This window comes from Spirochaetota bacterium (assembly GCA_038043445.1).
In the GTDB taxonomy this organism is placed as follows: Bacteria; Spirochaetota; Brachyspiria; order Brachyspirales; family JACRPF01; genus JBBTBY01.
Genome location: JBBTBY010000112.1, coordinates 1 through 45,796, shown reverse-complemented (window position 1 = coordinate 45,796; position 45,796 = coordinate 1). Strand labels below are relative to the sequence as shown.

31 protein-coding genes are annotated in these 45,796 nt (G+C 54.3%); 16 read left to right on the top strand and 15 right to left on the bottom strand.

Going from position 1 to position 45,796, the window contains the following annotated elements; all coding sequences use genetic code 11:
- From AABZ39_15735 to AABZ39_15685, 11 genes are all read right to left on the bottom strand, one after another.
- Positions 1 to 1,969, bottom strand: a 1,969-nt coding sequence (locus tag AABZ39_15735; GenBank protein ID MEK6796231.1) for a family 78 glycoside hydrolase catalytic domain, incomplete at its 3' end; no start/stop codon positions are given.
- Between the two features lie 80 nt (positions 1,970 to 2,049).
- Positions 2,050 to 3,177 carry a sialidase family protein gene (locus AABZ39_15730; GenBank protein ID MEK6796230.1) on the bottom strand — a complete coding sequence of 376 codons (1,128 nt, stop codon included), beginning with the start codon at positions 3,175 to 3,177 and terminating at the stop codon, positions 2,050 to 2,052.
- Between the two features lie 10 nt (positions 3,178 to 3,187).
- Positions 3,188 to 4,084, bottom strand: a complete 897-nt coding sequence (locus AABZ39_15725; GenBank protein ID MEK6796229.1) for a dihydrodipicolinate synthase family protein — start codon at positions 4,082 to 4,084, stop codon at positions 3,188 to 3,190.
- Positions 4,085 to 4,198: 114 nt separating this feature from the next.
- Positions 4,199 to 5,554: an ADP-ribosylglycohydrolase family protein gene (locus AABZ39_15720; GenBank protein MEK6796228.1), complete on the bottom strand. Its 1,356-nt coding sequence runs from the start codon at positions 5,552 to 5,554 to the stop codon at positions 4,199 to 4,201.
- Positions 5,555 to 5,700: 146 nt separating this feature from the next.
- Positions 5,701 to 6,543, bottom strand: coding sequence for an AraC family transcriptional regulator (locus tag AABZ39_15715; GenBank protein ID MEK6796227.1), 843 nt, complete (start codon positions 6,541 to 6,543; stop codon positions 5,701 to 5,703).
- Positions 6,544 to 6,561: 18 nt separating this feature from the next.
- Complete coding sequence (locus AABZ39_15710; protein MEK6796226.1) at positions 6,562 to 7,530, bottom strand: VWA domain-containing protein; 969 nt, start codon at positions 7,528 to 7,530, stop codon at positions 6,562 to 6,564.
- Positions 7,531 to 7,613: 83 nt separating this feature from the next.
- Entirely contained in the window at positions 7,614 to 9,263 is a 1,650-nt protein-coding gene (locus tag AABZ39_15705; GenBank protein MEK6796225.1) for an FAD-dependent oxidoreductase, read from the bottom strand.
- A 40-nt stretch (positions 9,264 to 9,303) separates the two neighbouring features.
- Entirely contained in the window at positions 9,304 to 10,947 is a 1,644-nt protein-coding gene (locus AABZ39_15700; GenBank protein MEK6796224.1) for a hypothetical protein, read from the bottom strand.
- A gap of 134 nt (positions 10,948 to 11,081) precedes the next feature.
- Complete coding sequence (locus AABZ39_15695; protein ID MEK6796223.1) at positions 11,082 to 12,908, bottom strand: radical SAM protein; 1,827 nt, start codon at positions 12,906 to 12,908, stop codon at positions 11,082 to 11,084.
- Positions 12,909 to 12,911: 3 nt separating this feature from the next.
- Positions 12,912 to 13,847 (bottom strand): hypothetical protein, encoded by a 936-nt coding sequence (locus tag AABZ39_15690; GenBank protein ID MEK6796222.1) that lies wholly within the window; start codon positions 13,845 to 13,847, stop codon positions 12,912 to 12,914.
- A gap of 6 nt (positions 13,848 to 13,853) precedes the next feature.
- Positions 13,854 to 16,355, bottom strand: a complete 2,502-nt coding sequence (locus AABZ39_15685) for a PBP1A family penicillin-binding protein (protein MEK6796221.1) — start codon at positions 16,353 to 16,355, stop codon at positions 13,854 to 13,856.
- 172 nt (positions 16,356 to 16,527) lie between these two features.
- Between AABZ39_15685 and AABZ39_15680 the strand changes: the two genes are divergently transcribed.
- Both AABZ39_15680 and AABZ39_15675 read left to right on the top strand, forming a co-directional pair.
- Complete coding sequence (locus AABZ39_15680) at positions 16,528 to 18,210, top strand: substrate-binding domain-containing protein (protein MEK6796220.1); 1,683 nt, start codon at positions 16,528 to 16,530, stop codon at positions 18,208 to 18,210.
- Entirely contained in the window at positions 18,210 to 19,034 is an 825-nt protein-coding gene (locus tag AABZ39_15675) for an AraC family transcriptional regulator (protein ID MEK6796219.1), read from the top strand. The genes AABZ39_15680 and AABZ39_15675 overlap by 1 nt, the downstream gene beginning before the upstream one ends.
- A gap of 9 nt (positions 19,035 to 19,043) precedes the next feature.
- Here AABZ39_15675 and AABZ39_15670 read toward each other — a convergent pair whose 3' ends face one another.
- The gene (locus AABZ39_15670; protein ID MEK6796218.1) at positions 19,044 to 19,436 is read right to left on the bottom strand and encodes a hypothetical protein; all 393 of its coding nucleotides are present in this window, start codon (positions 19,434 to 19,436) and stop codon (positions 19,044 to 19,046) included.
- Between the two features lie 243 nt (positions 19,437 to 19,679).
- On the opposite strand from AABZ39_15670, the gene AABZ39_15665 reads away from it, so the two are divergent.
- Both AABZ39_15665 and AABZ39_15660 read left to right on the top strand, forming a co-directional pair.
- Positions 19,680 to 20,396: a hypothetical protein gene (locus AABZ39_15665; protein MEK6796217.1), complete on the top strand. Its 717-nt coding sequence runs from the start codon at positions 19,680 to 19,682 to the stop codon at positions 20,394 to 20,396.
- 115 nt (positions 20,397 to 20,511) lie between these two features.
- Positions 20,512 to 22,095 carry a hypothetical protein gene (locus AABZ39_15660; protein ID MEK6796216.1) on the top strand — a complete coding sequence of 528 codons (1,584 nt, stop codon included), beginning with the start codon at positions 20,512 to 20,514 and terminating at the stop codon, positions 22,093 to 22,095.
- Positions 22,096 to 22,166: 71 nt separating this feature from the next.
- Here the strand turns inward: AABZ39_15660 and AABZ39_15655 are convergent, their stop codons facing one another.
- Complete coding sequence (locus AABZ39_15655) at positions 22,167 to 23,531, bottom strand: PQQ-binding-like beta-propeller repeat protein (GenBank protein ID MEK6796215.1); 1,365 nt, start codon at positions 23,529 to 23,531, stop codon at positions 22,167 to 22,169.
- A 19-nt stretch (positions 23,532 to 23,550) separates the two neighbouring features.
- Positions 23,551 to 24,120 (bottom strand): nitroreductase family protein, encoded by a 570-nt coding sequence (locus AABZ39_15650; protein ID MEK6796214.1) that lies wholly within the window; start codon positions 24,118 to 24,120, stop codon positions 23,551 to 23,553.
- A 294-nt stretch (positions 24,121 to 24,414) separates the two neighbouring features.
- Between AABZ39_15650 and AABZ39_15645 the strand changes: the two genes are divergently transcribed.
- From AABZ39_15645 to AABZ39_15620, 6 genes are all read left to right on the top strand, one after another.
- A complete protein-coding gene (locus tag AABZ39_15645; GenBank protein MEK6796213.1) occupies positions 24,415 to 25,152 on the top strand; it encodes a helix-turn-helix domain-containing protein in 738 nt (245 codons plus the stop codon).
- Positions 25,149 to 27,506, top strand: a complete 2,358-nt coding sequence (locus tag AABZ39_15640; GenBank protein MEK6796212.1) for a hypothetical protein — start codon at positions 25,149 to 25,151, stop codon at positions 27,504 to 27,506. Before AABZ39_15645 ends, AABZ39_15640 begins: the two co-directional genes overlap by 4 nt.
- On the top strand, positions 27,506 to 28,996 hold the full coding sequence (locus AABZ39_15635; GenBank protein ID MEK6796211.1) for a sulfatase-like hydrolase/transferase: 1,491 nt from the start codon (positions 27,506 to 27,508) through the stop codon (positions 28,994 to 28,996). The genes AABZ39_15640 and AABZ39_15635 overlap by 1 nt, the downstream gene beginning before the upstream one ends.
- Positions 28,997 to 29,016: 20 nt before the next feature.
- The gene (locus tag AABZ39_15630) at positions 29,017 to 31,830 is read left to right on the top strand and encodes a glycosyl hydrolase family 28-related protein (GenBank protein ID MEK6796210.1); all 2,814 of its coding nucleotides are present in this window, start codon (positions 29,017 to 29,019) and stop codon (positions 31,828 to 31,830) included.
- An 18-nt stretch (positions 31,831 to 31,848) separates the two neighbouring features.
- Positions 31,849 to 33,657, top strand: coding sequence for a DUF3604 domain-containing protein (locus AABZ39_15625; GenBank protein ID MEK6796209.1), 1,809 nt, complete (start codon positions 31,849 to 31,851; stop codon positions 33,655 to 33,657).
- A 108-nt stretch (positions 33,658 to 33,765) separates the two neighbouring features.
- Complete coding sequence (locus AABZ39_15620) at positions 33,766 to 34,251, top strand: hypothetical protein (GenBank protein MEK6796208.1); 486 nt, start codon at positions 33,766 to 33,768, stop codon at positions 34,249 to 34,251.
- Positions 34,252 to 34,350: 99 nt separating this feature from the next.
- Here the strand turns inward: AABZ39_15620 and AABZ39_15615 are convergent, their stop codons facing one another.
- Positions 34,351 to 36,651 carry a hypothetical protein gene (locus tag AABZ39_15615; GenBank protein MEK6796207.1) on the bottom strand — a complete coding sequence of 767 codons (2,301 nt, stop codon included), beginning with the start codon at positions 36,649 to 36,651 and terminating at the stop codon, positions 34,351 to 34,353.
- Positions 36,652 to 37,062: 411 nt separating this feature from the next.
- Here AABZ39_15615 and AABZ39_15610 point away from each other — a divergent pair, with 411 nt between their 5' ends.
- The 6 genes from AABZ39_15610 (at position 37,063) to AABZ39_15585 (ending at position 45,548) form a co-directional block, all read left to right on the top strand.
- The gene (locus AABZ39_15610) at positions 37,063 to 37,878 is read left to right on the top strand and encodes an IclR family transcriptional regulator (GenBank protein MEK6796206.1); all 816 of its coding nucleotides are present in this window, start codon (positions 37,063 to 37,065) and stop codon (positions 37,876 to 37,878) included.
- The gene (locus tag AABZ39_15605; protein MEK6796205.1) at positions 37,875 to 39,254 is read left to right on the top strand and encodes a hypothetical protein; all 1,380 of its coding nucleotides are present in this window, start codon (positions 37,875 to 37,877) and stop codon (positions 39,252 to 39,254) included. Before AABZ39_15610 ends, AABZ39_15605 begins: the two co-directional genes overlap by 4 nt.
- Before the next feature lie 234 nt (positions 39,255 to 39,488).
- Positions 39,489 to 40,349: an AraC family transcriptional regulator gene (locus tag AABZ39_15600; protein MEK6796204.1), complete on the top strand. Its 861-nt coding sequence runs from the start codon at positions 39,489 to 39,491 to the stop codon at positions 40,347 to 40,349.
- 213 nt (positions 40,350 to 40,562) lie between these two features.
- Complete coding sequence (locus tag AABZ39_15595; GenBank protein ID MEK6796203.1) at positions 40,563 to 41,645, top strand: uroporphyrinogen decarboxylase family protein; 1,083 nt, start codon at positions 40,563 to 40,565, stop codon at positions 41,643 to 41,645.
- Positions 41,646 to 41,700: 55 nt separating this feature from the next.
- Entirely contained in the window at positions 41,701 to 43,524 is a 1,824-nt protein-coding gene (locus AABZ39_15590; protein MEK6796202.1) for a LamG domain-containing protein, read from the top strand.
- Positions 43,503 to 45,548: a sugar-binding protein gene (locus tag AABZ39_15585; GenBank protein MEK6796201.1), complete on the top strand. Its 2,046-nt coding sequence runs from the start codon at positions 43,503 to 43,505 to the stop codon at positions 45,546 to 45,548. Before AABZ39_15590 ends, AABZ39_15585 begins: the two co-directional genes overlap by 22 nt.
- The last annotated feature ends 248 nt before the right edge of the window (positions 45,549 to 45,796 follow it).

The following is a 45,796-nucleotide window of genomic DNA, read 5'->3' as shown; positions in this document are numbered from 1 at the left end:
CAAACACCGGGCGTATGCCGACGATATTCTTCATGAGCCATGACATGAAATCGGAATACATGTGATGATTCTTCGAATGCCCGGGCTGCCATGTTTCCCAGAGCGTTGTCGCATCCCCGTCGAGCCAGACGCCGTAGCCGGGATATCCTTTCGCCGTGATCACCCGATATGCATACTCCGGAGCACCGCAGATAGTGAGCGCATCGTAGAGATGACGTAAGCCCACCATGCCGCAGGTGTGATGGAAATCCTGCTCCTCGACTAATCGCAGAAGCTGCTGCTTGAGCGGAGCAAGGTCATCGTAGATGCCATGGAATATGAGCATGGCTGCAGCGCATTGTTCGTTCACCGTACAGGCGCCATGATCGATGTACTGCTTTTTTACGAGCGCGGTCATGCGATCGATCTCTGCCGTGAACGTCTTCTCGTCAGCAGTGCTTTTACCGAAGCGAGCGGCCAGAAGCGCAATGCGCAGAAATTTAATATACAGTACCGCATTGATGAATTTTGCCGGTGTTCGCGCCTTGCTGTCCGGCGTCGGCGGCGCCCAGTCATCGAGACCGAAACCGACAAGCCCGTCCGCCGGGTCGGCTTGTGAAAGCAGATACGTAAAATAGCGCTTGAAATACGGGAGCGCTTTGACAAGGAGATCAGTTTTTCCGGAAAAGAGATATATCTTATGCGGCACTTCGAAGAGCACGCCGTCGGATACCGGTCCATTGCCCCAGGTAAATCCCCAGCCGTTGGTGGGAATGATGCCCGGCATGGCGCCGTCATCGCGCATAGCATCAAAAATATCCTGTATCCATTTCTCGAAGAACTTCACCATAGTGAAATTCGTGAGCATCTGCTCGGTGGAGGCCTGCGCATCATTTGCCCAGCCGAGCTTTTCGCGCGTCGGGCAGTCGGTGGGCATGTAGAACAGGTTCGACAATGTCGCCATCTGTCCGATACGGAACAGCTTGTTCAGCATATTGTCAGAACACTCGAACGTGCTGGCAGTCCCTACATCCTGATGTACGAAAACGCCGCTCACCATATCCGCGGGCGGCGGCGCGGTTATCCCCTCACATTCGATATAACGAAAGCCGTGATACACGAACATCGGCGACCACGTGAAATCCTCGCCGCTGCAGATGAACTTGTCGGTCTGGAACGGGCTTTCCTTATAAAATTTATCCATCTCATTGAGCTGCCGGGAACCATCCTCATTGATCTGCTCTGCATAACGCATAGTGATAACATCACCGGCTTTCTGCTTTGTCCGGAGACGGACATATCCCGAGATGTTCTGGCCGATATCGAAGATATACCGATGCTCGCCCGTCTTGATGATATTCTTCGTCGGATATACCGCGCACTCGTGTATCGGCTCGCACAGGCATTCGCGCAATGTCCCCGTCGGCGGTGTCGTGTCGACGACAGCTTTCTCCCAGGCAGAATCATCGTATTTCAGGGTATTCCATGCCGGATCGTACAGACGCGCGTCAAAATATTCGCCGCTCCGCAGCTGATTGAATATCACGGCTGATCCCGGCTTGCATCTCCAGCTGTCATCCGTTGCGAGGACGGTCTTGCCGTCAACATCGAGTTCCAGAATGAATTTGGGATTATCCCGCCATTTCGCCTCGTTATGCCCCCATGACGACTGGTGAGCCTCATTAAAGAAGCCGTTGCCGCATATCACCGCAGCGATATTCTCCCCTTCGGTCAGGAGCTCGCTTACATCGTACACAGTATACCAGAGCGTCTTCGAATAATCGCTTACCGGCGCTGTCAGCTTATCCTGAGAGACCGATTTCCCGTTGAGCCAGTAATAACCGTATCCGAGCCCGCATACGCGGAGCGTCGCCTTCGTGAAGCGCGGAAGCGTGAATGTGCGGCGGAACATCGGCGCGGGATTGATCTCCCTGTATTCGCGAACAAAAGGAATGTTGGGCTTGATGAATCGGGCTTTATCGAAGCTCATTGCGTGCCTCCCGGCTGTCGCTTATTGTAGCATTAAGATACTACCGGGGCCCTGCAAGGGAATTGACTTTTTGCCGTAGATTATGCACTTTTTCCATTCGAAACATACTTTTTCAACCGATGGAATGTGATCCGATTCGCATCATGGAACGTATGCGCACCATCATAACCGGTTCTCACAAGATAGATTATATCATCGCCATCGAATTGCCAATCAACATACTGAAAACCGATGAACTTCCCCGAATCCTCAGCCGACAGTTTCGAATCATCCCGGATGAGCTCCCGGATCACCTTCCAGTGAATACAATCGCTTGAAACAGCGAGCGAAAGCACATTGCGCCGCCAGTAGTTCGGATCGTCTTTTGTTGCGTTCACAAACGATAGATAGTTCCCGCTTTTCGGATCGCGGCGTATCGTAAATTTCGAATGATGGCCGGGCATATCGATGAAGCTTTTAGCCGCATCAAAGCTGATATTCTTCCCGTCCGCACTTACATCGAGCATCGCCGCTTTGCCGCTCATCCACGAATGGAGGCGCAGAATGTTCTTCAGTGATCCATCCGGCGCGGCGACGATATTCCCCTCAAGCCAGCCCCATTCGCGTACCGGCGTAACGCCGTTCGGAATGAGCTTCGAATCGAACGTGAGTTTATTGCTCATCGTCCAGCTTGATGCATTCAGGAGATCGGCATTCTCATCGGCGGAGATGACGAACGATGCAAAACCGCCGCCCCACACGCAGTCAACGCAATCCTCGAATGCACGCCAGATGCGGCCATTGTGCACAAGTACCGGCACCGGCGCAGTGTGATAATTCGGGTTCTCGTGGTAGTATCCGCCGTGGAACAGCAGCCCTGATCTTTCATCGGCAGGATGTGTCCAGGTGAAGCCGCTGTCATCGCTCCTGCGTATGACTATCGACCCGTACTGCTGCGATACGCCGAAAAGATAAAGCGCGCCGCGATGCGTGAACAGTGTACTCCAATAAGCATTCGCGATATGCGTGATCTGTTCCCATGTTGCGCCGTCATCTTCGGAGCGATAGATACTCGTGAGATGTTCCTCATTCTCATGATTGCGCGGACAGCCGGGGCCGAAATAGTCGTGCGCGGCGATAAGCGCGCCATCCGGTGCGCGCACTATCGACGGACTGCCGAGATAGGTTTTTGTACGCGGGTCATGAAAATGCACTTCGTTGAACGTCATGCGGCCTTCCTTATGCGATGTTCAATGTCTGCAAAATTGCGTGAACTTTTTCCCGTTCCGCTGACCGGAAATTATGGAACGGTTCGGCCATGAAGTCGCTGCATATGCCCATGATGGACAGCGCGCATTTTACCCCCTTGATGCCGCTCGATGCATAATGACCGACGCGATATATCTCGCGGAGAGCGAACATCTTTTTCTGTAGATCGAGCATCCGTGCGGTATCCTTTGCCATTGCCGCAGCATACATTGAGACATGGAGCGACGGCGCAATGTTCGCCCCGCCGGGGACGCCGCCTGAGCCGCCGAACAATATCGACTCGCCGAGGAGTTCCTCCGCACCGATAAGGAGCGGGAAATCCCTGCCGCGGAGCGCGGTCAGAAGCTCGTGATAGTATATCATATTACCGGAGCTGTCCTTCATCCCGATGATGTTCGGTATCGCTGAGGCCTTCACCACGGTGGCAACATCGATATGGACCTTGGTCATCGCGGGCATGTTGTAGAGAAAAAGCGGCAGCGGAAGTTTCGGCGCAAGGTGCGCCAAATATTCGAGGAGCTCTTCCTGTCCCGGCGGCAGATAATACGGCGGTGCCACGACCAGCGCATCCGCACCGCATGCTGCGGCATGTGCGGCAAGGGCAAGCGACTCTATCGACGATGTATCGGTAATGCCGACCATAACAGGAACGCGTTTTGCGACAGCACGGCATCCCGCGGAAACCGTCTCATATTTGAGTTTCGCGCTTAAGCTCGGACCCTCGCCTGTCGTGCCGAGGAGGAATATCCCGTGAACGCCGCCCGCGATGACATGCTCGACAAGGCGATCGAACCCGGCAACATCGAGCGTATCTGCCGACGCAAGCGGTGTTACGAGCGGAGGGAATATACCGTGCCATGTGTTCATATCAATGATCTCCCTGCTCACTACTATATCTACGCAGGGAATGAAATGCAATCAGGACCACATGAAAATCGCCGGAAGATTCGGACGGTCATGGTAATTTTCAGACACGTCAGTCTAGAGCGCCCCGCCCTCACGCAGAGAACGATGAATATCGAACCCCTCCTCTGCTATCTTCGATATTTTCACCGTGTGATATCCGTCGATCCCGGTGTTCAACGTATCGTTCATCGGCGCTATCCATTTCGACGGGAGCTTTTTCGCGCCGAGCATCATGCCCATGACAGAGCCGGCGGTGGCACCGTTGCAGTCGGTGTCGAAACACGCCTCCACCGCGCGGCATATCGTCTTCTCTAAATCGTTCTCTCCCCAGAGGAGCCCAAGCGCCACGATCTGCGCATTGCTGTTCGTATGGCACCAGTGATGCCCATTATTCTCATCCCATTGCTTATGTATGCGCTTTATCGCTTCATCATAGCCGATGCCCTCCGCATGCCAGCTGAGCACGAGTGCAATATCCTTCGCCAGACGCGAGCGCTTCGGTATCTCCGAAAGCCCTGTCTCGATGACGTTCTTCGCATCGCTTTCGAACGGAGCCGCGGCGAGCATTGCCGCCACCCACATCTCGCCGTATATGCCGTTCTTCACATGCGAAATGGACGCATCTCGATGGGCGAATTCGGCGGCCTTTTCCGGCGAACCAAGCGCCGCGTACCCGAAGAAATCGCCGCGTATCTGCGCGCCTATCCACTCGCGATACACATTGCGATGCGTCGCCGACAGCGGGGGCTCCATGCTGTTCGTGAAATTCCTATACGCAACACGCTCGGCGGTACACACATGGAGGAGCGGTATGTTCTGCATCCAGAACGCCGCCATGTCGGATGATGTGAAAGCGGCGCCTTTCTGCTTCATCAGCACGAAACCGGTAACGGTATAGTTCGTATCGTCATCCTCCACCATGCGGTCGACATTGTTGATGAAACATCCCTTCGGGTTTATCTCATATTTCTGCATGATCGACGAATCGATATCGCTCCGGAAATAATCCGTGAGCGGGAATCGCCCGCTGTCCTTGAGATAACCCCACATCTTCGGCGTCCGCCAGCCTTCGACAGGCTTGCCGAGCAGACAGCCCGCGCATCGCCCCTGCCAGGCACCGAGCACTTTGTCCATAAGGGCATCATCGCTCATTGACGACTTCATCTTCCGCACACCATTCGGGCGTTCTTTGCGTATGCCGTCGAGGTCGGACGGTTCCACGTACGGATAGTCCTTCTTCAGCGGCAGGGCTATGGTCTTATCGAGCAGTACCTCAGCACGCGCCTGAAGTGACATATCATTGTCAAGATCGAGCGAGGAAAGCGCATCGAATTCCTTCTCGACCGAAGCGATATCCTTGCCCTCGTCGATGCATTGTTCCCGTTCGACGCGGAGGTCGCCGTTCGTAATCGTGATCCATTTGTGTATCATGGTATTTCCTTTACGAGCGAGATGATAAGAACATAGATATGAAACCGCAGCAGGTCAATGAAGAAACGACCAATTACATACACTTTTCAATCGCCCCTCCATGACGTGCGCTCGACAAGGGACCTGCGCACCGATGCACGACCACTTTATTCCCTCTGCTTTTCCTCTGTGGTTTTCCCCTTCTTGCCCGATCGTTTCACCGCGACTGGCGGCATTTTGTATTCGCGGGTGAACAGCCGGTGAAAGAGCGCATAGCTCTGAAACCCCGACTCACGGGCCGCTTCCGCCGCTTTCATACCGCGCTCGTGTATGAGGAGGTACGCGTTCTTAAGCCGCCGTGCGGTGATGTAGTCACGCGGACTTGTTCCGGCGTAGCGCTTAAAGAGCCGCCGGAAATGTGACGGGCTCTGTCCCGCTATCGCCGCGAGCTCATCGGCATCGATGCCGTGCGAAAAATTCCTGTTGATGTGTTCATAGACGGCAAGGAGCGAATCGCCGAAATCGTCGGTACCGCGCGCGCTCTGTATGACGCGTCGGTATCGCCCGGCGATGCGGACAAGGAGCTCGGCCATCATCGAACGCACGAGCGGCCTGTGATCCGCCGTATGCGCAGTGAAAACGCCGCGTATGAGCGACGCATCGCCCTCGTCCCGATACTGATTCGCGATGCCGGCAAGGGAGAAAAGTCCGTATATCGTGCGCTCACCGGTGAATGACACGACGTTCTCCAGGAACGTATCGCTGACATAGATGAATAACGCGTCGGACGCGCCGCCGTTCGTCCGTGCACGATGGGCCTCAAGGCGTGATATGACGAATATATCGCCCGCGCGGAACTGATACGATTTTCTGTCGACATGGAACGCGCCCGCGCCGTTCTCGATGAGCCCTATCTCGAAGCAATTATGCAGATGGAGCGCTTTCAGTTCCGAGGGGATGCGGTATCGATAGATGATGAACGGATAGTCTTTCTCGAACGTGAGTTCCATGTGTCACCCGGGTATCCCTTACGGTATTTTCCTGAACCTCGTGGATGCGAGCAGTATCTCAAGCCCGAGGAATATGAGCGCAAGCACGATGAATATTCCGTAGAGCTCGCGGTAATCCGTCCGCCGCCGCTCCTTTATCTTCGTCTTCTCAAGCTCGTCGATGCGTTTATACACGCGGCTGAGCATTTCATTATTGCGCGCATTGAAGTACTCGCCGCCGGTCATGGATGCGATCTTCTTGAGCACTTCCTCATCGAGCGTTATCTGCATCTGCATGCCGCCGATGGCGACTATCTCGGTGCCGGGCTTCCCCACGCCGATGGTGTGTATGCGGATATCGAACGTGTTCGCTATCTCCGCCGCGGTGAGCGGGTCTATCTCCCCGGAATTATTATCGCCGTCGGTGAGCAGTACGATGACCGAGCTTTTCGCCTTGAGATTCTTGAGCGCGCCCACGCCGACGGCGATGCCGAGTCCGATGGACGTGCTCCCCGTACGAGCGGCATATATCTGGGTGAGGAGATTATTGAGTATCGGATGATCGAGCGTAAGCGGACATTTCACATGCGCCTCGGTGGAGAACGCCACGAGGCCGATATTGTCGTTCGGACGCTCGGAAACGAACGATGCTATCACCCTCTTCGCAGCTTCTATTCTGTTCGGTGAAAAATCCGTACCGTTCATGGTGGGCGACACATCGAGCACAAGCATGATGTTCACACCGTCAACGCTCGATTCGCCGACGCGCTTGGGCCCCTGCGGGCGGGCGAAGGCGATGATGAGCATGGCGAGCGCAAGGAGACGGAGCACGGACAGCGAATGCCGCAGGACGATGCCGGCGGTATTGCGCACGGACAGGAGCGTGTCGATGGACGGGAATCGCATCTCCCCACCGCTCCCGCGCGTAAGCCGCATCACATAGAACGCAATGAGGAGTGGATAGAGAAGGAAGAGCAGAAGCCCGAGCGGGTTTTCAAGTCGATACATGGTCAGCCATATTCCCCTCTTGAGGTACCAATTTGGCCCTCAAACTCTCAAATTCATTTTCGCTTAACTGGAACATGAAATCATCACCCTCGCCGAAGGGCATCGCAGGTCCGATAGCCGCCCTTTAGATCGTACGCATCGAACCCGTTCTGCATGAGAATCCGTGCCGCGATATACGACCGGAGCCCGACCGCACAATAGGTGACGATCTTCTTCCCTTTCGGCACGTCGCCGATGCGTGAACGCATATCGTCAACGGGTATATTGACCGCACCGTCGAGCATGCCGCGTGCGCATTCCGCAGAAGTACGCACATCGACAAGGACGTAAGCATCCTTCGGCAGCGCACGTAGCTCATCGTAGGACATATCTTTCATGACACCGTCGATGATGTTTTCAGCGACAAAACCGGCGAAATTGACCGGGTCCTTCGCCGACGAATACGGCGGCGCGTATGCCTGCTCGAATTCGGCAAGGTCACGCACGGAGCCGCCCATTTTCATATATGCGGCGATGACATCAATGCGCTTATCCACACCGTCGCCGCCGACGGCCTGTGCGCCGAGTATCTTCCCTTCGGGGGAGAACACGATCTTAAGCGACATCGGCGCGGCAGCGGGATAATACGACGCATGCGATGCCGGATGCACTATCCATGAACGGCAGGGTATCTTTTCCTTCACGAGCATCTTTTCCGAAGCACCGGTAAGCGCAGCGGTGCTGTCGAACACTTTCACGACGGCGGTGCCGATGCTCCCGGGATATTTTTTCTTATTTCCAAGCACGATATTATCAGCAGCGATACGCGCCTGCTTGTTCGCCGGTCCCGCAAGATACGTCGGCATCGCCTTCCCGAATATCGGGTGACAGAACGCGATGGCATCGCCTACCGCATAAATGGATGCATCCGATGTCTGCAGATACTCATTGACGAGAATGGCGTTCCGCTCGCCGCAATCAAGCCCTGCAGCCTTCGCGATGGCAGTATCCGGAGCTACGCCGATGGAGAGTATCACCATATCGGCAGTAAGCTCTTTCCCGTCCGAAAGCACGGCCGTAACACCGCTCGCGTCGCCTCGGAACGATGTCACGCTCACCCCAAGATGAAGTGCAACGCCTTTCGCGCGTATATGCTCATGAACAAGCACGGCCATATCACGATCGAACGGCGGCAATACCTGATCGAGCATCTCGACGATGGCGATCGAGGCGCCGCGCGCATGAAGGTTCTCCGCCATCTCAACGCCGATGAAACCGGCGCCGACGACGAGCGCACGCGATATTTTTTTCTCCGCGGCATACGCGACAATAGCATCCGTATCGGCGACATTGCGGAGCGTGAATATGCCCTTCGCATCGATGCCCGGTATCGGCGGCCGTATCGGCGCAGCACCGGGTGAAAGGATGAGTTTATCATACGTGTCAGCGATCATTTTTTCGGAGGCGATATCGCGGACGCTCATCGACTTTTTCACGCGGTCTATCTCTATCACTTCGTGACCGACGAACACATCCACATTGAAACGCTTCTTGAACGCTGACGCATTCTGCACGAAAAGCGCATTGCGCTCGCGTATCACCCCGCCGATATGGTACGGCAATCCGCAGTTCGCATAGGACATGAAGCCGCCGCGCTCGTACACGGTTATTTCTGCGCGTTCATCGAGACGGCGAAGCCGTGCCGCAGCGCTCGCACCGCCGGCGACACCGCCGACGATCAGATATCGTGACATAGGGAACTCCTTCTTCTGCCGTTGAACCAGCGCATAGTCATCACTTCCCGTCATTCCTTCTCAGGAGATAATAGACCGGGAACGGGTAATTGAGATCGGCCGGCGGACGCACATCGGTAAAGTCGACGCCGAAGAGCGTGCGCCGCACCTCGAATTTCTTCTCGATCGTATAGCGTGCGTTCGTAACGGCAGTAAGATAATTCGTCGTGACCCCGGCACCGCACATCGTCTTCGGAAAATCATCGACATGCGCGAGGAGTATGTAATCCGGACGCGCATTGTTCGTGAACGGCGGAACGGTTATCGTCATGCGCTTGCCCGCTACGTTCGTGAACGGCTCGAAGATATACCAATCCGACCAGCCGACGGGATAATACCCGAGGGACAGCCGCTCGCGCGCATCGCCTTTCAGATGGTCATAGACGGCGATACGCGGATCATGCATCATCCCCTTGAGATACGCGCCCGTATACCATAGTGAGGCAAGCGTACCGGCCGCGACCACGGCGACAGCCGCAAATGACATCTTCGGAAAGCGCGAACGGAGTTCATGTATCGCCATACCAACGGCGAACGCGAAGAGCGGGAAGAGATAGAGCGTCGGACGAATGAACATCGGGTCGGCATAGCCTTTCGCCATGGGATAGCCGTACACGATCATGAGCACGGCGAGCGGAATCGTGTAGCGGTAGAACCGCGGGACGAAAGCAAGGAATATCGCCGATGCATACCATATCGCCCAGAGGAACGGTTTCGTCCCCGACGGAAGGAGATAGGAGATATACGTCCACACGCGTCCGAGGTCGAGTATGCCGTCAACGGTCATCTTCGTTTTCGGAACGAATGATTTCTGATAATTGACCCATTTCCACGCGCTCTTGATATTGATGAAGAAGAACGGATCGGTGATGAAAAAACCGATAAGACAGGCTGCGCCGAGCAGAGCGAATGCCGGAAGCAGCGGAACCCGGATATCGTCATTCTCTGTCGTGCCGCCGCGGCGGATAATCCGAGCGCGCAAGAACAGCACTGCAGCCGGCAACACAAGCATGATGCCGGATGGATATCGAGCAGCCGTGGCAAAACCGGCCAGCAGCCCCGCGCAGATGATATACCGCCACAGATGACGCGTGGAGTACATGCGGAACGAGAGCATCATCATGACGACGACCATAGAGTTCACGATGACATGCTGCCGCATGTAGTGCGCATGTATCACCTCGAACGGCGCAAAGGCGAGCATGGCAGCGGATATGAGGGCGGCGAGCGGCGAAGCGGTCATACTGAACACGAGCAGAGCGATAAGCACTACGGCAGCGATGTCGAAGAGCGCGGTCGCTATTCGACCGGCGATAAGCATGGTCCTGTAATTCGTATCATACTTCACGAACTCATGCGGGAGCGCGGTAAGCACTCCGAACGCACGGAGCACGAGCGCTTCCGCGTAATACACGTAATGGGTGAACGTCCCCTCAAAATGGCCGCCGTCGGGTTCGAGATCGCCTTTGGCGATGTTTATCTCACCCACCGCCGTCATGAGCTGCGGCTCATCGGGATGGAACGATGCGCATTGAATTTCTTGTGTCGGTACGCCCCAATCGATGGCGACCATCCGGAGCGAAAAGGCAAATGCGGCTACTGCTGCAAGCGATGCGATGAAAATAACTTTCGTACGGATGCTCATCGGTACTCCATGAAGCGGCCATTATACAGTGTGGATGCGTCATTGCAACGGGAATGAAGGGGCGAGGATGCGTAACGATCAAGAACAAGGGCTCATGAGCCCTTGTTCTTTTCGATGGCGAGCAGCATGTTCGATCACCTGCTCGCTATCAACTTCGCCGCGTATTTCTTCCCGACACGCGGCTTCGGCACATCCTCATCGAACCATTCCCGGACATCGCGGTCAAGCGCATTGCCGTTCATATAATTGAATATCGCCGCGTTAAGGCCGTCGCCCATCCAGTCGAGCGGTTCCTTTTCATCGTACGCAACATCATTGTTCGCGAACGCCCCGCGCGTTCCGGTCACCGTAATACCGAGGTCTTTCGGGCGATGGAACACCTCGCTGTGTACCGTAAGTGCGAATCGATGCCAGTACGCGCTCTGCAATATACCGAGCGAGAACAGCTGCCGTACTATCTCAAGCGCATCGACAGTATCGGTGTCAGTCGCCGAGGGGAAACCATACATGAGATACGCATGCGTGAGTATGCCCGCTTCGCTGAAATTGCGGAGCGTACATGCCATTTCGCCGATAGAGATCCCCTTGTTCATGTTCGTAAGTACCTGGTCCGTAACGCCTTCAAGCCCGCCCGTCACCGCGACACACCCGCCCCGCTTTACCGCAGCGCACAGCGCCCTCGTCCATGAGCGGTCGAAACGCACATTGCCCCACCACGTCGCCGTCATCTTCCGTTCCAGAAGCGCTTCCGAGAATGTGCGCATGACGTTCGCCGGCATGGCCTCATCGACGAAATGGAATGCAGATATGCCGATACGCTGCTGTATCTCGGCAGCCTGATCTGCAAGTGCGCTTCCCGTCGACGGTGCGTAGCGGCAGATATAATCGAGCGTCGTATCGCAGAACGCGCAGCGATGCCAATAGCAGCCGTGTGCGGCACGCAGTTTCGCATAGCCGCGCTCCGACCAGATGCGGAACATCGGATTACACGACTCCATGAGCGTGATATACCGATCGAGCGGAAGTCCGTCGTAACGCGGCGCACCATGATCGATGGGCAGAGCATCCGCCCCCTTTATGAAACGGACGGCGCCGTTCTCACGCACGAATGTCCTCACGAGATCGCCGCCGGATGTGATGCGGTCGATGAGCGCAAGCAGCGGGCCTTCACCGTCATCGAGCGTAATGTAGTCGACGAGATCAAAAATGCGGGCATCGGAAAGCGAACGAAGCTCGGTGTTGACATAGCCCCCGCCGATAACAACAGGCATCGACGGATGATGCTTTTTTATCCATTGCGCCGCCGTAAGCGCGCCGAAGAGATTGCCCGGGAACGGTATCGTTATCCCGGCAAGCGAGACACCGGAAAGATCGCATGCGGCAAGCGCCTCGCCGAGCAGCGCACTGATGATATCCTCATTACCGAGCACGCGGTGTATCTCGTCGAACGTCGATGCACAGCGCCCGATGCGTTCACGGTATCGCCCGAGCCCGAAGTCCGGCAGCACGGTCGATCGCGCAAGATCATGGATATCATCGATATAGAGCGACGCGAGATGGACAGCGGCATCGGTCAGCGCAAGGGATGAGAACGAGATTTCGGCAAGCGATGCGAAACGCGGGCCCTCAGGCAGAAAGTCGCGGGTGATGATGCGGCGTGCGAGTGACACATCCTTCCCCTGAAGAAAACGAATGACCGCATCGATGGTATCACAGTAGGCGTCCCTGTCCCGAAGGAAGCGGCGCACTTCCTTTTTCTTCGCGAACGTACCGGCGGCAACGTCATCGAAAAGCCGCGAGAGCCCGTCGCGTGAGAAGAACCGGAGCGCGGTATCGATGCTCAGATCGTATTGGCGGACCGTATGGCCGCGGCGCACGAGCGTGCCCGCGAGGAACGGTGTTGCCGCATAGGGGGCGGACAACTGCGTGAACGGCGGAGTGATAAGGGCGATGGTCGCCATGGGTTATCGATGTTTGGAGAGCGGGCTTCTACCGCCCTTGCGCTCAAAGCGCGACGCACAGTCCCGTCCGAAGGCATGCGCATCGAACGGCTCATGTATGCGGTACTCATCATCGAACGCACGAAGCGTATCCTCATCGACGGCGCGGAGCGCGAACCGTATCTCGCTGCCGGTTATGGTAATGCATCCGGCGAACGGCGCATCATAGACCGGATTGAAATCGCGGAGGAACGCATCTTCGATGGCGTAGATGCGCTGCGACGCGGCATCGATGACCCCTGCGATCGCATCGAGAACGGCACGGTTCTCACGGTGTGCAACGACGGCAATGCCGTCCCTGAGCGCAGGGAGCATCGCATCCATCGATATTATCTCGGTGATAGAGCGGTCGTAGGACATGCGCCGCACATCCGTCTCCGGATAGAAGACAGCATCGACGGAGCGCATGCCCTCGATGCCGATGAGCATCCCGATATCAGGCGATACGGGGGTATAGACGAGATCGGAGCGCATGAGCGATGCCTGCGTGCGCTGACGCTTTGCATACACGCCGACGCGGCTCCCCGGTGCTATCGATCGGAAGCCCTCCCCGCTCCGGGAAAGAAAGGCTTCACGCCCGCTGCCGCGGCCGACGACGCCGGCAAGTGCCAGCGGGAACGGGAGCTCGAGCGGAAGTATCTCCAGCGGCAATGCCGCACAGTCAACGATGCCTTCGACGATATGATCGTGTATCACCCGTGCCGGCAGCTCGAACGATACCCCGGCCGCAGTGAACATATGCGGGGCTATCTTCATCGCATCGGCACGGTCGGCAAGCGCCAGGGGCTGCGTATAGATGCGCTCCTTCATGCATTTCGAGAGTATTTTTTTCACATACTCGGCCTGCCAGGTAAAGAGCGCGCCGTCAAAATGGCCGACGATTATCTCGCTGCGTGGCATGCGCCGTCAGAACTCGAAATCGAGCGAACGTTTTTTATCGGATTTTCTATGATACTTATCGAGCACGCTGTCGCTCCAGTCCGTCTGTTCCTTGTCGAGCTGACAGCGCGAGCAGACGTCAAGCGGCGTCGTACCGCGGATGAAGTATTCATCGATCGTCTTGCGGCAGTACTCCGTCGGTATCGCGCCGCTCTTCCTGCAGACGCGTACGGACACCACCTCACGCGGCTTCTTGAAGTCCATATATCGGGTACCAGTGAGCGCCTTCTTCATGAATTCGCCCCACACCGGAGCGGCTATCTGTCCGCCGGCTCTATCGCGTCCGAGCGAGAGCTCGTTCCTGTCGAAGCCCATCCATACGCAGGACACGAGCTGCGGCGTGTAGCCGATGAACCATGCATCGCGCCAGTCGCTCGTCGTACCGGTCTTCCCCGCGGCAGGGCGGGAGAACCCCGTTTTCTCGATAGCTGCGGATGCGGTCCCTTCGGTGACGACATCCTTGAGCATATCGGTCACGATGAACGCGGCCTCCGGCTCGATAAGACGCTTCTTCCCGCCCTTCACGTGATACATCTTCTGCTGTTCCTGCTCGAAGCTGTCGATGAGATTATCATTACGATCTGCCACATACCGTATGGCAAGCGGACGCACTTCCTCGCCTCCGTTCGCGAGCACCGCGAACCCCGTGGTGAGCTCGAGCGGAGAAACGACCCCGGTACCGAGCGCGAGCGTCAGGTTCTTCGGGAACATGCGCCGCTGCATCGACAGCGTCTCGGCGTTGAATATGGGCGTAACGAACTTTATGAGCGTATCGATACCGAGCGCATCAAGGATTTTTACGGAAACGACGTTGATGGAATTCTTAAGCGCATAGCGGAGCGGCACGGGGCCCTTGTGATCGCCCGAATAGTTCTCCGGCACCCACATATTCCCGTCGTCGAGGGGATATGCCACCGGTGCATCGATAACCTCTGATGACGCGGTGAATTTCCTGCTTTGTATGGCGTATGAATAGAGGAACGGCTTGAACGCGCTTCCCGCCTGCCGGCGCCCCTGTGTAGCACGATTGACCTGATTGTTCGGGGTGAATCCGCTCCCGCCGATCATCACTGCGATGTGCCCGGTGCGCGGCTCCATGGCGATGAGCGCCCCCTCCACTTTTCTCGCAATATCATCGTCCTCATCCTGCATCGCTTCATACACAAGGGCGTTCACGTCGCTCACGCCGAGTATAAGCGATACCTCATAGAGCGGGAGGAGCACATCCTTATTGAGCTTGCTCTGCAGCCCCGACTGTATCTTCGTTTCTCCGATGTTCACCGGCACGCCGAACAATGTCGTCAGGAGGTCCACGCTGTCAAGGAGCGTCTGCCCGAACGCTTCTTCGAGCACCTTGCTGTAGCGGGCATAGAATTCGTTCTGCTCATCGAGCCCCTTTTTAAGGGCCTCGGCGGCCGCGGCCTGCTTCTTCAAGTCGAGCGTCGTGTAGACCTTGAACCCTTCATTACGGACACGCTCAGGGCTGTATTTCGCCTCAAGCACCTGCCGAACGTATTCGGTGAAGTAGGGCGCTTTGTTATCGGTGTCGGAATACGCGGTTGCACCTTTCTTCTTTATACGGTACTGATACTCCGTCCAGAACGCCTCATACGACTCGTCGCGTTCCTTCGTGCTGATGAAACCGAGGTCCGTCATACGCGAAAGGACGAGGCGGTGCCGGCGCATGGACTTGGTGATATTGTTCACCGGCGAATATTCATTGGGGGATTTCGGGAGCGTTGCGAGGAGTGCGCATTCGGCGAGCGTACAGCTTTTCGCATGCTTGCCGAAATAGAATTTTGCCGCCGCCTCGACACCGTAGGCCGAGTGCCCGAAGAATATCTGATTGAAATAGAGCGTAAGTATCTCTTTTTTCGTATACTTTCGTTCTATCTGCAGCGCGCACCATGCTTCCTGTATCTTCCGATAGAACGTCTTCCTGCGGCTGAGGAAGATGTTCCTCGCAAGCTGCTGCGTGAGCGTGCTCGCCCCCTGTTTCTTGCTGAGCGTGAGCACATCGACTACCACCGAACGAAGGATACCCCAGACATCGATGCCGATATGCTTATAGAAGTCATTGTCTTCCATGGCAACGACGGCATTGATGAGATCCGCGGGTATATCGTCGAATTCGATGAGGTCACGTTTTTCTGCAAATATCTCCGCTATCGTCTCACCGCGCACGTCGAGTATCTTCGTCGGTAACGTCGGCCGGTAATTCTCGAGCTTCGCGATATCCGGCTGGGTTCGCACCGCCGCCACAAGGAGGCCGAGGAATATCCCGGCAACGACAGCTCCGATCATGACGAGGGCAAAGAAAAAACGCTCAATACGCCGTATCGTGAGCGCATCGTAATAACGTTTGAGCGTACGAAGGCGGAGAGCGACCCATTTCCCAGGACGCGTACCGATGAACCATGTATAGCGTTCACGTATCGCAGCGGCAAATATAATGAAGAATTGTCTCATGCGCAGTAACTGACGCCTATATTACCATGGAAATTCCATATTACAAGTAGCGGAAGCGTACGGATATCCTGCACCGCGTCCGACGCCGCGTCGCTTGACTCGCGCGCGGGTACTGCTATACTATCCGGGGTGTTCTCAAGCGACATGTCGGCCCCATGCCCAAGGAAATACGATGGTTGTCCAATCGAATATCGGAACGCCGATAGAAAACGGCCCGAGACTGTTCTTTCTTGCCGGCAAATTCGACCGCACATACTCAATGCGCATACTCAAGGGCCTGAGCACCGTTGCCGCTCGCCGCGGTTCACCGGTGATCGCTTTCGAATTGACCGACGGGGTGACCACGTTCGATTGGGAAAGCTGGCGCGCCGCATTCGCCGGCACCTTCGATGCTGCGGCCGTACTTGCCACCGGTGCGGGGGCAGTCGTCGGCAGCGAAAATCTCATCGCAAAGGTCATCGAACCGCTCCGCGGCACGCCCCTCGTGACGATATCACGGAAAATACCCAATGTACCGGCGACGATAAGCGACAGCAGGAACGGCATCGCCGCCGCTGTCGATCACCTTGTCACGCATCACGGGTATAAACGCATCGCCTTCATCAAGGGACCACCCGGGAACGACGAAGCCGAACGTCGATTCGAAGGGTACAAGGAAGGGCTTGCGCGCAACGGCATACCGTTCGACGGTTCGCTCGTTGCCGACGGGGCGTTCTCCCCGGTCATGGGCAAAAAGGCGGCACAGCTTTTATGGGAAGAACGGCGATGCGGTTTCGATGCCGTCATAGCCGCGAACGACAGCTCCGCCCTCGGCGCCGAGGAATATCTCAGATCGAAACGTCTTGTGTCGGGAAGGAATTACGCCCTTATCGGGCACGCCGACAGCGAGGCCGCGCGCCATAACGCGGTACCGCTCAGTACTGTCCGGATGAAGATAGAAGAGCTCGGTGAAAGCGCCGCACATCAGCTCATCGAGATGCTTGCAGGGAACACCCCTGCCGATATCACATTGCAGTCCGACCTTATCATCCGGAAATCCTGCGGCTGTTTCAACGCCGTTGCGCAGAACAGATCGGATGCCGAATATGATGACAGGCACGCCTGGAAGGAATCCGTACGCACCGGGATGTTGGCCGCGCTCGGACGCTCGATGCTTTCCGAAACGGCGATCTACGCCGGTCTTGACAGCGCGCTTACCGCGCTTTCCTGCGGGCTGTCCTCCGACCAGGAAGAGAAGGTCTTCCTCGAAGCGATGCACGCGATGTTCTCTGCCGAGATACGTTCGGGCGGGGACATCACCGCGTGGTACCAGGCACTCGCTGTCATCTCCGGGAACCTCTCGCCGAAATTCTTCGAGGAACGGAGCATGCGCACGATCGAACGGGCTGTCGCTCAGGTGCACGGTTATATCGGCGAAAAGATACTTTCACACCAGGTCGGCACGGGGGCGACGCTTCGTACGGAACTCGGATCGATACGATGGCTCACGCGTACTCTCAATGCGGCACGATCGGAAGCGGACATTGCCGCTGCGCTCAAAGGCGGTACCGGTTACCTCACCATTGACAGCGGTCTCATCGCGCGTTTTCCCGCACCGATACCGAGCAGCGGGTGCGCCGAGACCGCCGCCGTCATTGCGACATGGGGGAACGCGCCGGCCCTGCCCGAGGGAGCGCTTCCTGTTGGACGCATCATCACCGAATCGGCAGCGCAGAGCGTGCTCATCATACCGCTCGCCGTTTCGGGGACCACGTTCGGTTTCGGAGCCTTCAGCATCACCTACCGCGAATCGCTTACCTATGATATTCTCGCGGATGCGATCGCTGCCGCGCTGAAGCGCATCGCGGGCGGCTGATGGCGGCGAACATAAAGACGCATTATCATCTGGCGGAATATGCCGCGGCGGATTTTCCGTTCCGGATCATCGATGTGGAAGAACCGTCGCTGCCGCTGCACTCGCATGATTTCTATGAGATATTTCTCGTGCGCTCGGGTTCGGCGATGCATATGCTCGAGCACGGACACCATCGGCTCACCGCAGGCGATATCGTACTGATAAATCCGTTCGAACGCCACGGCTTTCATCTCAATGAAGGGCCGCTCCTCATCACCAATATCATGTTCTCGGGCGATCTTTTCACGAACGCGCTTTCCCCGTTATCCACGCCGCTCGCGCCGTTCTATCTCAGCGCCAGAGGACATACCTATGCCCGCGCGGAGCGAACAGCGGCCATCGCGATCGTCAACGCGATGCAGGATGAATTCTCCGCCGCGCGCGCCTGCTACCGTAATGCGATCGCAGGGCTTCTCATGCAGCTTCTTGCGGTCATCGAGCGGTCCTTCTCGGCGGGGCGGACGGACCGAAGCGCCGTCGGGCCGATGGGCGCGGTGCTTGCACATATTGACGCGCATTTTACGCAGAACATAACGCTCCGTATGGTCGCCGACATCTGCGGACTGAACAGTACATATGCGAGCGAGCAGTTCAAGCGTTTCACCGGAAAACCGTTCAAGCAGTATCTCATCGGCAAACGCGTGCAGTACGCCATTCATCTGCTTGAGACCACGAAGGAGAATGTAAGCCGCATCTGCGCGAAGGCCGGCTTCAATGATATCGCGAATTTCGAACGGACATTCAAGCGGTATGCGGGAAGACCGCCGCTGTCGTTCCGTCAGTAGACGAGAACATTATCTGAGCTGTATCTTTCCGCCGGCGGGGGGCATATCGGGCATGCCGCCGCGCGGCACGACGATGCGGTTCTGCTGCTCACGGCGCATCTCGCGTATCTCCTGCATCATCTCATCGAAGGCCTTCTTCATGCCGTCGGGGAATTTCTTGAACGCGTCCTCGACGCTTGCCGCTTCGAGAGCGAACGAAAGCGGGAGCTGCCCCATTTCCGTGACGATGCTCGCCTGTCCGGTATAGAGCACGGCTCGTGCGGCGTCCTTCGTGCCGTCCGGTTTCACCGGTGTCATCACGCGAATGGTCGCCACACCGAGATCGGAGAACGTCTCCTCACGGTAGAGCGATGCCATATTGACCTTTATCTCTTTGAGCGGATGCGGTTGCTGTTCTGCCATGATATTTTCCTTACACTGAGGATCGAATGAAGTATATATTAATTTCAGGATTTTCGCTACCCATTGCCATTATATTTTCATCATCAAGCAATTTTGTATCTGATGCGGTTCTCCGAAGCCGTTTATTCTCATACTTTCGTATGAGACCGCGGCGGTGGATAAATATCATACCTTTGTACGATAGGCAACATGCCGATGCAGTATAGAATCTTCCTGTCAAAATCATTGACAAGGAGTTTTTGTATGAAATCGAAAAAGATCATGATCGTACTGGCCGGAATTGCGGCAATGATCATCGCGGGATGCAGCTCGTATCAGAAAGACCTGCTGCCGTCGATCAAATCTGTCGCATTGCTGAGCGTGACCGTGGGCACGGACATTCACCGGCCGGACCTGCCCAAACCGAACAGCGGCGGCATCACCCTGATCAACCTGGGGAAGACGGAGAATTTCGATATGAAGGCCGTGGCAAATAATCTGAAGGATATCATGCGTTCGCCGGAAGCACGATTCCCCTTCCAACTCGCCCCGGAAGATATCGTTTTTTCCGCAAAATCGGTAAAAGACACCTTGAAGCCGATGATGGTCTCATTCGCACCATTCGTTGAAGCAGAAGGATATTCGCGGGTGCAGGAAGATTCTGGCGATGTGCCGAATGCGGTAAAAGACCTGCCGCCGACCATCGATGGCGTGGGATTCGTTCACGCGAAATATTCTATCCTGAAAAAAACGCAGGAATTCCTGTTCGATAATGGCACAGCGTCCGTTGCCGTAGAGGTCACGGTCTATGTCAAGAGCAGGGCGAACAAAGGTGTTGTGGCTAAGTCCGCTCGTGTGGAATCGGGCCCCCTCCTCAAATTTGAGGCGAAAAGCCGGATAGACACCTCGAATTTCGTCGATGTCTGCAAGGATATTAATGCAAAAGCCATCGCAGAGATCATGAAGACGATAAGCGAATAGGTCCGCAGCGAAAGTTATGGATACCGCATATGTCGTTCGCATATGCGGTATCTTTTTTTTTAACAGGAACGAACGTAACTGTCCCGTAATTCAAGAAAAGCAGGAGTAAAAGAAGATGAAAAAGATTCTCACATCAGTAATGGCGGTCTGCATTCTCGCGGGGACGTCATTCGCTTCGCTTCAATATGACAGCAGCCTGTTCATGATGAGGAACGACACGGATTATCTGCAAGACCCGCTCTTTATTTTCAAATTACAGAAGAACGTTGCCGATCTCAATTTCTCGCAGGGATATCTCGGCGCCGGCATAGGGCTTACCGGCCCGGTACGCCTTGGTTTCTATCTGCGGGACAAAGAAAGCATGTCGTCAAGCTCGCCCATCACAACGACGCTATTGACGAATTTTGCAGGCATTGGCACGAACGCCAATATAACGACAACGACATCGGGCACATGGAACGATACATCCGTTCGCAGCTTGAACGCCGTTGTAGGTTTCGATGGCATGAAGTTCGGCATACTTGGTAACTTTGCCATGAACCAGAACGCATACGGCGGCTCATTGAATTTGACCGGCACCCCAACGAACAGCACCATGCTGGAAGTACCCGCGGTGGCCGGCGGCATGATATCGAACCGGCTTTCGACGAATTATAACGGCGGGATGATCAATAACTCATCGTATGTACTGACGATCACGCCGGCGCTGATGATGGGAGATCTGATGATCTATCTGCCCATCACCGGCGGAATATACAATGCGCGAACGAATTACAATCTAAATGCCTCCAATGAGTTCATGCCTACCCCCACGAACTTTGTTTTCGACGAAGCCCTTCTCCGCATCCCGATGTCGAACTATACGAGCAACCAGATCAGCCTCGGCGATTTTGGGACCTATCGTATCGGCATTGCCCCCATGGTCCGTATCATCTCGGCATCTGATACCATAAAGTTCGAACTGATGGGACAACTGAACATCGCCTGCAGTATAATGGGCTCCACCACAGCCGCTCTTGATTATCGGGCAGCAACGACAAATATCATGTTGGCTGCGACACAAATCACGCACGCGATATCGAACGTGACGTATCGCAGCGGCTACATGTCGCTACCTATCACTGCCACGGTATATCCGTTCATGCTTGCGCGCGTGACCGAAAATATAAAAGTGGGTATCGGCGCCTACCTTACCGGAGGATACACGCACACCAGTTACGAGGACGCAGCGACGAACTTTACACTGTTCATTACGAATACCTATACGAGAACGCTCACCACCCCGAACAATAACAGGTCAGCCGTGTCGATAGGCGCATGGAATGCAAGCGCTGCGCTGCCGCTCTATACGGAAGTCGCCCTGGCGGAATTCATTACATTGCGCGTTGGCGGGGCGGTAAGCTACAACTTCACCAGCACGACGACCACGACGGTATCGAAGGTCGACGATTTCCAGTATATCTCCGTATCAACCAATACAGGCGGTGGTTCGGTGACGACCAATTACACTGGCCCAAAGGCCGAAACCGCAAGCGCATCGTCAACGTATACGTCGACATTGAACACTATATTCTCGGCAGGACTGAGCTTTACTCCGATCAAGGACCTTCAGATCGATCTGAATCTGAGCGTACTTGGTGCCGGTGCCGACATCATGAATACAGCGAACTGGGGGATCGAAGCGATCTATCGTTTTTAAACCTCCGCTTTTCCGAAAGAAAAGGCCGTCCGCTGTGCGGGCGGCCTTTTCTCATTATCGCCGCTGCGCCTTCACGGCGTATCCCGCATATCATAGCACAAGAGCCGCATCGATGTGCCGTCCTTCCCGCGCCTGTTCTGACAGACATAAAGAAGCCCGCGCACTATCACCGGCGGCGTCCATGTCTCGTTCGCATGGAACAGCCGGGAACGTGAGAGCTCGCGATACCCGCCCGGCGAAAGGTCTATCCAGAGCACATGCCCCTCTTCCCCCAGACATAGGATGCGTCCGTCAACCTGCAAGAGCGAACAGAGATATGTCCCGGCATCCTCGTCCGCGCCCTCGCTCCACGTCGGCTGCGTACGCCAAAGCTCGCGTCCGCTCGCAAGCTCCGCGCAGAAAAGAAATGCATTCCCCGGCCCGTGGCCGTCAACACCGTAGAGATATCCTTCCTTTATGACAGGCGTCATGAAATGAACGCCGATGGAATCGTTCGTCCATACCGGTTTCATACCGTCCGGCGTTATCGAAAAGAATGCGCTCCCGGTGCCGTAGCATTCTGATATGAACACTCGTTCACCGTCGATGAGCGGGCTCGCCGCGTTCACTGATTCCCGTTTTTTTCCGCGCCAGGGGAATGATGCGCGAATCCTCCCGCTCGCCGGGTCTATATCGATAAGCCCGCCTGAGGGCGGCGTACTCTCCCCTCCTGCGAACACGAACACATGCCGCTCACCGCGAATTGTCGTCGGTATCGGCGAGGCATAGCTCGGCCCCCACTCGTTGCCGGAAGCCCAGATCATTTTTCCCGTTCGGCAGTCGAAAGCTGCCGCCGTCGCGCCCGGCGCCCCGACATTGACGATGAGCATGCCGTTCTCGACAAGCGGCGTCGCCCCGACCCCGAAGAAATTTTGTTTCAGTTTGAAATCAGATATGATATCTTTCTTCCATAAAATTGCCCCACTCGCCAAATCAAGCGCATGCAGCATGCCCTCGACGCCGATGACGAACACAATGCCATTATCGATCATCGGGCTTGCACGCGGACCGTGATCCCTGCGATACCGGTCCTTATAGGTCATAGCATATGCGAAACGCCAGTATCGTTTTCCCATTGCCGCAGAAAGGCAATCCACAACGGTCTCATTCCCCGCCCGATGGAAAAGTATGAGCCGATCGCCGTGTATGACCGGCGAAGCATACCCATCACCTTTCGGTATTTCCCAGACAAGGCGCGGCACATTCGGTGACAGCGTTCTTGCGAGCCTTGTTTCACGTGAGGTCATATTGTGCCGCGGGCCTAAGAATATCGGCCAATCCTCGGTGACGGCATCAGCGGCAAGCGGTTTCGGTGCGACGTGGAAGACAGCATCGGACTGTGCGGACAATGGAAAAATGAAAAGGGATGCGAATAGCAAATATCGTGATGCACGCATGTGCAGAAGCCGCCCCCTCTTACGAAAGTATGATGTCATCGAGCTTGCGCTTGGGCACATGATGCGCGCCGTCCGCCGTACGATAGTACTTCGTATCGCCGCCGGTTGGAATATCATCGATAATGACCGTTTCCGCCGGTTTCCCGAGCGCGATGACGAGCAGTATATCGTACCTGTCCGGAATGGAAAGCGCTTTTGAAAGCGGTATCCGTTTCACATTGCCTATCATGCAGCCGCCGAGCCCTTCTTCCGCTGCGCTGAGAATAATGCTTTGCGCCGCGATACCATGATCTATGCCGGCGTCTTTCTTTATCTCTTTATCAAGCAGAATGATGATATATGCGCTCGGACGTTCCCCTTCCTTCGGACCGCCCCATTCCTTGAGAAGCGCGGCCCAGAGCAGGTTCGGGGATATCAATGCATTGCGCTCCGGGGTATTGGATAGCATGAATTTCAGCGGCTGTGAGTTCCCGCCCGTCGGCGAAAGCCGCGCGCCGTCGATATACTTCCGGAGCGTTGCCGTATCGATCGCATGACTTTCATCAAAGCGGCGATAGCTTCGACTTTTCCTGATGAGTTCCTGCATCATGGGCGCTACACTCCTGATGTCGCCTTGCTGATGATGAACTATACACGAATTCCATTCTGCGTCAATCTCCTTTAAACTGTCGCGAAAATAGAGAACAGCGGGCTGCAACCCGCTGTTCTCATCGATTCTAATTGAATTTTGATGCTCATTATCCTTCGTTATTGGCAAATAGTCTTTTCGCAAAAGTCTCTTAAGATGCCCCCCTCATCAATGATGATCACCGCTTGACTTCCGTTGGTTTCATGCATATATTCGTCGTACAATATTATTATACATGGTTCACTATTATTGAATATGATACAAGTCATAGATAGAACATTCACCATCCTCGAATTCCTGGGAAAAGGGCCATCCGGCCTCAGGCTTATCGCCGAAGCGGTCAAGCTCCCCAAGAACACCACGAGCAATATACTCAAATCGCTCAAGGACCGGGGATATCTGGTGAAGGATGCCGACGGGATATACGCCCTTTCGGACCGATTTTCCGTGCTCACGTTCAAATCGCATATCGATCCATCGGTACTCGAAAGCGCGATACGGAACCTTTCCGTGTCTATCCGGGAATCGGCGGTCATCGCGGAGCTGCGCGGAATAGAACGATATACCGTGGCAAAAGCGGATGCCGACCGCGAAGTGGCCGTGAGCATGGACGTTTTCCGCGCTCGTTCATTCTACGGTCTTGAAACATCATGGATGCTGCTCGCCTTCTCCGACGATGAGACACGCAGTGCCGTCATCAAAGCGCGCGGACTCCCGACATCGGAAGAACGTGAGCATGCACAGACAAAAGAAAAGGTCATCGCATTGCTCGATACGATACGCCAAGACGGCATCGTCATACGCGTCAAGAACGAGACCGCCGTGCTGAGCGTTCCTGTTATTGAAAAGAGCGGGAGCGCACGCTTTGCCATCGGCGTCTTTCTCCCGGCAAGCAGATATATCGGCGATCACAAAGTTCATATAGAAAAAGCGATGCGGGAAGCCGCACGCTCGCTCGCACAGAAAATAAATACATCAGGAGCAGTACGATGAAAGACATGAAACTCACACTGGACGTAAAGAAGTTCGCACGAGAGATCGGAAGCGATCTTGTCGGCGTCTCGAACATCGAGCGCTGGATAAAAGCCCCCATCATGATGAGCCCGCAGGGGATACTCCCCACGGCGAAGTCGGTCGTCGTCTGCGCGGTACATCACCCCGATGCATGTATCGAACTCGGCGGACGCCCGTCCCCGCAGGATATCGGCCCCTATGCCGTGCAGTATACGATGAACAATCGCCTCGACCTCATCGCGTTCAAGATCGCGCGCCTCCTTGATGATAAAGGATACAAGACCGTTCCCATAGCATCGAGCAATATATGGCGCTATCGGCCCTACAAGGAATTGACGGCGATATTCGCACCGGACATCTCGAACATCTACGCACCGGTCACCGCCGGCCTCGCCGATCTCGGCTGGAACGGGCTCGCGCTCACGCCTGAATTCGGCGCACGCAACCGGTTCATATCCATCATCACCGAAGCCGCCCTCGCGCCCGATCCGCTCCTCGAACCGGGCAGCGTCTGCGACAAATGCATGGACTGCGTGAAGCATTGCAAGACGAACGCGTACCGCAAGGAAGTGAACGGAACGAACGTGCTCGAGATAGAGGACAAAAAATACAAGTTCTGCAATAAGAATCTCTGGCGCTGCGCCTGGGGCGAGCATTTCGATCTCGACCTCGATCTCCCCATACCCGAAAAAGTGGATGAGAAGGCCATCCTTGAGAACGTGAAGAAACACGGCATGCGCGGCGGCGAGATGGGAAGCTGCCTGCGCTGGTGTCTGCCAAAAAACTTACGCGTGAGCGAACCGTCGTATACCGACACCTGGCGCCGCAAACGTCACGTTACACCGAACGATACGCCGGTGCACCGCGACATCATCGATACCGTCGTCGGCATGGGGTACCGTGCACATCTCGATCTCATCGGTTTTACGGATGATAAGACGCTCGCGGACGGCGGTGTGCCGCTCCCGGAGCATCTTCCGGACGGCAAAAGCGCCATCGTGCTCGGCATCAAAACGAATCTCCCCAAAGAGGCCGCTGATCGCGGATCACTTTCAGGAAAATACGGCGAGAGCGCAGGCTTCTGGCTTCACTTCGCTGCATACGATATGACGCGCTATCTCGAACGGCTCGGCTACAGCGCCGTTGTGCAGACGAAGATCGACAACGATAAGGTCGCCGCATTGCACGGCTTCTCGAAAGGTGCGCAGTCTTCATCAAGCTCGACGATAGATCACGCGACACATGCGACGAAGATCGAGGGCGATGCGGGCGATGATATCACGCTCATCACCACCATCGTAACGAGCGCGAATTTCACGAAGGAAACATTCGATTTTTCCGCAGAGGAACAGTCCCTGGAAAAACTATCGCTCACCGACGCCGTCACCGCGGCGGCGAAGGAAGCGGGCGCCGATCTTGTCGGCGTGTCGCCTGCGTCACGGCTTGATGCGCTTGTGAAGGAACTGCGTACGGTGAAAGAAAATGAAGAGATACTTACCGCGAAGGACAAAAATACACGGTATATGGATTTTAATCCGGAGATAACGAGCACCTCGCGTCATCTCAGAACGACCGATGAATATCTTAAGGGCGCGAAGAACGTCCTTGTCATCGGCATTCACTATCCCGAAGCTGTCGTCGAACGCGCGGAAAAACCGCCGGCTGAGGCGGTGGGGCCGTATGTGTTCACATCGTATCAGACCTATCGCATGCTCGGCATGGCGGCGCTTGCGGTGACGAAAAAGCTCGCAAAGATGGGCTACCATGCCGTCTGGTCCTACGACATGATCGGCATCGCCTCGCAGGTGGGCAATCCCCGCGGCTATATCGCGGATGCGACAGCGGGTGCATTCGAAGCTGTGTCAGCCGGCCTCGGCGAACTGACCTATAACGGAACGGTGAACACAAAAGAGTACGGGATCAATCAGCGCTTCGTCACTATCGTTACCGATGCGCCGCTCACCGCTGCCCCGCTCAAATATGAAGCGAAGATCGAAACCACATGCAAAGCCTGCGGCAAATGTCTTACCGTATGCCCGGCGAGTGCGCTGTACAAAGACAAAGCGGTATCGCTCTCCATCGACGGCGGAAAGGCGACGTATATCTACCGCAACACGAAGAAATGCGACTGGTCATGCAAATACGCGCTCTGCGGGGAAGACGGCATGAAGTACATCGGCGCACAGACGAAATTCGTTAAACCGCCGGAAGCTGTCGACGACAAAAATCTCGCCGAAGCGCTTCGCGGAACCGACCCGATACAGAAGTACCGGCCGGTGACGGCGGAAAGCTGCATCATTCACTGTCCGCTTGCAAATGGGGAAAAAATATAGTGTCCTCCCTCGAAAAAAAACCGCATATCGTTATATTCAATCCTGACGAAATGCGCGCTGACGGGATGCGCCATCTGGGAAATCCGGCAGCGGCAACTCCCAATCTCGATTCTGTTACGGCTGTTGACGGCGTATCGTTCAGCGGAGCGTTCTGCCAGAACCCGGTGTGCACGCCGAGCCGCTGCAGCTTCATGAGCGGCTGGTATCTGCACGTACGCGGGCATCGCTCCATGACATACATGATGCAGCCCGATGAACCGGTGCTGCTGAAGACATTGAAAGACAGCGGGTATCATGTATGGTGGGGCGGCAAGAACGATCTTATTCCCGGCGAGAGCTCATGCGAACCGTACTGTCATGAGCGTTTTCAGGCAAAGCGTGAAGGCACCCGTAACGACAGAAAACTGCAACCGTTCCGCGCAAATGATAACGCGCATGCGTGGCGTGGTGAACCGGGAAGCGATACGTACTATTCGTTCTTTGCCGGCAAACTCGATACCGCAGGAGATACAGTTCATTATGATTCTGACTGGGCTGTTGTCGATGAAGCGATAGCGCAGATAAAGAACCGCCCGACGGATAAACCCCTGTGCCTGTTCCTTGCCCTCTCCTACCCGCATCCGCCCTATGCTGTTGAAGACCCATGGTTCTCCATGATAGACCGTACAAAGGCGCCGCCGCGCATCCGCGAATGGCAGGGAAAATCCGGCATGCTGAGGGGCCTCCATGAGCGGCTCGGCATGGATGGCTGGTGCGAAGAGCGTTGGACGGAGCTGCGCGCGGTGTATTACGGGATGTGCGCACGCGTCGATCATCAATTCGGCATGGTGATGAGCGCGTTGCGCGAAGCGGGGATATACGACGACACGGCGGTGTTCTTCTTTTCCGATCACGGTGACTTTGCCGGCGACTACGGCGTCGTTGAAAAATCGCAAAACACGTTCGAGGATGTGCTTACACGCGTGCCATTCGTGATAAAGCCGCCCAAGGACATTCCTGTCAGGCCCGGAGTACGCGATGCACTCGTCGAGCTCATCGATTTTCCTGCAACGGTTCTCGAACTAAGCGGTATAACACCCGGCTATTCACATTTCGGCAAGTCGCTCATACCGCTCATGCAGGGAGTTGACACAACACACCGGGATGCGGTATTCTGTGAGGGCGGGCGGCTCGCCGGAGAGCGGCATTGCACCGAAACAACCGCGGGCAATGATGAGCCGAGCGGCATGTATTACCCGCGTGTCATGATGCATCGAAGTGAATCGGGCGAACACGGCAAGGCGGTGATGTGCCGCACCCGAACGCATAAATATGTGCTTCGGCTTTTCGAGAAGGATGAGCTCTATGATCTCGTGAGCGATCCAAACGAACAAAAGAATATCATCGATGAACCGGCTATGCGCGAAACAGCCCTTGTAATGCGCGAGCGCATACTGAAATTCTTTCTCGAAACCGGCGATATTGTCCCGCATTTGATAAATAAACGTTGAAGTATGCAGGAGGTGCACACATGCGATTTTTCCTATACATAGCCCTTGCCTGCTTCACCGCCGGGGCACAGGAATTCGATGCACAATTCATCGAGCTCATCAAGCGTAAGAACAATCTCACCGAAGAGGGATGGAAACTGTTCGTGCCATACATACATCCCCTGGTCGCCTCGCCGATAGCAGAAGGGCTCGATCTTACCGTTCCGTCTGAGCTGGAAAACCAAGCGCTCGCCGCCATGGGTTTCGTCGATGTCACCGCCGCCCCGTTCAATGCCGACCCTTCCGGTAAGAACGATTCGACAAAGGCCGTCCAATCCGCCGTCGACTTCAGCCGCGATCATCAGATGGCATGCTTTTTCCCGCCGGGGATATATCTTATTTCGGACACGATAGTATGCAGGAATAAACTCGAGGTACGCGGGAACGGCAGGATACTGAACGCAACGGCTCATCCGTGTATATTGATCGGATCGGTACGCGATCCGAAAAAACGCGCGCGGCTTCTTCTCGCACCGAATGCCCCCGGCTTCAACGAGCCGGAAAAACGAAAGATAGTCATCCATTTCCTGAGCAGTTCATGTCCTAAGGTCGGCTTGAAAGCGTATAATGATCCCGAAAGACCGTTCGCTGCAAGCCAGTACAATCAAACCTTCCATGATATTGATATTGTCATCGGGGAAGCGAATGCCGGCGCGGTCGGTATCCGCATGCAGGCGGCGGAGGGTTCGAGCGTTCAGAACGTGACCATTGATGCAACGCACGGTCATACCGGCATGCTGGGCGCTTCCGGAAGCGGCGGCAGTCATCATGCGATAACGGTCATCGGCGGACGCATCGGCATCGACACGCGCGGTTTCCCGCCGGAGTTCAAAGAAACCGATACCGGAACGCAGCCGACACCCACCATGACGTACGTTCGGCTTTCCAGCCAAACAGAAGCTGCATTCGTTAATAAATCGCGCGGGCCGTTCATCGCCATCGGCTGGCATATCACTTGCGCGAGCGCACACACTGCGATAAAGAACGCCGCGCAGGAAGCGAATGCCCCGTTTAACGGCAGCATCGCCATGATAGACAGCATTATTGAATTTGAAAAGCCATCCCCGGATAACCGCGCACTAGCAAGCGAGCGTGATTTTTATTTCAATAATGTATATATAAAGAATGCCGCCATTATCTCGGATGATCGAAAAGGGAATCCCTCCGGGTGGATAGCGGTTCGTCACCTCGCCTCATCCGTGAAACCGCCGGATCATCGAGGCTATGCATTCGACACATCCCCCTATGTCGAAGAGAAAAGATCGCCGATAGTCTTTTCCGCCCGGAATGAAGCCCCCCCGTCCAACCTGTGCTCACGGCATTATTGGGGAAATGATTTCCCGTCATGGGAAAAAGGCGCGGTGAATGTGAAGGATTCGGCCATCGGTGCAAGAGGCGACGGAGTGACTGATGATACAAAAGCGCTGCAGAATGCCATTGATGCTCACGAGATCGTCTTCCTCCCCAAGGGGTATTATCTTATTACAGCTACACTCCGGCTCAAGCCGAACACAAAACTGATCGGCATCGACCATACACTCTCGCATATCATTTCAGGGGAGCAATTCGGCGGTGCGGCGGAGGGTACACCGCTGGTGGAAACGGCAGATGACGCCCAGGCACGGACCGTGATAGCCTTTCTCGGCATATGCCCGTCGGTACAGGGGAAAAGCGGGGTCAATGACAACATCCTCCATAACTATGCACTAAATTGGAAATGCGGAAGAAGATCGATATGCCGGAGCATCGATGTGGGATCGATCCGTCCGTATGGATTTCCCGCAACGATGCCGGCGGGTATCAGCAATTACACTTCGGTACGCCCCATGGTGCTCATCGAGAACAACGGCGGCGGGAAATGGTACAACTTTTACAAGGAAAGCGTCTATAATTATATGCCGAGCTATCGCCATCTGTCCTTACGGAACACAAAAGAGCCTATCGCCTTCTACCACATGCACGCCCAGGATGCCGACGTATTCGCACAGTGCGAAATATCGAATGCTGCCGACGTAAGTATCTACGGCATAAAGACCGAACATCAGACGCGATTCCTCTATGCGCACGACAGCCGTCATATCCGCGTTTTCGGCCTGGGGGGCTATGCGACCGCGCTCAAGGGCTCCGCGCATCTGCTTTTCAGGAATGTCGACGACATCCTCATTTCCAACCCGGGGGACCAGGCATGGCTTGAGCCGACAAAATTCTGGACGAATGTCCGGCCGTATTACCAGTACAATATAAAAGAATATCACCCGTTCATCATAGAGCGGCAGAACGGCTCTTTCGCCTGCCCATCGCTCGATCGGCCGATTGCGTTTTTCAGCGGTGAAACATATGCCGATCTTAAACAGAATGCCGCGATAAAAAAGAAAGCGGCGCACAATGAATTGATAAAGGATGTCCCGCGCGATGCGGCGGTCACCGGAATAAAAAAAGGGATAAAGCGCTGCGCCGAACGTTATGAGATTACCGACTTCCCAGATAATTTCTCGGACCAGACATGCATCGCAGTTCCCCGAGGCGATCCCAAAACCGCAGGCAAGGGATTTTCGTTCTCTGTCACATCACCCTCGGCACTCTATATCATTGTTATGCGCAAAGCGGGGTACATGCCGCCATCCGACTGGAAAAGGACCGATATGACCGTCACCTATCGCATTAATGAGAAGCTCGCCATGACCGATGATGTCTATGTCCTGAAGACCGAAGGCGGGAGGATCGATGTGCCGCAGCATGACGGCAACGATGGTACGTTCGGGATCCCGCATATGGCCGTGGTGATACCGGAATAGAAATCCATGGAGAAGAACGTGAAAGAGTATTTTATCTCGGCAGATCTCACGCCCGGGCAGGTGCTGGCGGGCGACAGCATTACCATCACCATTCGCCTTGTAATAGGGAAAGATTTCATCTCCGAAAAAAGCCGCATCGTCTTCGATATGCCCGGCACATTGAAATATTCGCGCCCGACATGCTATCTGCCGTCGGAGGACGGCTACACCGAGGTGTACTGCTCGAACCCCGATGTCGTCTATTCAAGGAAGGTCTGGGATATCGCCACCGAGGATTTCGCGAAAAAATGCGCGGTACAGGGCATGGGCGGTAGAACACAGCGGATGTTCGTCATCGATATCGAGGATGGAAAACTCTCGGCGGGTGATGAGATCATCGTCAAATGGGGGGATGTCGTCAACGGTTTCGGTGTCGGCACCAAGGTCGTATCTACCCTCACCTTCCCCGACTTCCATGATACCGTACATGTACGATATTTCATCAACCGCGACACGGCATTCCCCGATCTTGCCCGGGATTTCAAAGGCTATGAACGCCCGGTCCCGGATGCAGAGATACCGCTCGACATAGAGATACTGCCGCGTGAACCCGTGTCGCTCAGGCTCCTGCGCAGGACGAAAAAAGCATACCTGCAGATACTCGACAGGTTCGCCAACATTTGCAGAACGGATTCGCTTGACGGATTCTTACAGGGAAATCTCGCGGCGGTGAAGAATACAAGCGGCGTGTACGAATTCAACGCCCCGCACATTTCCGTTGTATCGAACTCGTTGCCGTTATCGCAAAGCCCCGCATTGAACGATGTCTTTGACAGCATGCACATCTATTTCGGCGATATGCACACGCATTCATCGATATCCAATGACTGCGCGGACCGCCAGAAAAGCAACAGCACGCCTGAACGTCACTTCACCTATGCCCGCGATGTGGCCGCGCTCGATTTCGCGGCACTTACCGATCATCATCAGCCGTGGGACAGCGAGCGCAATAAGATAGGCGAAAAGAACTGGGAGATCATCTGCTCCACGGCTAAGCGCTTCACGGCGGCGGGAGAATTCATCGCATTCCCGGGTTTTGAATACCGCTGCCCCCGCGGCGACACGGCGATAGTGCTCAACGAGGACATCTCCTACGCAGAGATCGATGACCCATCATTGAAAGATATCCGTACCCTCTGGGAAAAATTCAAAGGACGGGATTATCTCAGCATTCCGCACTTTCATAATACCGGAAGCCTGCCCGTAAACGAATGGTATCGATGCCCAGACGAACGCATAGAGCCGGTGCTTGAGATCAATTCATGCCACGGGAGCTATGAACGCGAAGGGGCGCTCGAGACGGGTCTATCGACATCGAAACCGTTCCGCAGCGACCGATGCGGGAATTATTTTCTGCAGAACGGCTATCCCTGCGGCTTCGTCTGCAATTCCGACGGTCATATCGGCAATCCCGGGAACAATGGACTTACGGCCGTCTTCGCGCGCGAGCTTACCCGCGAAGCGATATTCGAAGCGATACGCAACCGTCATGTCTACGGCACCACCAATGCGCGGATACGCCTTTTGTTCACGATGAACGGCTCTCTCATGGGCTCACGGCTTACTGCGGTCGATGAGAAGAAACTATCGATATCGCTATCCGGCGAAAGTAAATTCAAAGCGGTGGATATTTTCAGGAACGGCGTACTCTTCCGGCGCTTCAAACCGTATGCGGTCGATTTCCAGGAGACAATGACCATTCGTGACGCCGGAAAGTCGAGCTGGTATGTGCGGGCCATACAGATGGATAATCACGTTGCGTATGCAAGTCCGATCTGGTTCACCTGAAAAAACTTCGCGAAAGAGCGGCCGGGCCAGGGGAACGATCAACGAACGTACGGCACTTGCGATTGACGATAAGTGTAATAGAATAAAAGCACAAGACCAGGAGACATCATGAACACGACATTACGAAGCATCATCCTTGCGCTCACCACACTTGCCGTCTGTTATGCGGCGGACGCGGTCATCACGTCGCCGAAGAACATCAAGACCGATGTTGCTCCGCTGACGAAGGACAGGCTGCGCTGTGCCGACACCCTGTACAAGATGATCGAGATACCGTCGACGCTTGAGAACAGTCCGAGCATTACCGTACCGCGCGGCGATCGTGCGAAACCGGGTATCGCATATACATTCACCATCGATGTACCGTCCACGGTGTATCTCTTCGTCATGATGAAGAACAACGCGAATCTTCCCTCGGAGTGGAAGCGCACGCCGCTTACCGCAAAATGGACAACGGACGGGGGAAAGACGATATTCTCCGATGCCGTCTATGCGCAGGACCTCCCGGCGGGAACAGTCGCAGTACCGGAACATCAGGGATTCAGCGACGCTTCGTATGCGATACCGCATCTGTGCGTCGTCGTGACAAAATAGCGGCGCATTGCGGAGCCGTCTCTACCGTTGCACCGTAAAAACAACCGCATCGTTCGCCCTTATGAAAAAAGTGTTTTCATTTTCGACATCTTCTTTTGCCTATTCAGCGACAAGCTCGAAAAACGGCGTGGTGTACTTAAGCGATGCGATATCGATCTCGATCTTCAGCGCACCGTCAGCAACGGAGACGGGAAGCTTTTCAGCGCGTGTGCCATCGACTTTTAGCGCATAGAGCGCGAACTTCGACGCATCTTTGCAGGTGAGCGAGGCGTTGAGCTTTCCCGTGCGCATAAGTATGGGCATTGTTCCCTGTTTGTACATTGTCTGCCAGCCGGTGGATGTGTTCAGTGCTGAAAGCTCCATGCCGGTGAATGCCATTTCAGTATTGTAGACCAACACTACGCGCTTGGATGAAGCAAGCGGCCTTTCATCAACAGCAACGGCTGCAATGGCAGCCGGGATGCTTGAGCCCTCCACGCGCAGACAGGAAAGCGATTCCGATCTGTCCGCCGGGAGTGATACACCTTCGGTCCGGGGGGTTACCACACGAACGAGCTTTTCCCGAACACGCATGGTTATCTCACCTGTTTCGCTCTGGAATACTTCACGATCCGGATCGCTTAGATTATCCGCAGGCAGTATCCCCTTGGACCTCATTCCTTCGACGAATCCCTTCAATGAGAATGCGGAATTCCTTGACGCCTCGACGCTCGTAGACCATTCCCCGGCAATAACTTCCGCGCCGCTGTCGGGAAGGATGACGCTGTCGGGGGGGCGTATCGATGCGGACTTTGTAAGTCGTTTTATTTCCGGAAAGGTTATGCTGAAACCTGTCATGAGAGCGATCTTATCCTGTTCGGTATTGATCGCTTTGTTCCCGCTTGCGTGCAAGTACTGAGAAGGGATCTGCAATTCGACGCGATGAGCGGCCTTCTTCACATCGCCGCGCTGGAATAGGCATGCGGTGATAAAGTCGTTGGCGCGCGCCACCGGGTTTCGCGCGGACCAGTCGTCGTAGGGATGGGGAAGATCAAGCGCCTCCGGGGCGACCGGATCCTCGTGCAGTATGATACCGTCAAACCCCTGAAGCGACGAATATGGCGCAAAAATGAGCCCTTCTTCGTGCTGATAGATATTCGGGAAATAATGATGCGTCTCCGTGATGATGAACGGGCTGCCGGAAAGCCGCGTGCCATTGGCCGCTCGCCAGTAGTTTGCTGCAAGTCCGGTAGAGCCGCCCTGCCAGCATTTCGATCCGGGGCGCACCCCGTCAGTGCTGCCGCCTGTGTACGCGTTCATGGTAGACACTGCCGATGTTTCCCACCGGACGGCGCTGTCGAATGTTTTCTTGGAATAGTTGAATTGCGCGATAAGCCCCTTGTAGCCGGTCCCCCGCACTACATCTTCACACCAAGCCATCTGTGCACGGGCAAGATCTATGTAGAAAAACCCGAGGTCGATACCCTTTTGTCCGGTGTCATCTTTCGGAGGCTCGATCACATCAAAGGATGCAGTGTCAGCGCTTTCGTTCCAGGCCGCGGCTAATGCTTCAGGTGTTTTATATTTCTCGATGAGCCAGGCACGCCATGCGGTCAGAAAAAGCTCACGGGTGGTTCGTGAAACGCGTGTGAGCACCACGGGATTCTTTCCGATCTCCTGTTCATTGTAAAATTCAACGCAGGCAATGGCGGGATCGTCCTTCCATGCGATCTTGGTATAAGGATTCACATGCGAGAGCCGTTTTTCAGTGACCGCCTTCCAGCGAGCCCTGGTCTCGGCATCCCCGAGGAACATCTTCAGCTTATCCTCATTACGCTCCTCGAATGCTTTTCCGGTGTTCGTCCGCCCGAGCGTATAGGCAGCGATGGTAAGATACGTATACACACCCTGCGCTTTGAGCTCGGCGGCAAAACGGTCGATAGTGTCGAGTCGCTCAGGGTTGAACTCGCAGTCGGCCGCCGCACCTTTCATGAGATACGATTCCATCGCCATCGGCCGTACGATATTGTATCCCTGTCTTCGTATCAGTCCCGCCAATGATAACAAATACTCCCGAGCCGCGTCAGTGTCCATCTTATCCATCAGCTTGAAATAAATATAGAATACACCGAAACCGAGGAATCGTCTCGGTACATCGGGAGAGTCCTCGAACGCAAGCCCTCCGTTCTTCGAGACGATGATCCTGCCGTGCTTCCCGGCCGGACCGGATTCGGAGATCGATGAGAGATCGAGCGCGCTCCCCATTTTTATCTGAACATCCGACATATCCACGATCTTCCATTCTTCGTTCGCCGAGAAGACTATCGTTCCATCGCTTTTCACGATATTTTCTCCCGCTGCAACAGTGCCGAGTACGAACGCGGCCATCCCTATTGTCGCAAGTTTCAGCGTCAATTTCATCGAAGCTCCCTCTTTTGACTGCACCTCTGCTTTCGTCAAACTCCATTGAAGATAATGCACGTGGATTGATAAGGAAATGGACAAATTCCTTCTCGCCATGCACTTTTTGCTGCTGATCCGGGGGGCAATGAATGATCAGCGACATCGCTTCACTTTTCCAGTCATCGTCCGACACTCAGAAGACACCAGGGGGCGATACGCTGTCCTTCGAGTGGGTGCTTGGCCCCATCAGTCTATTTTGGTTCGGGTATCATCGGCCCATGTCTGATCGGTGTGCCTCCCCGTATCCTGACCATCTCATGGGGATTTGACTTTCCCTGCCCCAGGGTTATATTATCTATATCATAGATATATTATTATTTCACATAGTGGAATAATAATATATGCCGACACGATGTGCAAACGGTATACATGAAAAAAATACAGGTATTAGAGCGCGCCTTCGCGGTCCTTGAAATGATGGCAAAAGGGTCCGGCAGGGTGCACACGCTCAGTGAATTGATACATGCATCCGGGCTCAAAGCGCCGACAATGGTGCACATTCTTCAGACCCTCGTTTCACTCGGGTATGTCGAGCACTTGGGGCGAAAAAAGGGATACGTGCTCGGGTCAGGGGTATATGCCCTCGCACGGGGAGAGCGGTACCAGGACCCGCTCGCAGCGGCAAAACCGTACTTGGAGGAATTCTCACTCAACACCGGGGAATACATCGCGCTGTCGGTATTACGCGATGGGCAGCGCATCATCGTGCATCATATACGATCGACAAAGAGCGTGCAGGTGGATACACCCATGCAGGAACGGGAAACACCGTACCGCTCCGTCTCCGGACGGCTGCTGCTGGCTTCACTTCCTGAAGCGTTACAGCGTAAACATTTCAGACAATACGGACTCCCCGGGGAACTCTGGCCGGAGATAAGCTCAGAGGCCGATTTTGTGATGGAGTTGTCCAGTATCCGTGCGCAGGGAAAGGTAATCAGCATTACGAATGACCTCACCTCGATAGCCATTCCCATTCGTGTGAAAGGGGCAGTTATCGCAGCACTCGGGGTTTTCCTTCCATCGTACAGGTTCAAAACAGAACAGAGAAAAGCGATTCTGTCATTGCTTGCACATACCGCCGAAAAAATATCTGACCATTTCGATGAACGGCTGGATTCAAATGTTTCGGGAACAACGGATAAACCCTCTACCGCGCGATCAAAAATGAAGGACGATAAAAAATGAGCGAACAAGAGCATCTCACCGCGCATCCATCCGATCCGCGCTATCTCTCCCTCGGCGGAAAGACATGGATACCCATCGGTCTCAATACTGCGTTCGTACGCGCCTGGACCGACCCGGCGGAAGCGCTTGTCAGGCATTGCGTATGGATTGACCGCATCGCCGACAACGGCGGGAATTGTGCCCGCATATGGCTGAGCCAGCCCCTGCTCGATCCGGAAACGAAGCGTGCCGGCGAATTCGATCCGAAAGCGGCACGGCGGCTTCATGTCTTACTCGACAGGGCGCGCGAGCGCGATGTTAAGCTGAAATTATGCATCGATCATGTACGGAGCATATTCCCGCGCAAAGAGAACGAGCTGTTCCCCGGTGCAGCGACATTTCACAAGCCGGTGTGGGCAAAAGCAGCAGGCGGACCGGCGGATACCATTGCAGAATATATCGATGGAAAAGCCGGGCGCGAACATTATCTCAAGCGTGTTGACTTCTTTGCCGACATCACAGGCAATGATACCGCTGTCATGGGATGGGAGCTCTGGAACGAAGTGAACTGCGTTGAGGGCGACTGGGTCGCGTGGACGAAGTACATGCTCCCGGAAGTCGCGAGGCGCGTATCGCAGCCGGTGATGCAGTCATACGGCGGCGATGATTATGAAGGCGGTGCCGAGACATATCAAAAAGGCATACCCATCCCCGGTAATGCCATGGCGCAGATACACCGCTACATCAATATGGGATCGCGCAGGAGTGAAACAGCGCGAGGTCCCATGGACATCATGGCCGGTGATGCGATACACACGGTACGCGCACTCTGCGGTGGTGACCGGCCTTTGCTCCTCAATGAATGCAGCGCCGTGGAACCGCACTATGTCGCACCGTCGCATCTCCTCGCACGCGACAAAAAAGGAACGCTGCTGCACGATCTGCTCTTCGCACCGTTCTTCGCGGGCGCGGCGGGCAGCGGCATGAGCTGGTACTGGGACCATCACTACTTCGATCTGCATAACCTCTGGTGGCATCTGAAGCGATTCGCCAATGCAGTAAAGGATATCGATCCTGTCGCTGAAAAGTTCCAGCCCGAGCGCCGCGACATCCCCGGCATACGCGTATGGCAATTGAGCGGTCCGCGTATGGTGACAGCCTGGCTTCGCGATGCTGAAAGCGATTGGAAGTATGAGCTTGAGGACGGGGAAAATCCGCGCACGGTAAGCGATGCCCGGTGGAAGCCGGGGTTCAGCGCAGAGCAGTTATCGAACGCGAAGATAGAGGCATATGATCCGTGGGCGGACACATGGCAGACGCTTCGCGCTGATGGGGATGAGATCATCATTCCGGCATTCAAGCGGTCGCTTGTCGTCCGCGCACGTCTGGATCTTTGAGCATTTGCGAATGAATGTCAGCTATGCTATTACTTTGCATATTTTACGCACAATGTGCAAAATATACTTACTGCTGTTCTGTCGCTCTCGCCGAACATCCATGTTCGGCTGGCGCTAAGCCATGTTTCACGCGGGATGCAATATTTTCCACTTACTACCGCGCATCCTGCGCGTAGTACACGCGATTCACCAGTTTGGGTTGCAGGCATGCCCGCGCTATGCTATACTCTCGACATGTCAACATCGAGCCGCAGCATTTATTGTTCTGACAGGAAAAACGTCCTTTCACAGATATATCCCTGCCTGAAGTCGATTATTGAATACACATCCTATGGGCGCTGGCGTACAAAAATAGCACGCCCGATAACCCATACGGTCAGTTATGTGCAGGAAGGGGCAGCAAGTCTCGTCATCGATAAAAAAAGATACCGGTCTCTGCCGGAAACGATCACGATCTATTCTCCTGGACAGAAATATCACGGTGCGAATGAAAAGCCATACGTCCCCTATCGCATCTTCTCCTATGTTATCGATTTCGGCGCAGACGTCATCCTTCCCTCCCGTTTCTCTCCGGAGGGGGGCGTCCGCGCGCGCAGCATTCTGGATACGGTAAAAGCGCTCGCCGTTCGCAAAGAAAGCAACGAGCTTGCGGTAAAGAACCTTCTTCTGGAATTCTTCGCCCTCGCCGCAACGCCGCATGCGACGGCATCGCAGCCTGATCGCAATCGGATCCTCTGCCGCCGCATTCAGGACCATATCGATGCGCATTGCAGTGAGCCTTTCAGTCTCAGCGCACTTGCCGAGATAGGGAATCTAAGCACATTCCGCGTCAGTCACCTCTTCAAGGACATCACCGGGCATTCGCCGCGCGAATATTATCATGAGCGTAAAATACTCGCAGCGAAGCATCTGCTTGCAGGCACGACGATGAACATCACTGAGATAGCATCGGAGCTCGGCTTTGCGTCCGTGCATCATCTTTCGGGATTGTTCACGAATATAACGGGGCATTCGCCCGTCGCGTATCGTGCACAGCTGCTGAAGGTCGCAAAAAGAAGTTCACGGAGCCGGTTGGATAACGCTCCAAGCGTTTGACATCCTCACATTCCATCCGCAAAAGCATGTACAGGTATAGCAAAAGCGTATACGCATCACGGCACTCTTAGTATTATGATTATCTCCGCATCTGCTTGAAAACGCACCCCTATCCCCCACCCCTTTCCCCCCGTGGCGGCTCTGCCGCCAGCTGCGCCAAAGGCGCACGTCTGGGAAGGGAAAGGGGAGAAAGGAATATTAGCGAGGAATGTTATGACATCAAAAGAACGGGTATTGCGTTCCATCCGGCATCAGGAAGTGGACCGCGTTCCCAGCTATATGTTAAGCGGAGGCAGCATCAACTCCATGCTTGCAGAAAGACTCGGGATAGATACATCCCAGCTGAATCGTACCAACTCGTATGGTAATTTCGATATTATCGATCGTCTTGGATGTGATGTACGGTTCATATATCCTGCGCCTATTCCTCCGCCCGGGTATAAATACTTCTCTTGCGGCAGCGTTCATGCAGCCCTGCATGACGGAGTCCTCATCTATGAGAAAATGCCCCTTGAAAACGCGACAAGCGTTGACGAAATAGTAAACTATGAAAAGTGGCCAAGCCCCGATTGGACGAACTATACAATACCACAATGGATGCTTCCTGAACTGAAAGACAAAGCTGTTTGCGCATATGATATGAATATACTTCTATTATATGCAATGGGCATGCGCGGCATGGAAAACATCATGATGGACATGGCAGGCGACCCCGATATGGCACATGCGGTTTTCAAAAAAGTAAGCGATCATCACTGCGAACGCATGCGTCGTTTTCTTACCGTGAACGAAGGCCTTGTCGATATAGTCGGCATCGGCGATGACGTGGCCGGACAGGACGGCATGTTCTTCGGCGTTGACATGTGGCGGGAATTCATCAAGCCGTATCTGCAAAAGGCGGTGGATATCTGCTATGAGTTTAACGTCATCCCCTACTTCCACGGCTGCGGCGGCTTTTCAGTGCTCTATAAAGATTTTATTGAAATGGGCATCACCTGTACCGGACGACTTCAGACAGAAGCGAAAGGGAATAATTTTGCGAAAATTAAGCAGGAATATGGGAAAGACTTATGCCTTTGGGGTGCTGTCGATTGCCAACACAAAGTAATTGAAGGAACGCCCGACGATGTGCGTGCACATGTCAGGCAGCTTTTGCGGGAAAACGCTGACGGTACGGGTTTCATCGCAGGACCGACGCATTCGTTTACTGATGATACGCCGGTGGAAAATATTGCTGCACTATACGATGCGCTCTGTGAAAAAACGACTGTGTGTGATAGAATTGGAATCAAGTAACATAAAACCAATGGGGAAGATCATGCTGCATACAATACACTATATCGGACGAGCTATGGCGATTCTCTTTGCATGCGTGATATGCATACACGCGCAGAAACCCGACGACGGACTTCTGCTGCGCCTCGACTTCAAAGATGCGACAGGCGGCAGTATGCAGGACATGACTGGAAAGCATACGTTATCCGCGTTGTCAGGAAAGATCGCTGTGCAGGATGACGCATTGGTCACGGGCATGAATAAAATTTACATTCTTTCCAACCACAGTATATTCAACTGCACAAGTGAATTGACGCTGTCATTCTGGCTGTCGGTTAAATCGAATACCGGCCGTCAGTACTTGTTATTTAAAGGTATTCGCGACACGAAGCCCGAGAAAGTTCAGTTTCTGACCGGTTTGCTCGATGGTCGCTTAACATTCTCTGCCATGGATTCGGATGGAGTATGGAACACATTAGCCGAGACACCGAAACCGGTGATCGAAGCAAATCGATGGCACCATTGCGGCATAACGTATAAAAACGGCGTGGTATCGCTATTTGTCGACGGAAAGATGCTCTATTCAAAACAATATTCAATTACGTCGTTAGTCCCGAATGATGCGCCGATCTATATCGGCGGGGGCATGTTCGCGGGCGCCAATCAACCAAACGCTTATTTTTGCGAGGGACAGGTCAAGGATATCCGGATTTATAATCGCTCGATCAGCGGACAGGAAATGAAAACGCTGAGTGGAAATGTGTCAGACAAGACAGATGATGTTCCATCGGGATCACGTTTTGGACGAAATCTGTTATTTAATTCGAGCTTCGAACTTGGGGATAAGGGCTGGTCGGGACAAAGGTTAGTAAAAATTGACGCGGAGGGTAAATGGGATTACAAAGGACAGGGCTGGGTGATAGATAATGCAACCGCCAGATTTGGAAAGAACTCCATTCGTCTGGATGTTCCGGAAAACAATGCGGTATTATTCAGTTCACATGAGTTTTATGCAAATGCCAGAAAAGAGGTGACCGTTTCCTTCTGGGCAAAAAGCGCTGCCGAAAAATATCCCGTTCAGGTAATGCTAAGAAGCATCATGACCAGCGGCCCGAAACTCGATCTGCAAATGGGCGGGGGCAGTTTTCTCCTGGGGCGTGATTGGAAGCGTTATTCATTCGCCTTCACCGTGGGAAATGAAAAGTCGCGGTTCTTTTATTTTTCTGTTGTCGCCGGCAACGATGGTAAAAACGTATTTAACACACCAGGCACAGTATGGTTGGACGGGCTGCAAACTGAGGAAGGAAAACTTTCTGACTATGTGCCTTCGTCTGCGGTAGAGGCAGCGGTATACGTGCCTGAGATAATAGTGTCGCCGGGGAAAATCAAAGGCGACGTAATTGCGATCTCGTATTCCGTTCCCCAAAACGCCACGCCAATCGGAATTACTCTGAAAAACAGCTTCTTCAATCGTAGTGAATCATCGCAAAGTCATATTTTTGAGCTGAAACCCGGTGTGCCGCAAAGAAAAAGTTTTGAGTTCAGCGGGGAGAATTTCGGATATTTCAATATTTTCACCAGCCTACAGCCAGGAAGCCCTGACGGTGAGGTATTCGTCTATAATCGCAAACTGCCACTGGCTACCCAGCGCCCGCCGGAAGATTTATCATCGCAGTCTGCAGCTGCATTCGTCCGGGTTTTTCCACCATCTTCGCCGAAAAAAGGCTTTCGGATCGGGGTACAAAGTACGCTGGACGGTGCTGTAAATATCGGGCTCCCGTTCCCCGGCGATCCAGTACCGTTTTTCGCCGATAGCATCGGTACAGCGCAGCAAATTGCTGACAGCACCCGCCTTGCTGGCGGATTGATGTTTCGAGAATGGGGCAACAAAAAAATATAGGGAACTGGGATGACCTGGAACCCGAACAGGGAAAATTCCAATGGAGGCGTGTCGACACAATTGTCGCACTGGCGCAACAGAAAGGGATCGATCTGGTTGTGTGCATTCCCGGAACCTTTCTTTATAAGCCTGAACGACCGATCGGCAAATGGGAGGTTCCGGAATGGGCGCGAAAGCGCGACCGTCTTGGCAACCCGGACGGCAAGGATGGTACATTTGGCTGGTGTAAATCGCCTCATCGTGTAATCCTTCCTCAATTGGATGACTGGAGGAATTTTGTAAAAGCTTATGCCGAACGTTACACGGGGAAAATACCCTATTATGAGATATTTAACGAGCCGAATTGGTATTTGTCTCCCGAATACTATTTGGAATATCTTCAGGTCGCCTCGGAAGAGATCAGAAAGGCAGACCCCGCTGCGAAGATCGTCGGCATATGCGCGACCTCCGATGACAATGCCGATCAGAACGGATTCATCGAAGATTGTCTGAAACTTGGTGCCGCGAAATATTGTGACATCATCACATTCCACCCGTATACTGCCAGGATCGATAACGGCAAACCGTATACTGCCATGGAAGGGATAAGAGCGACAAAAGGACTCCTCTCAAAATACAATATCGACAAGCCACTTTGGAACGGTGAGATGTACTACCTTGTTTCATCTTTTCACCCCTATGTATCGCTCAGTGCCGATGAATTCACTGCGGACGCAATAACCAGATGTTACGCTATTGATATGGGGGAAAGACTTGGCGCGTCCTTTCCGCTCTATTATGAGCAACTATTCGCCAATTGCTATCTACCGAACACCTATTTTCCAACGCTGCGACACGCGGCTAATGTGACAGCCAAATTCGCCGCCAATTCCGCTGCCGGCCATTTCCTGAACGGCGCTGTTCCGCTTAAAACGATTGAAACCGCAGATGTTCTCTGCTATCTTTACAAGAACGATGACAAACTCTTTAGCGCTGCATGGGCATTGCGTGACCCGGTTGAACTTTCTGTAACACTGCCTCCCAACGCGGCGGTAACCGCGCATGACATGTTCGGCACGGTACTGGAGCGACATTCAGGAAAAATGACGCTCGGGCTGGATCGTCCGCCGCTGTGGCTGGAATGGACCGGAGCTGATGCTGTGGCGGCAGGGCAGTCGCTGGAAAAAATGACGGTGCGCGGTAAAAATAATCTTAAACTTGGACGGGCGATCATATCGAAGGATGGATATGCCTGTATCAGCATATCCAACATTTCAGGCGCGACTGTGAATGATGTTTTACTCAGAATGGAGGCCGCCTCTTTTGAAGCCCCGATAAAATCCGAAGCAAGTCAGTTCGCGGCGAACGAATCAAAGATATTTCTTTTGCCGATACAGATCAAAGGAAATCCCGAAGCAATCCCATTAACTGTCTTTGCCGGCACCTCCGAGCGCATGCTCAAGCAGTCCATGGTGGCTGGTCTTGTTGAAACACTGCCGGTCGAGAAAGACCGGTTCACGGAATTTACTTCTATCGTCAAAACCGTGGACGGCAAAATCGATTCCGAGAATGATCTTGCTGCTCAATTTTCAGTTTCCTATGATGATGAGGGGTATTTGCTTGTCCGAGTAAAAGTTATTGACGATGCCGCGGGGGCAATAATAAAAGACGCGCCCTGGGATGAAGATTGCATCGAGATATTTATCGACGTCTTCCCTCTTCTTTCCGAAAACCTCAACCAGGCTGCATACAATAAATCAACGTTTCAAATAGCTGTCTCGCCGCGCCGCACTGATGCGCGTATTACCAGTAATAAACTGAAAGGAGTAACCCTGTCCGCTGTAAAAGCAGACGGGGCCGGATATAAAGTCGAAATAAAGATACCCTTATCCGACCACCTGGGGACACTACAGGGAAAATTCATCGGCTTTGACATCGCTATCGACGATTCCGATTCGAACAAAAGAAAATCACAGACGGTTTGGAGCGGGTCGAGCGATAATTATCAAAACCGTTCACGGTTCGGTATTTTGAAATTCAAGTAGGGCTCCTGTTGCTTCAAGGATAATCGTATGGATCCAAACGATGCCATTGGATTTCCGCAAGAACGTATACATGAACAGCAATTCCGTATACATACCGTCAGGGGATCTGTTGTTACATTACACATCATGCGGTGATGAATTTTACTAAAGGAGCAGAACCATGAACGGTAAAGAACGTTTTGTCAATGTACTTTCCGGCAAGCCGGTGGATCGTTTTCCGGTCATGAGGTGGATGAGCAGCTTTGCGC

Coding starts and splice junctions, on each gene's coding strand:
- AABZ39_15730 (MEK6796230.1), bottom strand. CDS start 3,177: ATGACGTTCAACGAAGTGCATTTTCATGACCCGCGTACAAAAACCTAT.
- AABZ39_15725 (MEK6796229.1), bottom strand. CDS start 4,084: ATGAACACATGGCACGGTATATTCCCTCCGCTCGTAACACCGCTTGCG.
- AABZ39_15720 (MEK6796228.1), bottom strand. CDS start 5,554: ATGATACACAAATGGATCACGATTACGAACGGCGACCTCCGCGTCGAA.
- AABZ39_15715 (MEK6796227.1), bottom strand. CDS start 6,543: ATGGAACTCACGTTCGAGAAAGACTATCCGTTCATCATCTATCGATAC.
- AABZ39_15710 (MEK6796226.1), bottom strand. CDS start 7,530: ATGTATCGACTTGAAAACCCGCTCGGGCTTCTGCTCTTCCTTCTCTAT.
- AABZ39_15705 (MEK6796225.1), bottom strand. CDS start 9,263: ATGTCACGATATCTGATCGTCGGCGGTGTCGCCGGCGGTGCGAGCGCT.
- AABZ39_15700 (MEK6796224.1), bottom strand. CDS start 10,947: ATGAGCATCCGTACGAAAGTTATTTTCATCGCATCGCTTGCAGCAGTA.
- AABZ39_15695 (MEK6796223.1), bottom strand. CDS start 12,908: ATGGCGACCATCGCCCTTATCACTCCGCCGTTCACGCAGTTGTCCGCC.
- AABZ39_15690 (MEK6796222.1), bottom strand. CDS start 13,847: ATGCCACGCAGCGAGATAATCGTCGGCCATTTTGACGGCGCGCTCTTT.
- AABZ39_15685 (MEK6796221.1), bottom strand. CDS start 16,355: ATGAGACAATTCTTCATTATATTTGCCGCTGCGATACGTGAACGCTAT.
- AABZ39_15680 (MEK6796220.1), top strand. CDS start 16,528: ATGGTTGTCCAATCGAATATCGGAACGCCGATAGAAAACGGCCCGAGA.
- AABZ39_15675 (MEK6796219.1), top strand. CDS start 18,210: ATGGCGGCGAACATAAAGACGCATTATCATCTGGCGGAATATGCCGCG.
- AABZ39_15670 (MEK6796218.1), bottom strand. CDS start 19,436: ATGGCAGAACAGCAACCGCATCCGCTCAAAGAGATAAAGGTCAATATG.
- AABZ39_15665 (MEK6796217.1), top strand. CDS start 19,680: ATGAAATCGAAAAAGATCATGATCGTACTGGCCGGAATTGCGGCAATG.
- AABZ39_15660 (MEK6796216.1), top strand. CDS start 20,512: ATGAAAAAGATTCTCACATCAGTAATGGCGGTCTGCATTCTCGCGGGG.
- AABZ39_15655 (MEK6796215.1), bottom strand. CDS start 23,531: ATGCGTGCATCACGATATTTGCTATTCGCATCCCTTTTCATTTTTCCA.
- AABZ39_15650 (MEK6796214.1), bottom strand. CDS start 24,120: ATGATGCAGGAACTCATCAGGAAAAGTCGAAGCTATCGCCGCTTTGAT.
- AABZ39_15645 (MEK6796213.1), top strand. CDS start 24,415: ATGATACAAGTCATAGATAGAACATTCACCATCCTCGAATTCCTGGGA.
- AABZ39_15640 (MEK6796212.1), top strand. CDS start 25,149: ATGAAAGACATGAAACTCACACTGGACGTAAAGAAGTTCGCACGAGAG.
- AABZ39_15630 (MEK6796210.1), top strand. CDS start 29,017: ATGCGATTTTTCCTATACATAGCCCTTGCCTGCTTCACCGCCGGGGCA.
- AABZ39_15620 (MEK6796208.1), top strand. CDS start 33,766: ATGAACACGACATTACGAAGCATCATCCTTGCGCTCACCACACTTGCC.
- AABZ39_15615 (MEK6796207.1), bottom strand. CDS start 36,651: ATGAAATTGACGCTGAAACTTGCGACAATAGGGATGGCCGCGTTCGTA.
- AABZ39_15610 (MEK6796206.1), top strand. CDS start 37,063: ATGAAAAAAATACAGGTATTAGAGCGCGCCTTCGCGGTCCTTGAAATG.
- AABZ39_15605 (MEK6796205.1), top strand. CDS start 37,875: ATGAGCGAACAAGAGCATCTCACCGCGCATCCATCCGATCCGCGCTAT.
- AABZ39_15600 (MEK6796204.1), top strand. CDS start 39,489: ATGTCAACATCGAGCCGCAGCATTTATTGTTCTGACAGGAAAAACGTC.
- AABZ39_15595 (MEK6796203.1), top strand. CDS start 40,563: ATGACATCAAAAGAACGGGTATTGCGTTCCATCCGGCATCAGGAAGTG.
- AABZ39_15590 (MEK6796202.1), top strand. CDS start 41,701: ATGGCGATTCTCTTTGCATGCGTGATATGCATACACGCGCAGAAACCC.
- AABZ39_15585 (MEK6796201.1), top strand. CDS start 43,503: ATGGGGCAACAAAAAAATATAGGGAACTGGGATGACCTGGAACCCGAA.